At 72.7% G+C, this 57,248-nt stretch carries 48 protein-coding genes, 1 tRNA gene and 2 riboswitches; of the genes, 25 read left to right on the forward strand and 24 right to left on the reverse strand.

The features are described from left to right. Positions 1-96: 96 nt before the first annotated feature. On the reverse strand, positions 97-3,726 hold the full coding sequence (cobN, locus tag ACIRRH_RS35050; RefSeq protein WP_403075585.1) for a cobaltochelatase subunit CobN: 3,630 nt from the start codon (positions 3,724-3,726) through the stop codon (positions 97-99). Beyond that, positions 3,723-3,899, reverse strand: coding sequence for a hypothetical protein (locus tag ACIRRH_RS35055; RefSeq protein WP_403075588.1), 177 nt, complete (start codon positions 3,897-3,899; stop codon positions 3,723-3,725). Before ACIRRH_RS35055 ends, cobN begins: the two co-directional genes overlap by 4 nt. 47 nt (positions 3,900-3,946) lie before the next feature. Further along, positions 3,947-4,032: riboswitch (cobalamin riboswitch) on the reverse strand. A gap of 180 nt (positions 4,033-4,212) precedes the next feature. Between ACIRRH_RS35055 and ACIRRH_RS35060 the strand changes: the two genes are divergently transcribed. Genes ACIRRH_RS35060 through ACIRRH_RS35070 form a run of 3 tightly spaced genes read left to right on the forward strand, consistent with a single transcriptional unit; the run spans position 4,213 to position 7,663 of the window. Further along, positions 4,213-5,526 carry a hypothetical protein gene (locus ACIRRH_RS35060; protein ID WP_403075590.1) on the forward strand — a complete coding sequence of 438 codons (1,314 nt, stop codon included), beginning with the start codon at positions 4,213-4,215 and terminating at the stop codon, positions 5,524-5,526. Next, on the forward strand, positions 5,523-6,149 hold the full coding sequence (locus tag ACIRRH_RS35065; protein ID WP_360338504.1) for a precorrin-8X methylmutase: 627 nt from the start codon (positions 5,523-5,525) through the stop codon (positions 6,147-6,149). The genes ACIRRH_RS35060 and ACIRRH_RS35065 overlap by 4 nt, the downstream gene beginning before the upstream one ends. Next, a complete protein-coding gene (locus ACIRRH_RS35070; protein WP_403075593.1) occupies positions 6,146-7,663 on the forward strand; it encodes a precorrin-2 C(20)-methyltransferase in 1,518 nt (505 codons plus the stop codon). The genes ACIRRH_RS35065 and ACIRRH_RS35070 overlap by 4 nt, the downstream gene beginning before the upstream one ends. Positions 7,664-7,742: 79 nt before the next feature. Here the strand turns inward: ACIRRH_RS35070 and ACIRRH_RS35075 are convergent, their stop codons facing one another. Continuing rightward, a complete protein-coding gene (locus ACIRRH_RS35075; RefSeq protein ID WP_403075596.1) occupies positions 7,743-9,482 on the reverse strand; it encodes a TIGR03767 family metallophosphoesterase in 1,740 nt (579 codons plus the stop codon). Between the two features lie 399 nt (positions 9,483-9,881). Here ACIRRH_RS35075 and ACIRRH_RS35080 point away from each other — a divergent pair, with 399 nt between their 5' ends. Then, positions 9,882-11,060, forward strand: coding sequence for a cobalt-precorrin-5B (C(1))-methyltransferase (locus ACIRRH_RS35080; RefSeq protein ID WP_403075598.1), 1,179 nt, complete (start codon positions 9,882-9,884; stop codon positions 11,058-11,060). Between the two features lie 185 nt (positions 11,061-11,245). Then, entirely contained in the window at positions 11,246-12,775 is a 1,530-nt protein-coding gene (locus ACIRRH_RS35085; protein WP_403075600.1) for a UDP-N-acetylglucosamine 1-carboxyvinyltransferase, read from the forward strand. Positions 12,776-12,800: 25 nt separating this feature from the next. Here the strand turns inward: ACIRRH_RS35085 and ACIRRH_RS35090 are convergent, their stop codons facing one another. The 6 genes from ACIRRH_RS35090 to ACIRRH_RS35115 all read right to left on the reverse strand — a co-directional run bounded on the left by ACIRRH_RS35090 (position 12,801) and on the right by ACIRRH_RS35115 (position 17,380). Continuing rightward, a complete protein-coding gene (locus ACIRRH_RS35090; protein ID WP_403075602.1) occupies positions 12,801-13,307 on the reverse strand; it encodes a protein phosphatase in 507 nt (168 codons plus the stop codon). Positions 13,308-13,392: 85 nt separating this feature from the next. Continuing rightward, the gene (locus ACIRRH_RS35095; protein ID WP_403075604.1) at positions 13,393-13,896 is read right to left on the reverse strand and encodes a DinB family protein; all 504 of its coding nucleotides are present in this window, start codon (positions 13,894-13,896) and stop codon (positions 13,393-13,395) included. A gap of 100 nt (positions 13,897-13,996) precedes the next feature. Continuing rightward, entirely contained in the window at positions 13,997-14,734 is a 738-nt protein-coding gene (locus tag ACIRRH_RS35100) for a cobalt-precorrin-6A reductase (protein WP_403075769.1), read from the reverse strand. After that, positions 14,734-15,495, reverse strand: coding sequence for a precorrin-4 C(11)-methyltransferase (gene cobM, locus ACIRRH_RS35105; protein WP_224278408.1), 762 nt, complete (start codon positions 15,493-15,495; stop codon positions 14,734-14,736). Before cobM ends, ACIRRH_RS35100 begins: the two co-directional genes overlap by 1 nt. Continuing rightward, a complete protein-coding gene (gene cbiE, locus ACIRRH_RS35110) occupies positions 15,492-16,781 on the reverse strand; it encodes a precorrin-6y C5,15-methyltransferase (decarboxylating) subunit CbiE (RefSeq protein ID WP_403075606.1) in 1,290 nt (429 codons plus the stop codon). Before cbiE ends, cobM begins: the two co-directional genes overlap by 4 nt. Before the next feature lie 161 nt (positions 16,782-16,942). Next, on the reverse strand, positions 16,943-17,380 hold the full coding sequence (locus tag ACIRRH_RS35115; protein WP_403075609.1) for a gamma-glutamylcyclotransferase family protein: 438 nt from the start codon (positions 17,378-17,380) through the stop codon (positions 16,943-16,945). Between the two features lie 131 nt (positions 17,381-17,511). Between ACIRRH_RS35115 and ACIRRH_RS35120 the strand changes: the two genes are divergently transcribed. Then, on the forward strand, positions 17,512-18,585 hold the full coding sequence (locus tag ACIRRH_RS35120) for an EamA family transporter (protein ID WP_403075612.1): 1,074 nt from the start codon (positions 17,512-17,514) through the stop codon (positions 18,583-18,585). 150 nt (positions 18,586-18,735) lie between these two features. On the opposite strand, the gene ACIRRH_RS35125 is transcribed toward ACIRRH_RS35120, so the two are convergent. The 6 genes from ACIRRH_RS35125 to ACIRRH_RS35150 form a co-directional block, all read right to left on the reverse strand. Beyond that, the gene (locus tag ACIRRH_RS35125; RefSeq protein WP_363391404.1) at positions 18,736-19,299 is read right to left on the reverse strand and encodes an EF-hand domain-containing protein; all 564 of its coding nucleotides are present in this window, start codon (positions 19,297-19,299) and stop codon (positions 18,736-18,738) included. Positions 19,300-19,479: 180 nt separating this feature from the next. Further along, complete coding sequence (locus ACIRRH_RS35130; RefSeq protein ID WP_403075616.1) at positions 19,480-19,890, reverse strand: cytidine deaminase family protein; 411 nt, start codon at positions 19,888-19,890, stop codon at positions 19,480-19,482. 44 nt (positions 19,891-19,934) lie between these two features. After that, positions 19,935-21,593: a dipeptide ABC transporter ATP-binding protein gene (locus ACIRRH_RS35135; RefSeq protein WP_403075619.1), complete on the reverse strand. Its 1,659-nt coding sequence runs from the start codon at positions 21,591-21,593 to the stop codon at positions 19,935-19,937. A gap of 86 nt (positions 21,594-21,679) precedes the next feature. Next, complete coding sequence (locus tag ACIRRH_RS35140; protein ID WP_403075622.1) at positions 21,680-22,672, reverse strand: ABC transporter permease; 993 nt, start codon at positions 22,670-22,672, stop codon at positions 21,680-21,682. Positions 22,673-22,874: 202 nt separating this feature from the next. Then, positions 22,875-24,632: an ABC transporter substrate-binding protein gene (locus ACIRRH_RS35145; protein ID WP_403075625.1), complete on the reverse strand. Its 1,758-nt coding sequence runs from the start codon at positions 24,630-24,632 to the stop codon at positions 22,875-22,877. A 108-nt stretch (positions 24,633-24,740) separates the two neighbouring features. Further along, positions 24,741-25,718, reverse strand: a complete 978-nt coding sequence (locus ACIRRH_RS35150) for an ABC transporter permease (protein ID WP_403075627.1) — start codon at positions 25,716-25,718, stop codon at positions 24,741-24,743. Between the two features lie 304 nt (positions 25,719-26,022). After that, positions 26,023-26,120: riboswitch (ZMP/ZTP riboswitch) on the forward strand. Between the two features lie 19 nt (positions 26,121-26,139). On the opposite strand from ACIRRH_RS35150, the gene ACIRRH_RS35155 reads away from it, so the two are divergent. Further along, the gene (locus ACIRRH_RS35155) at positions 26,140-27,597 is read left to right on the forward strand and encodes a glycine hydroxymethyltransferase (protein ID WP_403075630.1); all 1,458 of its coding nucleotides are present in this window, start codon (positions 26,140-26,142) and stop codon (positions 27,595-27,597) included. Positions 27,598-27,710: 113 nt separating this feature from the next. Here ACIRRH_RS35155 and ACIRRH_RS35160 read toward each other — a convergent pair whose 3' ends face one another. The 4 genes from ACIRRH_RS35160 to ACIRRH_RS35175 all read right to left on the reverse strand — a co-directional run bounded on the left by ACIRRH_RS35160 (position 27,711) and on the right by ACIRRH_RS35175 (position 32,072). Further along, positions 27,711-29,153, reverse strand: coding sequence for an aldehyde dehydrogenase family protein (locus tag ACIRRH_RS35160; protein ID WP_403075632.1), 1,443 nt, complete (start codon positions 29,151-29,153; stop codon positions 27,711-27,713). Between the two features lie 96 nt (positions 29,154-29,249). Then, positions 29,250-29,789 (reverse strand): DUF6624 domain-containing protein, encoded by a 540-nt coding sequence (locus ACIRRH_RS35165; protein ID WP_403075633.1) that lies wholly within the window; start codon positions 29,787-29,789, stop codon positions 29,250-29,252. A 235-nt stretch (positions 29,790-30,024) separates the two neighbouring features. Beyond that, a complete protein-coding gene (locus ACIRRH_RS35170; protein WP_403075636.1) occupies positions 30,025-31,671 on the reverse strand; it encodes an APC family permease in 1,647 nt (548 codons plus the stop codon). 316 nt (positions 31,672-31,987) lie between these two features. After that, a tRNA-Leu gene (locus ACIRRH_RS35175) sits at positions 31,988-32,072 on the reverse strand. Positions 32,073-32,584: 512 nt separating this feature from the next. On the opposite strand from ACIRRH_RS35175, the gene ACIRRH_RS35180 reads away from it, so the two are divergent. Next, positions 32,585-33,004, forward strand: a complete 420-nt coding sequence (locus tag ACIRRH_RS35180) for an ATP-binding protein (protein WP_224281127.1) — start codon at positions 32,585-32,587, stop codon at positions 33,002-33,004. 9 nt (positions 33,005-33,013) lie between these two features. On the opposite strand, the gene idi is transcribed toward ACIRRH_RS35180, so the two are convergent. Continuing rightward, positions 33,014-33,667: an isopentenyl-diphosphate Delta-isomerase gene (gene idi, locus ACIRRH_RS35185; RefSeq protein WP_403075638.1), complete on the reverse strand. Its 654-nt coding sequence runs from the start codon at positions 33,665-33,667 to the stop codon at positions 33,014-33,016. A gap of 533 nt (positions 33,668-34,200) precedes the next feature. On the opposite strand from idi, the gene ACIRRH_RS35190 reads away from it, so the two are divergent. From ACIRRH_RS35190 to ACIRRH_RS35260, 15 genes are all read left to right on the forward strand, one after another. Then, positions 34,201-34,956 carry a sugar phosphate nucleotidyltransferase gene (locus ACIRRH_RS35190; RefSeq protein ID WP_403075640.1) on the forward strand — a complete coding sequence of 252 codons (756 nt, stop codon included), beginning with the start codon at positions 34,201-34,203 and terminating at the stop codon, positions 34,954-34,956. Beyond that, positions 34,944-36,005 carry an iron-containing alcohol dehydrogenase family protein gene (locus tag ACIRRH_RS35195; protein WP_403075641.1) on the forward strand — a complete coding sequence of 354 codons (1,062 nt, stop codon included), beginning with the start codon at positions 34,944-34,946 and terminating at the stop codon, positions 36,003-36,005. Before ACIRRH_RS35190 ends, ACIRRH_RS35195 begins: the two co-directional genes overlap by 13 nt. 91 nt (positions 36,006-36,096) lie before the next feature. Then, the gene (locus ACIRRH_RS35200) at positions 36,097-36,834 is read left to right on the forward strand and encodes a CDP-alcohol phosphatidyltransferase family protein (RefSeq protein ID WP_224281132.1); all 738 of its coding nucleotides are present in this window, start codon (positions 36,097-36,099) and stop codon (positions 36,832-36,834) included. A 17-nt stretch (positions 36,835-36,851) separates the two neighbouring features. Next, positions 36,852-37,739 (forward strand): glycosyltransferase family 2 protein, encoded by an 888-nt coding sequence (locus ACIRRH_RS35205; RefSeq protein ID WP_403075644.1) that lies wholly within the window; start codon positions 36,852-36,854, stop codon positions 37,737-37,739. A 154-nt stretch (positions 37,740-37,893) separates the two neighbouring features. Beyond that, on the forward strand, positions 37,894-38,835 hold the full coding sequence (locus ACIRRH_RS35210) for an ABC transporter permease (RefSeq protein WP_403075646.1): 942 nt from the start codon (positions 37,894-37,896) through the stop codon (positions 38,833-38,835). Next, on the forward strand, positions 38,828-39,637 hold the full coding sequence (locus ACIRRH_RS35215; RefSeq protein ID WP_403075649.1) for an ABC transporter ATP-binding protein: 810 nt from the start codon (positions 38,828-38,830) through the stop codon (positions 39,635-39,637). Before ACIRRH_RS35210 ends, ACIRRH_RS35215 begins: the two co-directional genes overlap by 8 nt. Positions 39,638-39,930: 293 nt before the next feature. Continuing rightward, the gene (hpnC, locus tag ACIRRH_RS35220) at positions 39,931-40,893 is read left to right on the forward strand and encodes a squalene synthase HpnC (protein WP_403075651.1); all 963 of its coding nucleotides are present in this window, start codon (positions 39,931-39,933) and stop codon (positions 40,891-40,893) included. A gap of 41 nt (positions 40,894-40,934) precedes the next feature. Then, positions 40,935-41,792: a presqualene diphosphate synthase HpnD gene (gene hpnD, locus ACIRRH_RS35225; RefSeq protein ID WP_224281131.1), complete on the forward strand. Its 858-nt coding sequence runs from the start codon at positions 40,935-40,937 to the stop codon at positions 41,790-41,792. 127 nt (positions 41,793-41,919) lie between these two features. Further along, the gene (gene hpnE / locus ACIRRH_RS35230) at positions 41,920-43,353 is read left to right on the forward strand and encodes a hydroxysqualene dehydroxylase HpnE (RefSeq protein WP_403075653.1); all 1,434 of its coding nucleotides are present in this window, start codon (positions 41,920-41,922) and stop codon (positions 43,351-43,353) included. A gap of 188 nt (positions 43,354-43,541) precedes the next feature. Then, complete coding sequence (locus tag ACIRRH_RS35235; protein ID WP_374120150.1) at positions 43,542-44,630, forward strand: polyprenyl synthetase family protein; 1,089 nt, start codon at positions 43,542-43,544, stop codon at positions 44,628-44,630. A gap of 7 nt (positions 44,631-44,637) precedes the next feature. Continuing rightward, entirely contained in the window at positions 44,638-46,719 is a 2,082-nt protein-coding gene (gene shc, locus ACIRRH_RS35240) for a squalene--hopene cyclase (protein ID WP_403075656.1), read from the forward strand. Next, complete coding sequence (locus tag ACIRRH_RS35245) at positions 46,716-47,396, forward strand: 1-hydroxy-2-methyl-2-butenyl 4-diphosphate reductase (protein ID WP_403075658.1); 681 nt, start codon at positions 46,716-46,718, stop codon at positions 47,394-47,396. Before shc ends, ACIRRH_RS35245 begins: the two co-directional genes overlap by 4 nt. Before the next feature lie 2 nt (positions 47,397-47,398). Beyond that, the gene (gene hpnH, locus ACIRRH_RS35250) at positions 47,399-48,427 is read left to right on the forward strand and encodes an adenosyl-hopene transferase HpnH (protein WP_403075661.1); all 1,029 of its coding nucleotides are present in this window, start codon (positions 47,399-47,401) and stop codon (positions 48,425-48,427) included. 138 nt (positions 48,428-48,565) lie between these two features. Further along, a complete protein-coding gene (gene dxs / locus ACIRRH_RS35255) occupies positions 48,566-50,476 on the forward strand; it encodes a 1-deoxy-D-xylulose-5-phosphate synthase (protein ID WP_403075664.1) in 1,911 nt (636 codons plus the stop codon). Continuing rightward, positions 50,466-51,866: an aspartate aminotransferase family protein gene (locus tag ACIRRH_RS35260; protein ID WP_403075667.1), complete on the forward strand. Its 1,401-nt coding sequence runs from the start codon at positions 50,466-50,468 to the stop codon at positions 51,864-51,866. The genes dxs and ACIRRH_RS35260 overlap by 11 nt, the downstream gene beginning before the upstream one ends. Positions 51,867-51,937: 71 nt before the next feature. Here the strand turns inward: ACIRRH_RS35260 and ACIRRH_RS35265 are convergent, their stop codons facing one another. After that, entirely contained in the window at positions 51,938-52,210 is a 273-nt protein-coding gene (locus tag ACIRRH_RS35265; protein ID WP_403075669.1) for a DUF6343 family protein, read from the reverse strand. A 75-nt stretch (positions 52,211-52,285) separates the two neighbouring features. Between ACIRRH_RS35265 and ACIRRH_RS35270 the strand changes: the two genes are divergently transcribed. Continuing rightward, positions 52,286-52,543: an I78 family peptidase inhibitor gene (locus tag ACIRRH_RS35270; protein ID WP_403075670.1), complete on the forward strand. Its 258-nt coding sequence runs from the start codon at positions 52,286-52,288 to the stop codon at positions 52,541-52,543. A 68-nt stretch (positions 52,544-52,611) separates the two neighbouring features. Here the strand turns inward: ACIRRH_RS35270 and ACIRRH_RS35275 are convergent, their stop codons facing one another. Continuing rightward, positions 52,612-53,274, reverse strand: a complete 663-nt coding sequence (locus ACIRRH_RS35275) for a phosphatase PAP2 family protein (RefSeq protein WP_403075671.1) — start codon at positions 53,272-53,274, stop codon at positions 52,612-52,614. A gap of 378 nt (positions 53,275-53,652) precedes the next feature. Next, complete coding sequence (gene fabG, locus ACIRRH_RS35280; protein ID WP_403075674.1) at positions 53,653-54,420, reverse strand: 3-oxoacyl-ACP reductase FabG; 768 nt, start codon at positions 54,418-54,420, stop codon at positions 53,653-53,655. A 446-nt stretch (positions 54,421-54,866) separates the two neighbouring features. Here fabG and ACIRRH_RS35285 point away from each other — a divergent pair, with 446 nt between their 5' ends. Further along, a complete protein-coding gene (locus tag ACIRRH_RS35285) occupies positions 54,867-55,691 on the forward strand; it encodes a MarR family winged helix-turn-helix transcriptional regulator (RefSeq protein WP_403075677.1) in 825 nt (274 codons plus the stop codon). 179 nt (positions 55,692-55,870) lie between these two features. On the opposite strand, the gene ACIRRH_RS35290 is transcribed toward ACIRRH_RS35285, so the two are convergent. Further along, the gene (locus ACIRRH_RS35290; protein WP_403075680.1) at positions 55,871-56,734 is read right to left on the reverse strand and encodes an aldo/keto reductase; all 864 of its coding nucleotides are present in this window, start codon (positions 56,732-56,734) and stop codon (positions 55,871-55,873) included. Positions 56,735-57,248 lie beyond the last annotated feature (514 nt).

A 57,248-nucleotide genomic window follows, 5' to 3' on the forward strand; every position in this document is an offset into this window, starting at 1 on the left:
TTCAGCGAGAAGACACGATCACGCAAAGGCCGCCCAGCTGTCAGGCGAACGACGAACCCCGCCAAGAGATGATCTTGGCGGGGTTAATAGTCAAGCTCAGTCCTCGCCGCCCTCCAGGTCCCCCTCGGTCTCCAGGAACGCGGCCTGCAACTGCTCGATCAGCTCCGGGTCCGGCTGCTCCCACAGCCCGCGGCTCGCCGCCTCCAGCAGCCGCTCGCTGATCCCGTGCAGCGCCCACGGGTTGGCGCCCGCGAGGAACTCCCGGTTGACCGGGTCGAGGACGTACTCCTGGGTCAGCTTCTCGTACATCCAGTCCGCGACCACGCCCGTGGTGGCGTCGTAGCCGAACAGGTAGTCCACCGTCGCGGCCATCTCGAAGGCGCCCTTGTAGCCGTGGCGGCGCATCGCCTCGATCCAGCGCGGGTTGACCACCCGGGCGCGGAAGACCCGGGCGGCCTCCTCGGTCAGGGTGCGGGTGCGGACCGTCTCCGGGCGGGTCGAGTCGCCGATGTAGGCGGTCGGGGCCTTGCCGGTGAGGGCGCGCACGGTGGCCACCATGCCGCCGTGGTACTGGAAGTAGTCGTCCGAGTCGGCGATGTCGTGCTCGCGGGTGTCGGTGTTCTTCGCGGCGACGGTGATCCGCTTGTAGGCGGTCTCCATCTCCTCGCGCGCCGGGCGGCCGTCCAGCCCGCGGCCGTACGCGTAGCCGCCCCAGACCGTGTACACCTCGGCCAGGTCGGCGTCGGTGCGCCAGTCCCGGCTGTCGATCAGCTGGAGCAGGCCCGCGCCGTAGGTGCCCGGGCGGGAGCCGAAGACGCGGACGGTGGCCTTGCGTTCGTCGCCGTGCACCGCGAGGTCGGCCTGCACGTGGGCGCGGACGTAGTTCGACTCCGGGGACTCCTCCTGGGCGGCGGCCAGGCGCACCGCGTCGTCCAGCAGGGCGACCACGTGCGGGAAGGCGTCCCGGAAGAAGCCGGAGATGCGCAGCGTGACGTCGATGCGCGGGCGGCCCAGCTCGGCCGGCGGGATCGGCTCCAGGCCGGTGACCCGGCGCGAGGCGTCGTCCCAGACCGGGCGGACGCCGAGCAGGGCGAAGGCCTCGGCGATGTCGTCGCCGGCGGTGCGCATCGCGCTGGTGCCCCAGAGCGAGAGCCCGACCGAGGGCGGGTAGGCGCCGTCGTTGTCCGAGCGGTAGCGCTCGATCAGCGAGGTGGCGAGCGCCTGGCCGGTCTCCCAGGCGAGCTTGCTGGGGACGGCCTTCGGGTCGACGGAGTAGAAGTTGCGGCCGGTCGGCAGCACGTTGACCAGGCCTCGCAGCGGCGAGCCGGACGGGCCGGCCGGGACGAATCCGCCCTGGAGCGCGTGCAGCACGGCGTCCAGCTCGTCGGTGGTGGCGGCCAGCCGCGGCACCACCTGGGTGGCGGCGAAGGCCAGCACCTCGCGGACGGGCTCCTGGACGGCCTCCGGCAGCCCGGCGACGACCTTGCCGACCGCCGCGGGCGCCCAGTCCTCCGCCTCCATCGCCTCGACCAGGGCGCGGGCCTGCTCCTCGGCCGCGTCGGTGGCGCCCAGGGTCAGCGCCGCTTCGTCGAGGCCGAGCGCCTCGCGCAGGCCGGGCAGCGCGCTGACGCCGCCCCAGATCTGCCGGGCGCGCAGGATGGCGAGCACGATGTTGACCCGGTCGGTGCCGGCCGGCGCCTGGCCGAGCACGTGCAGACCGTCGCGGATCTGGGCGTCCTTGACCTCGCAGAGCCAGCCGTCGACGTGCAGCAGGAAGTCGTCGAAGCCGTCGTCCTCGGGGCGCTCGTCCAGGCCGAGGTCGTGGTCGAGCCTGGCGGCCTGGATCAGGGTCCAGATCTGGGCGCGGATGGCCGGCAGCTTGGCCGGGTCCATCGCGGCGATGTTGGAGTGCTCGTCCAGCAGCTGCTCCAGGCGCGCGATGTCGCCGTAGGAGTCGGCGCGGGCCATCGGCGGGACGAGGTGGTCGACGAGTGTGGCGTGGGCGCGGCGCTTGGCCTGGGTGCCCTCGCCCGGGTCGTTGACCAGGAAGGGGTAGATCAGCGGCAGGTCGCCGAGGACGGCGTCGGGGCCGCACTCGGCGGACAGCGCGGCGGTCTTGCCGGGCAGCCACTCCAGGTTGCCGTGCTTGCCGAGGTGGATCACGGCGTGGGCACCGAAGCCGCCGTCCTCCTGGGCGGCCTCGATCCAGCGGTAGGCGGCCAGGTAGTGGTGGCTCGGCGGCAGGTCGGGGTCGTGGTAGATGGCGACCGGGTTCTCGCCGAAGCCGCGCGGCGGCTGGATCAGCACGAGCAGGTTCCCGGAGCGGATCGCGGCCAGCACGATGTCGCCGTCGGGGTTCTGCGAGCGGTCGACGTACAGCTCACCGGGGGCCGGGCCCCAGTGCTCCTCGACCTGCTCGCGCAGGCCCTGCGGGAGGGTGGCGTACCAGCGGCGGTAGTCGGCGGCGGGGATGCGCACCGGGTTGCGGGCCAGCTGGTCCTCGGTGAGCCAGTCCTGGTCGTAGCCGCCGGCCGCGATCAGGGCGTGGATCAGCGCGTCGCCCTCGTGCCCCTCGTCCTCGGTGCCGGTGTGGAAACCGGGCAGGCCGTCGCCGAGGTCCATGCCCTCCGCGCGCAGCCGCTCCAGCAGCCGCACCGCGCTGGCCGGGGTGTCCAGGCCGACGGCGTTGCCGACCCGGGAGTGCTTGGTCGGGTACGCGGACAGCACCAGGGCGAGGCGGCGCTCGGCGGCCGGCACGTGCCGCAGGCGGGCGTGCCTGACGGCGGTGCCGGCCACCCGGGCGGCGCGCTCCGGGTCTGCGGCGTAGACGGTGAGGCCGTCCTCGTCCAGCTCCTTGAAGGAGAACGGGACGGTGATCAGGCGGCCGTCGAACTCCGGGACGGCGATCTGGGTGGCGGTGTCCAGCGGGGACAGACCGTCGTCGCTGCCCTCCCACTGGGCGCGCGACCAGGTGAGGCAGAGCGCCTGGAGGATCGGGCGGTCGAGTCCGGCCAGCGCGCCCGCGTCCCAGGCCTCCTCGTCCCCGCCGGCCTGGGCGTCGGCCGGGCGGGTGCCGCCGGCGGCGAGCACGGTGGTGACGATCGCGTCCGCCTCGCCGAGCGCGGCCAGCAGCTCGGGCTCGGCGCCGCGCAGCGAGGCGCAGTAGTAGGCCCGGGCCCGGGCGCCCTGGTCCTCGACGGCCCGGCAGAGCGTCTCCACGAAGGCGGTGTTGCCGCTCATGTGGTGGGCGCGGTAGTAGAGAACCGCGACCGTCGGGCCATCGGACGTACGGGCCTCGCGCTCCAGCGGGCCCCAGGCCGGGGCGGAGGCGGGCGGGGCGAAGCCGTGGCCGGTCAGCAGCACGGTGTCGGAGAGGAAGGCGCCCAGCTCGGCCAGGTTGGCCGCGCCGCCGTGGGCCAGGTAGGCGTGCGCCTCGGCGGCGATGCCGGCCGGGACGGTGGACAGCTCCATCAGCTGGGCGTCGGGGGCCTGCTCACCCGTCAGCACCACCACCGGGCGGGGGCCGGCCAGCAGGGTGTCCAGGCCCTCCTGCCAGGCGCGGCGCCCACCGAGCAGGCGGACCACGACGAGCTCGGTTCCCTCCAGCAGCGCGGGCAGGTCCTCGGGGGTGAGCCGGGCCGGGTTGCCGAGCCGGTAGCGCACCGGGCCCTCGGAGGCACGGGCGCTGAGCAGGTCGGTGTCGGACGTCGACAGCAGCAGGATCATGCGAAGGCCCTCCCGGCCTCGTCGGTGGCCAGGGTGGCCGGGATCTGGGCCGGGTCGGCCGCTGTGGTGGCCGGGACGGCCGCGCGGTCGACCGGGGTGGTCGTGGCGGCGGCCGGAACGGCCGTGATGGCGGCCGGGGACGCGGGCGCGGGCATGCGACAGCGCTGGAACATTTCTGCCTTCCTCGGGGTCCGCGCCCCGGGCCGGTGGAGGACGGCAGGAGTTCCTGGCTCCCGCGGCCGACCGGTCTACCGGTGAGCCGCGGTCACAGTGGCGGGACCGCACCGGGTTCGCACCGGTTTCCTCCCCTGCGCCGTCGCTGGCGTGTGGGCGGCCCGCGGGGACCGTCCGCCAGCATCGTACGGGGTGCGGCTGACCTGGGGGAGGGTGAGCTTTCGGACGTCCGGCAGGCGGGGCGGCCTGCCGGGCCGGGGTGTGATGCAGCGGACGGAGGCAAGCGATCGGATCATCTGTATGCTCGCCGCCATGCCACCGACACCCGCCGCCGCCGCGCCGGGCGCCGCAGGACCCGACCGGGAGGTGCCCGACCGGGGGCGTGCGGACGCCTGCCCCGGAGCGCTTCGTCTGCATGCGGCCGACGACGGCGCCCTGGCCCGAATCCGCCTCCCCGGCGGCCTGTTGACGGGCCGTCAGGCGCTCGCGCTGGCCGAGGCGGCCGAAGCCCTCGGCGACGGCGAGCTGGAGACCACCTCGCGCGGCAACGTCCAGCTGCGCGGCCTGGCCCCGCACTGCGCGGCCGAGCTCGCCGACCGGCTGCGCGCCGTCGGACTGCTGCCCTCGGACACCCACGAGCGGGTCCGCAACATCGTCGCCTCGCCGACGGCGGGACTGGACGCCGCCGGCGACACCTCCGGCACCGCCGATGTGCAGGCCTGGGTGCGGGAGTTGGACGCACGGCTGTGCGCGAGCGACTGGGCGGCCGGGCTCTCCGGCAAGTTCCTGTTCGCGCTGGACGACGGGCGGGGCGACGTCGCCGCGCTCGACGCCGATGTGACATTGATCGCAGGCCCGGACGGTACCGGGCTGCTGCGCCTCGGCCGCGACGGGCGCGGACACCCGGTCGAGGCCGGGCAGGAGGTCACGGCCGTGCTGGACGCGGCCCGCGCCTTCCTGACGGCACTACGGACGAACGGTCGCAGGGCCTGGCACCTGCGCGAGGTCCCCGAACTGATGCCGGCCGGCTCGGCGCCGCTGCCCGACTTCGCCGGCACCGCGCCCGCCGTCGGCGCGCTGCCCGGCGGGCTCTCGGTGGGACTGCGCTTCGGCCGGGCGAGCGCCGGACAGTGGCGGACGCTGGTCGCCGCCTCGGCCGGTGAGCTGCGGCTGACGCCCTGGCGCGGGGCGGTGCTGCCCGGCGCCGCGGCCGACCGGCTGCCCGCGCTCGCCGCGGCCGGCTTCCGTACCGAGCCCGGCTCGGCCTGGGAACGGGCCACCGCCTGCACCGGGCTGCCGGGCTGCGCCAAGTCGCGGGCCGACGTCCGTGCGGACGCGGCCCGGGCGCTGGACGCCGGCGCCGCGGCGGGAGCCGGTGCCGGCCCCGCCGGTGTTCTGCCCGTCCACTGGTCGGGCTGTGAACGGCGCTGCGGCCACCCGGCCGGGCGGTGGGTGGACGTGCTCGCCACGGGGCGCGGCTACCGGGTGACGGTGAACGGGACGGGGCCCGGTGCGGCGTCCACCGCGACCGCCGCCGATGCGACGGACGTCAATGCGACGAGCGTCGACGTGACGAACGAGGAGATGGCCGAGGCGGTCGCCGAGGCCAGGAGGACGACGAAGTGATCGAGTACGAGAAGGACGGCGCGTCCATCTACCGCCAGTCCTTTGCCACCATCCGTGCGGAGGCCGATCTGGCCGCCCTCCCGGCGGACGTCTCCCAGGTCGCGGTGCGGATGATCCACGCCTGCGGGATGGTCGACCTGGTCGAGGACCTGGTGTACTCGCCCGGCGTGGTCGCCTCCGCGCGCGCCGCGCTGCACGCCGGTGCGCCCATCCTTTGCGACGTCAACATGGTCGCGAGCGGCGTCACCCGCAAGCGGCTGCCCGCCGACAACGAGGTGATCTGCACCCTCACCGACCCGTCGGTGCCCGAACTCGCCCGGAAGATGGGCAACACCCGCAGCGCCGCGGCCATGGAACTGTGGCTGCCCCGGCTGGAGGGCGCGGTGGTCGCCGTCGGCAACGCGCCGACCTCGCTGTTCCGACTGCTGGAGATGATCGAGGCGGGTGCGCCGCGACCGGCCGCGGTGATCGGCGTCCCGGTCGGCTTCATCGGCGCCGCCGAGTCCAAGCAGGCCCTGGCCGAGCACCCGTCCGGCCTGGAGCACCTGGTGGTGCGCGGCCGGCGTGGCGGCAGCGCGATCGCCGCCGCCGCCGTCAACGCGATTGCGAGCGAAGAAGAGTGACGGATCAGCAGAGGGCCACGGGTCGGCTGTACGGCGTCGGGCTCGGCCCGGGCGACCCTTCGCTGGTGACCGTCCGCGCCGCCGAACTCATCGGCAGGGCCGACGTGGTGGCCTACCACAGCGCCCGGCACGGCCGGTCCATAGCGCGGTCGATCGCCGATCGGTACCTGACTGGTGGTCAGGTCGAGGAAAAACTGGTCTACCCGCTCACCGTCGAGACCACCGACCACCCGGGCGGTTACCGCGGCGCGCTGGACGACTTCTACGAGGAGGCCGCCGCCCGGCTGGCCGCCCACCTGGACGCCGGGCGCGACGTGGTGGTCCTCGCCGAGGGAGACCCGCTCTTCTACGGCTCCTACCAGCACATGCACAAGCGGCTCGCGCACCGCTACCCGACCGAGGTGGTGCCGGGCGTGACCTCGCTCAGCGCGGCCGCCGCCCGGCTCGGGCAGCCGCTGACCGAGGCCGAGGAGACGCTCACCGTCATCCCCGGCACGCTGCCCGAGGAAGAGCTGACGGCGCGGATCGCCGCCGCCGACTCGGCCGTGATCATGAAGCTGGGGCGCACCTTCCCGACCGTCCGCCGGGCCCTGGAGCGGGCGGGGCGGCTGGCGGACGCGCAGTACGTGGAGCGGGCCTTCATGGCGGGGGAGCGGGTCGCGCCGCTCGCCGAGGTCGACGGTGAGACGGTGCCCTACTTCTCGGTCGCGGTGCTGCCGAGCAAGGTCGCGCCGCTGGAGCCGGAGGTCCGGCTCTCGGACGGCGTCGGCAGCGTGACCGTGGTCGGCACCGGGCCGGCCGGACCGCTCTGGCTGACCGCCGAGGCGCGTGGCGCGCTCGCCGAGGCCACCGACCTGGTCGGCTACACCACCTACCTGGACCGGGTGCCCGAGCGGCCGGGGCAGCAGCGGCACGGCTCGGACAACAAGGTGGAGTCGGAGCGCGCCGAGTTCGCTCTGGACCTCGCCCGCCGCGGGCACCGCGTCGCGGTGGTCTCCTCGGGCGACCCGGGGGTGTTCGCGATGGCCACCGCGGTGCTGGAGGTCGCCTGTGAGGAGGCGTACCGGGACGTCCCGGTGCGAGTGCTCCCGGGCATGACCGCTGCCCACGCGGCCGCCTCCCGGGCCGGCGCCCCGCTCGGGCACGACTACGCGACGGTGTCGCTCTCGGACCGGCTCAAGCCCTGGGACGTGGTGGCGAAGCGGCTGCGCGCCGCGGCCGAGGCGGACCTGGTGCTCGCGCTGTACAACCCGGGCTCGAAGTCCCGGACCACCCAGGTCGGGCTCGCCCGGGACCTGCTGCTGGAGTACCGGGCGCCGCAGACCCCGGTGGTGATGGCCCGTGACGTGGGCGGCCCGACCGAGCGGGTGCGGATCGTCCGACTGGGTGAGCTGGACCCGGCGCTGGTCGACATGCGGACCATCCTGCTGATCGGCTCCTCGCAGACGCAGGCGGTCGAGCGGGGCGGCGGCGTGGAGGTCGTCTGGACGCCGCGGCGGTACCCGGAGGAGTGACGGGCGACAGATGACAGCGAACAGATTTCATCATCTGTTCGCTGTCATCTGTTCGCCGTTCTCCGTCCCCCGGAAGCCGTTACCGGGTCGGCTTGGTGATCAGCAGCTCCGTGTTGTGGTCCTCGCCCGCGCCCAGCAGCGCCGTCGGGCGGCCGTTCGGGTCGTTGTACGACAGCTCGCGGTAGAGCGCCGCGAGGTTGGCGTCCGAGGTGCTGCCGAAGTCCGTCCCGTACGGCGCGGAGGACTCGATCAGCGTGGTGAACAGCGAGAGCGTGCCGTCCCCGTTGTCCGCGATCTCGATGATCCGCCCGTGCTGCGGGTAGTCGATGTGCGAGGCGGTGTTGATCTCCCAGAACGCCCGCTCCGGCACCGCGTGGCCGTGCGGCGTGATCTTGTTCATGTGGGTGTGCCCGTTCACCCACGCGACCACGTTCGGGTAGCGCTGGAGCAGCGCCACCAGCTCGTTGCCGTCGTGCCGCCCCTCGAAGATGTTGCGCGGGTCCGGCAGCAGGTTGCCCATCGAGCCGCTGGTGTGGTGGCTGAAGACCAGGATCAGCTCGTCCGTGCTCCCGCCCGTCACCCTGCGCCCGTCGGCGTCGTACCAGTGCCCGCTGTGTGCCTGCAACTGCTGCTCCAGCCAGCGCAGTTGCGCGGTGCCCAGCGAACCGTCGGCGAACCCGGCCTGGTTGGTGGTGTCCAGGCTGATGCCGACCACCTTCTCCGAGATGCGGAAGGTGTAGTAGAGCTTGCCGCTGTTCACCATGTCCGAGGTGAAGCCGTGTCCGTACGGGCCGGCGCCGGTGACCGCCGGGTTCAGGTGGGCCTTGGCGAACTCCTTGAGCGTGAACGGCCGGCGGCGCTCGTCCGGGGTGATCCGGCGCACCGCCTCGCCGCTGGCGATCAGCTTCGCCAGCAGCAGCACGGCGCCCGCCGGGTCGCGGCGCAGCGAGTCCATCAGCTGGCCGGCCGTGGCGTCGTCGCAGCCCTCCAGCTTGTACTGGCCGGTGTACAGGTCGTTCAGCAGCCCGAAGTCCGGCAGCGAGCCCTCGATGCTGTCGTCGTGGTTGCCGACCGTGGTGTACCAGGGCGTGCGCAGGCCCGGTGCGTCGAAGGGACGGCCGGCGGCGGACAGGAAGCCGGGCACCTGCGGGAAGCCCTTCGCCTTGTAGCCGTCGGTGTAGGTGAGTTCGGGGTTCCAGTAGGCGGCGTTGCCGGAGTTCTGCACGCCCTCGTAGCGGCTGGGGTCGCCGGTGCTCTGGGCCAGCCGGCCGCCGCCCATGACCTTGAGGTACCAGTCGAGTTCGGCGAGCTCGTGGTTGTCGGTGTTGTCGCCGGTGGCCATCACCATGCTGAACGGCATCCCGGTGTACGGGCCACCGGCGAGCGAGTTGACCCGCTCGACGAGAGCCGAGACACCGCGGGCGTTCAGGGCCTCCTGCGGCCGGTACGCACTGCCGTTGAGCTTGGCCAGGTACTCGAAGCGCACCGGGGACTCGGTGTCCACCAGGTGCAGGTCACTGAACTGGACGAAGCTGGCCAGGCCGGTCCGGCGGTCGTCCCGTCCGGCGGTCGCCGATGCCAGGTCGCCGCGCACCACCAGCGGCCAGCCCGGCCCGGCCGTCAGGCGCTTGTAGCCGCCGGTGCCGACCGGAGTGGCCACCTGCTCCAGCGTGGTCCCGGTGGTCCTGACCGCCCGCGCGGCTGTCGTGGCCAGCGCCTGGTCGCGCGCCGCGGCCGAGGCGAACTGCGCGCCGCCCAGCGACAAGGCCGACCAGGCCGCGGCCACCGACGTACCGGTGAGGAACGTACGCCGATTCATCCCTGCCACAAAAAACCCCCACATACTGATGGCCCGGCGGGGAAGTCGACCCCGACCGGGCCCACGTGTCATGAACCCGCTTCTGGCGGACCGCCAGATTACTCACTGGTAGGTGTGATGGGCGAGGCCCCTGCGGAGAACTCTTCGGGAAGGCGGGACGCCTCCTCCTTCGCAGCGCGTGCACAGGTGCTGCTCCGGCCCGCGAACGGGTGCGGGTCCTGGTATCTCCACAGGTCGCGCACGGCGCGGTGACCGCCACCCCGGTCGGGCCCCGCCCGGTCGGGTGGGGGAAAATCGGCGACGGCGACCGGTGCGGCCGCCGCAGCGGAGCAGGACGGCGCGGACGCCGTCGGAAACGGGGCGCAGGTGGCCGCAGCGGGAACCGAGACGGGAGCCGGAGTGGGAGGCCGGGCCGGCCAGCTGAAGAGCAGCGGCCTGCGGCCCGGCTGGACGACGGGAGCCTGTGCCACCGCCGCCACCAAGGCCGCGTACACCGCGCTGCTCACCGGAGAGTTCCCGGACCCGGTGGTCATCACCCTGCCCAAGGGCCAGCAGCCCGCCTTCGCCCTCGCCGCCGAGGAGCTGACCGGCGCCGAGGAGCTGACCGGCGCGGAGGGGGTGACCAGAGCGCAGGAGTTGACCGGTGCGGAGCGGCGGCCGGCCGCCGCCATGGCCGGGGTGGTCAAGGACGCGGGCGACGACCCCGATGTCACCCACGGCGCGCTGATCCGTTCGACCGTACGGTCCGGCGAGCCCGGCACCGGGGTGGTCTTCCGGGCCGGTCCCGGGGTGGGGACGGTCACCAAGGCCGGCCTGCCGCTGCCCGTCGGCGAGCCCGCGATCAACCCGGTGCCCCGGCAGATGATCCGGGACGCCGTCGCCGAGGTGGCCGCCGCGCACGGCGGCAGCGGGGACGTCGTGGTCGAGATCTCGGTCGACCACGGCGAGGAGATCGCCCGCTCCACCTGGAACCCCCGGCTCGGCATCCTCGGCGGTCTGTCCATCCTCGGCACGACCGGGGTGGTCGTCCCGTACTCCTGCTCGGCCTGGATCGACTCGATCCGCCGCGGGGTGGACGTGGCCCGGGCGGCGGGGCGCACCCACGTGGCCGGCTGCACCGGTTCGACCTCGGAGAAGGTCGCGGTCGCGGAGCACGGGCTGCCCGAGGACGCGCTGCTGGACATGGGCGACTTCGCCGGTGCCGTGCTCAAGTACCTCAAGCGCCACCCGGTGCCCCGGCTGACCATCGCGGGCGGCTTCGCCAAGCTGTCCAAGCTCGCGGCCGGCCACCTCGACCTGCACTCGGCACGCTCCCAGGTGGACAAGGGGTACCTGGCCGAACTGGCCCGTCGGGGCGGGGCGGACGAGGTGCTGGCCGAAGCGGTCGCGGGCGCCAACACCGCGCTGGAGGCGGTGCAGTTGTGCCGTGCGGCCGGGGTGCCGCTCGGGGACCTGGTTGCCGAGGCGGCCCGGGCGACGGCGCTCGGCGTGCTGCTGGGCTCGCCGGTCGCGGTGGACGTCATCTGCATCGACCGCGCGGGCACCGTCGTCGGCCGGGCGGAGCCGCTCGGGCCGTGAGGTGGTGCGCGCTCCGGAGGGAGCCGCCGGGGCCGTGACATTGTCACGAGTGTCACGACGGCGTGACAACATCACGTGGTGGTGTGAAGAACTGACGTCCATACGGGGCGAGAAGCGGACAAATGGAGCGGCATGTAGGGCCCCTGGTTCTGTCGCCATCTCAACCATGAGATATCGTCTGGCGAGTGACAGGCGACTACCTCACCCGTATCGGCACCCTCATCCGTACCGCGCGCCAGCACCGCGGCTGGTCCCAGGCGCAGCTCGGAGAGGCCCTCGGAACCAGCCAGAGCGCGGTCAACCGCATCGAACAGGGCAAGCAGAACGTCAGCCTTGAGATGATCGCCCGCATCGGCGAAGCCCTCGACAGCGAGATCGTCTCCCTCGGCTACTCCGGCCCGATGCACCTGCGCGTCGCCGGCGGTACCCGGCTCTCCGGCGCGATCGACGTGCGCAGCAGCAAGAACGCCTGCGTGGCGATCCTCTGCGCCTCGCTGCTGACCACCGGCCGCACCACGATCCGCAGCGTCGCCCGGATCGAAGAGGTCTACCGCATCCTTGAGGTGCTCACCAGCATCGGCGTCAAGAGCCGCTGGATCAACGAGGGCCGCGACCTCGAACTCACCCCGCCCGCCGAGCTGGACCTCGCGGCGATGGACGTCGAGGCGGCCCGCCGCACCCGCAGCGTGCTGATGTTCCTCGGTCCGCTGATGCACCGCGCCCAGCACTTCGCCATCCCGTACGCGGGCGGCTGTGACCTCGGCACCCGCACCGTGCAGCCGCACCTGACCGCGCTGCGCCGCTTCGGCCTGGAGGTCGCCACCACCGGCGGTGCCTACCACGCCTCGGTCGAGCCGGGCGCTCCGCTGGACCGCCCGATCGTGCTGACCGAGCGCGGGGACACCGTCACCGAGAACGCCCTGCTGGCCGCCGCGCGGCACGACGGCGTCAGCGTCATCCGCAACGCCTCGCCCAACTACATGGTCCAGGACCTCTGCTTCTTCCTGGAGAAGCTGGGTGTCAGGATCGAGGGCATCGGCACCACCACCCTCACCGTGCACGGCGTCCCGGAGATCACCTGTGACGTCGACTACACCCCGGCCGAGGACCCGGTGGAGGCGATGAGCCTGCTGGCCGCCGCCGTCGTCACCTCCTCCGAGCTGACCATCCGCCGGGTGCCGATCGAGTTCCTGGAGATCGAGCTCGCGGTGCTGGAGGGCATGGGTCTCGACTACGACCGCACTCCCGAGTACCGGGCCCACAACGGCCACACCCGGCTGGTCGACCTCACCGTGCGCCCCTCCAAGCTGACCGCGCCGATCGACACCATCCACCCGATGCCGTTCCCCGGCATCAACATCGACAACGTGCCGTTCTTCGCCGCCATCGCCGCGGCTGCGCACGGCACCACGATGATCCACGACTGGGTGTACGACAACCGCGCGATCTACCTGACCGAGCTGACCCGCCTCGGCGCCGACGTCAAGCTCCTCGACCCGCACCGCGTGCTGGTCCAGGGCCCCACCCGTTGGCGCGCCGCCGAGATGATGTGCCCGCCGGCCCTGCGCCCCGCCGTGGTCATCCTACTTGCCATGCTCGCCGCCCAGGGCACCTCCGTCCTGCGCAACGTCTACGTCATCAACCGCGGCTACGAGGACCTCGCCGAGCGCCTCAACTCCATCGGCGCCCAGATCGAGACCTTCCGCGACATCTGACGGATCGCCATGCTGCTGACCGGCCTCACCCGTCGAGGCCGGTCAGCAGCACGGCAACCTCCAACCCGGTGTTCAGGTAGTCCACGAACACCGGGTTGTTCAGCGCCCAGGGCGAGCGCCGCTGCCGGACCAGCCGGACCGCCTCACCGCTCTCGTGCCCGAGGTCGACCAGCGCCTGCGCCACCACCAGGCCCGAGCGGTTGTAGCCCGAGTGGCAGCGCACCAGCGTGCGCCGGCCCCGCCGGACAGCGGCTGCGGTGAGCTCGGCCGCCTCCTGGACGGCGAGCAGTTGACCGGGGGAGAGAAGGTCGTCGGGCACCTCCCGGACGATGTGCTCCACCCCCGGTGCCGGGCCGTGCCCGGGGAGTGTGAAGAGGCTGACCACCAGGTCGAACTCGGCCCGTACGATCGCGAGTTCAAGCTCGCCGCCGGGCGGGGTGTAGTAGTGCCCGCCCATCCAGAGCCCGGGGACGATCTCGTTCCAGGGCTCGGACGGCCCGGGGGTCCGGCGTTCCTTCTGGTGGGTCCGCACTTCCTGCTCGCTCCCTGTCTGCGACGCCGGCGCCGGTGCTGTCCGTCCTGCGCTGTCCGGTGCCCTCCGGTGCTACACGCCGGTGCTACACGCCGGTGGTGCCGTCGAGGTGCTCGCGGAGGAGGTCGGCGTGGCCGTTGTGGCGGGCGTACTCCTCGATCATGTGGGTGAGGATCCAGCGCAGCGAGAAGACCTCGTCGCCGTAGTGGCCCAGGACGTCCAACGACTCCGCGGCGGCCACGAGTTCCCTGGCGTGGTCGCACTCGCTGCGCCAGATCGTGAAGGCCTCGTCGGGGTCGGCGGTGTCGACGTCGAACTCGGCGAAGGAGCCGTCGGGGTGCGCCCAGAAGCCACGCGCGTCCTCGCCGTTGAGGACGTTGCGGAACCAGCTGCGCTCCACCTCGGCGAGGTGGCGGACCAGCCCGAGCAGGGAGAGCCCGGAGGGTTCCAGCACGTGGGCGCGGAGCTGTTCCGTGGTGAGGCCCGCGCACTTCATCGCGAGAGTGTCACGCTGGTGGTCCAGGAAGCCTGCCAGAGTGGTGCGTTCGTCGGCGGTACGGGGCGTCCGGGTACGCTGATCATCGCTCATCGGACCATCCTGCCCGTCATCCGGCGGGCCCGCCCGCCATTTCCCCGGGGCGGCGAACGGTCACCACGAGCGCGGTGGGCAGTCGTGGTCGCCGGGCCTCCTACCGCAGTTGCTCCAGCCAGCGCAGTGCGCCCGGGACGTCGGGTACGACCGGTACGCCCTCCGGTACCGGCGGGCGCTCCACGATGATGACCGGCAGGCGGAGTCCGCGGGCGGCCGTCAGCTTGGGAGCGGTCGCGGCGCCGCCGCTGTCCTTGGTGACCAGGACGTCGATGTCGTGCTTGCGCAGCAGCGCCTCCTCGCCGTGGACCGTGAACGGGCCGCGGTCCAGCAGGACTTCGAACGAGGGCGGCACCGGGGGCTCGGGCGGGTCCACCGAGCGGGCGAGGAAGTGGACGCCGTCCAGGTGGGCGAAGGCGGCGATGCCCTGCCGTCCGATGGTGAGGAAGACCCGCTCCCCGCGCCGGGGCAGCAGGTCGGCCGCCGCGGCGAGCGAGGGCGCGGGGAGCCAGTGGTCCCCGTCGACGCGGGTGAAGCCGGGGCGGCGCAGCACCAGCAGGGGAACGCCGGTGGCGGCGGCCGCGAGGGCGGCGTTCTGCGAGATGCCGGCGGCGAACGGGTGGGTGGCGTCCACCACCGCGTCCACGCGCTCCGCGCGCAGCCAGTCGGCCAGGCCCTCCGCTCCGCCGAAGCCGCCGATCCGCACCTCCCCGGCGGGCAGCCGGGGTTGGGCGACCCGCCCGGCCAGCGAGCTGGTGACCCGGTGCGCGGTCGGGGCGAGTTCGGCGGCCAGTGCCCGCCCTTCGGTGGTCCCGCCGAGGATGAGCAGGTGCCGCATCACGCCCCGCACGGCTCGTGCGGGCGCTCGCGGTCCGCCGAGTAGAGGTGGCTGTCACGGAACTGCTCGGCGGCCAGCGTGCGGCCGACGATGATGACGGCGGTGCGGACCACGCCCGCGGCCTTGACCTGCTCGGCGATGTCGCCGACGGTGCCGCGCAGCACCAGCTCGTCGGGGCGGCTGGCCATCGCGACCACGGCGGCCGGGCAGTCGGCGCCGTAGTGCGGGAGCAGCTGCTCGACCACGTCGTCCACGTAGCCGGCGGCCAGGTGCAGCACCAGCAGGGCGCCGCTGCGGCCGAGGGTGGCGAGGTCCTCGCCCTCGGGCATCGGGGTGGCGCGCTTGGCGATCCGGGTGAGGATGACGGTCTGGCCGACGGTCGGGACGGTCAGCTCCCGCTTCAGCGCGGCCGCGGCGGCGGCGAAGGCGGGCACGCCGGGGACCACCTCGTACGGCACGCCGGCCGCGTCCAGGCGACGCATCTGCTCGGCGACGGCGGAGAAGACGGAGGGGTCGCCGGAGTGCAGCCGGGCCACGTCCTGGCCGGCCTCGTGTGCGGTGACCAGTTCGGCGGTGATCTGGTCCAGGTTGAGCTGCGCGGTGTCGATCAGGCGGGCGCCGGGCGGGCACTCGTCCAGCAGCTCGCGCGGGACCAGGCTGCCCGCGTACAGGCAGACCTCGGCGCGGGCCAGGATGCGCTGGCCGCGCAGGGTGATCAGGTCGGCGGCGCCCGGGCCGGCTCCGATGAAGTGGACGGTCACGAGGCGTTCTCCTGGCGGGTGTCGGGTTCGGGGGTTTCGGGCTCGGGGGTTCCGGGCTTGAGGACGTCGGGCTCGGGCTTGACGGCGGACCACTGGGTGACCGGCATGGCCTGGCGCCACCCGGTGAAGCCGCCCACCGGGACGGCGTGGGCGACGGTGAGTTTGACGAGTTCCCCGCCGTGGCGCCGGTACCACTCGGTGAGCAGCGCCTCGGACTCCAGCGTCACGGTGTTGGCGACGATCCGGCCGCCCGGGCGCAGCGCGGCCCAGCAACCGTCCAGCAGGCCGGGCGCGGTGAGGCCGCCGCCGATGAACACGGCGTCGGGCGTGGGGAGTTCGGCGAGTGCGGCGGGGGCGGGGCCGGTCACCACGCGGAGTCGGGGAACGCCGAGTTCGGCGGCGTTGCGGGTGATCCGCTCGGCCCGCGCCGGGTTGCGCTCGATGCTGACGGCCTGGCAGTCGCGGTGGGCGCGCAGCCACTCGATGGCGATCGACCCGGAGCCGCCGCCGACGTCCCAGAGCAGTTCGCCGGGGGATGGGGCCAGCGTGGCGAGGGTCGCGGCGCGGACGTGGCGCTTGGTGAGCTGGCCGTCGCTCTCGTACGCGGCGTCGGGCAGGCCGGGGACGAGGGAGGTGTGGGGGCCGTCGCCGAGGTCGACGGCGATGACGTTCAGTGGGTCGCCGGGCGGGTGCGGCCAGCCGTCGGCGGGGCCGTCCAGGTGGCGTTCGGCGGGGGAGCCGAGCTGTTCGAGCACCCGCAGCCGGGCGGTGCCGTGACCGCGGGCGGTGAGCAGCTCCGCGACGGCGGCCGGGGTGGTGGCGTCGGCGCTGAGCACCAGCAGGCGGCGGCCGGGATGGAGGGCGAGGGAGAGGGTGTCCAGCGGCCGGCCGACCAGGCTGACCACCTCGGTGGCCTCCAGCGGCCAGCCGAGCCGGGCGCAGGCGTAGGAGACGGAGGAGGGGTGCGGCAGGACGCGCAGGCGCTCGGCGCCGACGGTCTCGGCGAGGGTGCGGCCGATGCCGTGGAACATCGGGTCGCCGCTGGCCAGGACGGCGACGCGGCGGCCGGCCTGGGCGGCGAGCAGCCCGGGGACGGCGGGGCGCAGCGGGGACGGCCAGGGGATGCGCTCGGCGGTGACCTCGTCGCGGGGGAGCAGGTCCAGCTGGCGGGGGCCGCCGACGACGACCTCGGCCTCCCGCAGCACGGCCCGGGAGCCGACGGCGAGACCGGGCCATCCGTCGGCCCCGATCCCGACGACGGTGATCGGGGGTGGCAGCTCGGGCACCGGGTGGCTCCTCGTCGTTCGATCCTGCGATCCCAGCGATCCTGCTGGCCGGGGCAGCCTACCTGGCGGTATGCGGGCGGTTCGGCGCCGGATCTCGGGGTGACGGATGACAATCGACAGATGACAGATTTCAGATGACAGATTTCAGACTCTGTTCGCTGTTACCTGCCATCCGTCACCCGCCCCCAGTCCCCCGACTCGATCAGTGCCGGCTGCTCCCGCAGCCGCGCCTCGGCCCTCGGCCCGGCGAGGTAGACCCAGGCCGCACGCAGCTCGCCCGTCACCGTCCGCACCGTCGTCCGCCGCCGCACGTACAGCCCGGTCCCGTCCGCCCGGCAGCCCTCCAGCCGGTCCAGAGCCTCCAGGGCTCCGGCGTACGCGCCCGGGCGTACGGTGACGAGCTCGCCCAGGATCCGGCGCCCGGGAGCCGGATCCGGCACCGCGTACGGGAAACCGGGGCCCTCGTGCAGCGCGGCGCCCTCCAGGACCGCCGGCCGGATGTCGGCGCAGCGCCCGGCCAGGTGGACGGCATGATTGCGGCCGCCGCTGCGCAGGGTGCCGTACACGAAGAACGGCAGTGCCTCCTCGGGTGCGGACACGGGTTCGACCTCCTTGCCGGGGAGCGCCCACGGTACGTCCTGTGCCCGATTTCTGATACCGACTGGCGCACCGGGCCGTCCATGCGCTGTCATGTCGGATGTTCGGCCAGCACCGTCCAAGGGGGACACACGTGACATCGTCCGCTTCGCACTCCCAACCGGCCGCGACCCACGGCTCAGGTCCTGACGCCTCTGGCGCCGCCGCCAGAGCCAGGACAACCCCCACCCCGCCCCCGCTCGCCGACGCCGACCCCACCCCCCGCCTGGGCGGCGCGGTCTGGCTGGCCCTCCTCGTGGTCTACATCGTCTGGGGCTCGACCTACCTGGCGATCAGGGTCGCCGTGGAGACGATGCCCTCCTTCCTCTCCGCCGCCGCCCGTTTCATCACCGCCGGCCTGCTGCTGGCCGGCTACCTCCTGGTGCGCCAGGGCCCGGCCGGCCTGAAGGTGACCGGGCGGCAGCTGGCCTCCTCCGCCCTGGTCGGCGTGCTGCTGCTGACCGGCGGCAACGGCATGGTGGTCCTGGGCGAGACCTCCGTCCCCTCGGGCCTGGCCGCCCTGCTGGTGGCCGCGGTCCCGCTGTGGATGGTGGTGCTGACGGCGTTCGGCGGGGAGCGCCCGAGGGCGGCCGAGCTGGCCGGGGTGCTCCTCGGACTGGTCGGTCTCGGCGTCCTGTCGGCCCCGGCGATCAGCGGGTCGATCGAGCCGGCCGGTGTGATCCTGATCATCAGTGCCACCCTGCTCTGGGCGACCGGCTCCTTCGTGAGCAAGAAGATCCCGATGCCGGGCAACGTGCTCGCCGCGAGCGCCTACCAGATGCTGGCCGGCGGCCTCGGCAACCTGCTGGTCGGACTGGGCCGCGGCGAGCAGCACGGGCTGGACCTCGGGGCGATCTCCGGCCGGTCCTGGCTGGCCCTCGCCTACCTGGTGCTGTTCGGCTCGCTGCTCGCCTTCACCGCGTACGCCTGGCTGCTGCGCTCCGCCCCGCTGACCCTGGTGGCCACCTACGCGTACGTGAACCCGGTGGTCGCGGTGCTGCTGGGTTGGCTGATCCTGGCCGAGCCGCTGACCGGCCCGACCCTCGCGGGCGGTGCGATCGTGGTGGCGGGCGTCTGTCTGGTGGTGAGCGTCAGCCGGCGCCCGGGCCGCTCGTCGCGCGCCGGGAGTCCGGCCCGCCTGGCGAAGGGGCCGTCCGCCCGTAGGTGAGCACGACGTTCCCGGGCAGCAGCCGGCCCTCACCCTGCCCGAGGTGGTGGCCGTCGACGACCTCTCGGCGCCGGTCGACACCGTCGTCGAGGGGATCGTCCCGGCCGCCTGATCGGGACGACCCCCACCGCGGGCCGCTGGACGTGCGGCTCAGAAGGTGCGCGGCGGCTTGCCCGTCCACCAGTTGCCGGGCGCGTCCGGGTCGCGGCTGGTCCAGAACTCGATGATGGCGTCGGTGAACTCGGCCGCGGAGAGCACCCCGTCGCCGTCGGTGTCGAGGTGGCGGAAGGCCTCGTCGGCGTCGTCGCGGGAGAGGCCGGCGAAGTGGCCGCGCTGGAAGACGAAGAACTCGCCGGCGTCCACCGTCCCGCTGCGGTCGGCGTCGGCGACGGCGAGGAAGGCCTCGGCGAGCGCGCCGAGGATGTCGCGCGCGGCCTCCGGGTCGTCGGCGAGCGAGCCGGTCGAGGTGACGAACTGCTCACGGGTGATCGCCTGGGTGCCGGCGGGCAGCCGGGCGAGGTGCAGGTCGTGCCAGGTCGTCAGGTAGGCGCGGACGATCACGGCCTCCGCCTCGGAGCCCTCCTGGTGACCGAGTGAGCGGGCCACCGAGAGGCCCATCAGGACGTGGTCCCGCTCGGTCAGCAGGCCGTCGCCGTCGGCGTCGAGGTGATCGAAGCCGTGGTTGATCTTTGCGATGAGCAGGTCGTCCGACAAATGTGCCCCCTCGGTTGGTGATTCCTTGCCCGGGTCTCCTACGTCACATCGCCTGCACGCTAGCGCCTTGAACCGGACCGGCGCAGCCGAACGAACGTCGGGCGACCTGCTGGTTCACTCCTGCGCCGCCCGCCGGGCCATCCGCGGATCACCCGCCGGGCCGCCCGCCGAGCCCCGCGTTCAGTTCTCCTGGTGGTCGGCCCAGACGTACGCCCCCGGCAGCAGGGCCGACACCGGTACGGTCTGCAGCTCCGGCCCCTGCCGGACGATGACGGCCACCTCGGGGAAGTAGTCCAGCAGCACCTGCCGGCACCGCCCGCACGGCGGGATCACCCCGCGTTCCCCCTCGCCCACGGCCACCACCGTGGTGAGCTCGTACGCCCCCTGGCCGGCCGCCGCGCCGATGAGCACCAGCTCCGCGCACGGCCCGCCGGTGAAGTGGTAGGCGTTCAGCGCGGTGACGATCCGCCCGTCGGCATTGCGCCCGGCTGCCGCCACGGTGTGGTTGTCACCCCGCGCGTACCGCCGTGCGACCTCCAGGGCCGCCTCCACGAGCTCCTCATCCACGGTTGCCCGGTCGCTGCTGGACATCGTTGTCGCACCTCTCCGATCGTGTCCTACGGGCCTCGATCATCTCAGGGCACCGCCGCCAGCAGCTCCCTCGTGTACTCGGTGTGCGGAGCCGCGAACAGTTGGTCCCGGTCGGTGGACTCGACCAGCCGGCCCCGGTGCATCACCGCGACCCGGTCGCAGAAGTGCCGCACCACGGCGAGGTCGTGGGAGACGAACAGGAAGGCGACGCCGAGCCGTTCGCGCAGCTGCATCAGCAGGTTGAGCACCTGGGCCTGCACCGACACGTCGAGCGCGGAGACCGGCTCGTCGGCGATGATCAGGCGCGGCTGAGGGGCCAGCGCCCGGGCGATGCCGATCCGCTGGCGCTGGCCACCGGAGAACTCGTGCGGGTGGCGGTCCAGATGCCCGGCCTCCAGCCCCACCTGCTCCAGCAGCTCCACCGAGCGCTCCCGACGTTCGGCCGGGCCCAGCGAGGTGTGCAGGCGCAGCGGGGTGTCCAGGGTCTGGGCGACGGTCCGGCGCGGGTTGAGCGAGGCGTACGGGTCCTGGAAGACCAGCTGGATCTCCCGGCTGAGCCGCTTCCGCAGCTCCCGGTCCGGCCGGGTGACGTCCTGTCCGTCGTACAGCACCCTTCCGCCGGTGGGCTGTTGCAGGCCGGCCAGGACCCGCGAGGTGGTGGACTTGCCGGAGCCGGACTCGCCGACCAGACCGAGCGTCTCGCCGGGCGCGATCCGCAGACCGACGCCCTCGACCGCCCGGACCGGTTCGGCCCGCAGGCCGGGGAAGCGCCGGCGCCCGGGGAAGTGCACGGACAGGTCGTCCGCCTCGACCAGCCACCGCTCGGGACGCTCGACGGTCCGCGGCCGGAACGTCCGTGACGGCGCCGGCTCGTCGACCGTCGGCAGGGCGGTGCCCGGCACCGAGTCCAGCCGGAGCGCAGCGCCCACCAGCGCCCGGGTGTACGGCTCGCGCGGGGCGGCCAGCAGCTCGGCCGTCGGCGCGGACTCGATCCCGACCCCGCCGCGGAGCACCAGCGTGCGGTCCGTCGTCCCGGCGACCACGCCCAGGTCGTGGCTGACCAGCAGCACAGCCGTCCCGTGCTCGCGCTGCAACTCGCCGAGCAGGTCGAGGACCTGCCGCTGGACGCGGGCGTCCAGGGCGGTGGTCGGCTCGTCCGCGATGAGCAGTCGCGGGTCGTTCATCAGCGCCATCGCGATCATCACGCGCTGGCGCATGCCGCCGGAGAACTGGTGCGGGTAGTCGCGCGTCCGGGCAGCCGGGATGCCGACCCGGTCGAGCATCTCGGCCGCCCGCCGGCCCGCCTCGGCCCGGCCCGCACCCGGGTGGTGCAGCCGGTACATCTCGGCGAGCTGGGCGCCCACGCCGTGGAAGGGGCTGAGCGAGGTGAGCGCGTCCTGGAAGACCAGCGCGGCCCTTCCGCCGCGCACCCCGCGCAGCGCGGACTCCTCGGCGTCGACCAGCTCCTGCCCGGCCAGCCGGATCGAGCCGGTGACGGTGGTGGTGCGCGGGTCGTGCAGGCCGAGGACGGCGAGCCCGACGGTCGACTTGCCGGAGCCCGACTCGCCGACCAGGCCCAGGACTTCACCGGGCGCGAGGTCGAAGGAGAGGCCCCGGACGGCGGTCACCGGCGCGCCACCACGCGGGTCGGCGAAGGTGACGGTCAGGTCGCGGACACTCAACACCGGCTCAGCGCTCTTCACACCGGTGCTCTTCGCGTCAGCGCTCCCCGTACCGGTGCTCTTCGCACCGGTCCCCGGAACAGTGGACTTCATCGAAGGACTCCCCATCAGCTCAGCCGGACACGCGGGTCGAGCCAGGCGACCGCGAGGTCGGCCAGCGCGACGAACAGCACCATGAAGCAGGCGGCCAGCAGCACTGCGCCGACCACGGCGGGCAGGTCCTGCCCGGCGACGGCCTCCGCGGCGAACCGCCCCACCCCGTTCAGCCCGAACACCGTCTCGGTGATCACGGCCCCGCCGAGCAGCACCCCGGCCTCCAGCACGATCAGCTGCACCAGCGGCCCGGCGGCGCCGCGCGAGGTGTACTTGAGGTGGGCGCGCAGCCGTCCCAGGCCCTTGCCGCGGGCCGTGCGGACGTACTCCTCGTTCATCGTCTCCAGGAGCTGCGAGCGCGAAAGCCGGGCGAACACCGCCGAGTTGACGAAGCCGAGGACGAGCCAGGGGAGCAGCATCCCGCCCGCCCAGGCGGCCGGGTCCTCGGCCGGCGGGGTGTAGGAGGGCAGGGGCAGCAGCCCGGTGGAGTACACCAGGAGCCACTGCGCGACGTACCCGAGGAAGTAGATCTGCACGCTGGCGCCGACCAGGGTGAAGCCGGACAGCAGCCGGTCGGTCCGCCCTCCGTGCCGCAGCGCGGAGACGAACCCGGTGCCGAGGCCGAACAGCAGCAGGACGGCGAGCGCCCCGGCGGTCAGCGAGAGGGTGACCGGCAGGTGGTCGGCCAGCGCCTCGCTGACCGGCTGGTGCAGCCGGTAGGAGTAGCCGAGGCAGGGGGCGTCGCAGCGGATGGTCGAGCCGTCCACGTCGCCGATGTCCCGCCCGGCGACGGCCCCGACCAGGTAGTCGGTGTACTGGGTGAGCAGCGGCTGGTCCAGGCCCATGCTCTGGCGCACCGCCGCGACCTGCCCGCTGTCGCAGCGCGGGCCGCAGGCGGCGCGGGCCGGGTCGGCGGGCGCGGCGTAGAAGAGGGCGAAGGCGGCGGCGGAGACCGCGACCAGGACCGCGAGGGCCTGGGCGGTCCGCCGCAGGACGAAGGAGAGCATGGCCGATCCGGGGTCGACGTGACGGGGAGGCAGGACGGAACTGCGGGACGCAGGTGAGGAACGGAAAACGAGTGGTACGGGGAGCGAGCAGGACGGGAAGCGAGTGGTGCGCGAAGCGACCAGAACGGGAAGCGAGCAGGACGGCGACACCGGGGCCCGCTCCCGCCACTCGCGAACAGGCGGCGGGAGCGGGCCCCGGCGCTCAGGACTTCAGGTACAGCCAGGCCAGCGAGACGGTCCCGTAGATCGGGTGGACGAACGCCCCGCCGACGTTGCTGCCGCGCAGCTGGTTGACCGTCGGGTAGGCGAACGGCAGCACCGGCACGTCCTTCATCACGGTCTGCTCCAGCGCGTACAGCTCCTTGGCCTTGGCGCGCGGCTCGCCGATCCGGTTGATCCGGTCGATCTCCTTGTCGACCTCCGGGTTGCGGTAGCGCGCGGAGTTGAGGTCGCTGCCGGCCCGGCCGTCGAAGGAGAACGGGATCAGGGTGGACGGGGTCGGCCAGTCGACCGAGCTGGTCTCCTCGAACAGGTCGTACGGGGAGTCGGGGCGGTGCACCTCGTCCAGGAAGGCCTTGGGGTCGACCGGCTTGGGCACGACGGTGATCCCGGCCTTGCCGAAGCCCTCGACCAGCACCTGCGCCACGCGCTGGCCCGTCGGGGTGTTCCGGTACGCGTAGGTCAGGCTCCCGGGCGCCTGCTTGGCCTTGGCGAGCGCGGCCTTGGCGGCCTCCGGGTCGCCCTCGGGCCTGACCGGGTAGAGGTCGTACTTCTGCCAGTCGATCAGCGCGGGCGAGCTGAGCGTGGTGGCCAGCTCGCCGGTCCGGGCGCCGCCCTGGACCTGGCGGGCCTGCTGGCGCGGGTAGGCCAGGTGCAGTGCCTTGCGGACCTCGACGTCCGGCACCCGCTCGTTGTTGACCATCAGCTGGGTGACGAAGGCGCCCTGCCGGCCGGAGACCACCAGCTCCCTGGCCTTCGGGTCGGTGTCGGTGGTCTGGTACAGCTCGGCGGAGAGGGTGTCGGACGCGGTGGTGGCGTTGGCACCGCCGTCCCGCCCGGAGAGGATCTCCTGGTTGAGGTTGAGCGCCTCCTTGCCGTACGTGAAGACGAACTTCTCCGGGTACTGGCTGCGGATCGGGTCGGTCTCGGGCTTCCAGGCCGGGTTGCGCTCCAGCACCATGCGGGTGTTCTGGACGTGCTCGACGATCCGGTACGGGCCGGTCGCGAACGGCAGGCGGTCGTAGTCCGTCCCGGTGTCCTTGTCCCGGCGCACCGGCGAGGAGGAGGACTGCGCGGCCATGTACGGGACGTCGGCCTGCGGCTGCGGGAAGTGGAAGACGATGGTGCGCTCGTCCGGCGTCTCGATCGCGTCCAGGTCGCCGGCCTGCGGGCCCGCGTACTTGGCGCGCGCCGCCTCGTAGCCGGCCTCGCCGGTGAGCCACTGCGGCCAGTACGGCGGGCCGACCTCGTAGCCCTTGCCGAAGGTGCGCTCGATGCCGTACTTGACGTCCTGGGCGGTGATCGGCTGACCGTCCTCCCAGGCGACGCCCTGCTTGAGCTTGTACGTCCAGGTGCGGCCGCCGTCGGCCGGGGTGCCGGTGTCGGTGGCCAGGTCGCCGACCAGCTTGGCCCTGCCGTCCACGACCTGGTACTGGGTCAGCTGGCGGCCCCAGAGCAGGGAGGCGTTGTAGGTCGCGCCCGCGTAGACCTTCTGCGGGTCGAGGTGGCGGAACTCGACGCTGTTGTACACGTTCACGGTGCCGCCCGCACGGGCGCCCGGGACGGCCGGGGCCGGCCCGGCGCTCTCCTGCTCGCTGCCGAGCACGGCGGTCAGCGGGGAGGTCTCCCTGGCGGAGGCCCCGGCGCCGCCGGAGCCGGTGGTGCTGCCCGCGCCGGCCGAGCAGGAGGTCGCGAGCAGGGCGGTGGCGATGACGGCGAGGGACGGTCTGGTCCAGCGCATGGCGAATCTCTCCTTGCCCCGGCGGATCGTGCCGGGACGGGCTTGGGCCGATGGACGGGAGATGGAGGTGAATGGACGGGAAGGGACGGGAGGGGAGCGTGAAAGGTCTCAGCGGGCGCCGGTGCGCGGGTCCAGCGCGTCCCGGACGGCGTCGCCGAGCAGGTTGAAGGCGATGACGAACAGCAGCAGCGCCGCGCCGGGGAACACCATGTAGGTGGGGTCGGCCTGGAAGACCTCGGAGCCGCGCGCGATCATGCGCCCCCAGTCCGGGACCGGCTCGGTGATGCCGACGCCGAGGAAGGACAGCGCGGCCTCGGAGGCGACGAAGGTCGGCACCGCCATGGTGGAGTGCACCAGAAGCTGCGAGCGCACATTCGGCAGAAGTTCGTGGACGACGACGTGGAACCGGCTCGCACCCTGGGCCCGCGCGGACTGCACGAAATCCCTTTCCCGGAGCGAACGGACGGCGGCCCGAAGGGAAAGCGCGAGCGGAATCCAGCCAAACGCCGAGAAAACCAGGATCAGCACCAGGAACTGCATCCACTCCGGTTCCGCGGAGCCCGGGTCGACCAGCCGGGACTGGATCACCGGACTGAGCGCGAGTAGCAGGAGCAGCGTGGGAAAGGCCAGCAGCACATTCGCGAGGAATCCGAACAGCCGGTCCGTGATCCCGCCGAGGTAGCCGACCGCGACGCCGGCCAGCACGCCCAGCGTGGTGGTCACCGCGGCGGCCGCGAAGGCGATCAGCAGCGAGGTGCGGATGCCGTACAGCAGCTGGGTGAACACGTCCCGGCCGAGTCCGGGCTCCAGGCCGAACCAGAAGTCGCCGGAGATCCCGCCGTTCGGCAGCATCGGCAGGCCGCTGTCGCTGAGCAGGCCTGGGATGTCCTGGCCGTAGTGGTCGACCGGGTTCTTCCCGTACAGCGCGGCGACCAGCGGGGCGCCCAGGGCGAGCAGCAGGAACAGCACCACCACCGCCAGGGCGGCGGCGCCGACCCGGTCCCGCAGGATCCGGCGGAGCAGGCCGGGGCCGGCGGCGGGCGCGGGCCCGGCCCCGGTCACTGGGACGGTGTCGACCACTGCCATGAGGCGTAACCCCCGAATTCTCCGCCGCCCGATGGATGAGGGTGCGTTGGTGTGCATTTCCGGTACGGCCTCCGGGGGTTTCCCGGTGGCCGTTCGAGCGCCATTGGATCGGATGTGTCCGAGGTTCCGCAAATCATCCTCGGCTGACGTCCGGGTAATTCCTGCCGAACTGTTTCGGGAAATGTGGCGGCTTCATTTCGGTGAAACACCGGCGTTGCAAAGGAATGGACATACCATGACAGAACGGACCGCCTGTTCCGCATTCTGAGACCTCCGCCACAGTCCCTCCGGTGTTGATACGATCCCGGTGGGCCGCAACTGGCGCGCAGGGATGGAATCAACCATCGGGAAGCGGCCCCGTGAATCCTCACGTGCACGTTGCCGAGCGCCTGGGCCCCCGCATCCCCACCAGGAGACCGCCATGGCCCAGCAGCCCCACACCGCCGCCTCCGCCGCGGCCGACACCGCCTTCCGCAGCGCCCTCGACGTGGTCGCCGGCGTCGAACCGAGGATCGCCGCGGCCATCGGCCAGGAGCTCGCCGATCAGCGCGCCTCGCTCAAGCTGATCGCCAGCGAGAACTACGCCTCCCCGGCCGTCCTGCTCACCATGGGCAACTGGCTCAGCGACAAGTACGCCGAGGGCACCGTCGGCCGCCGCTTCTACGCGGGCTGCCGCAACGTCGACACCGTCGAGAGCATCGCCGCCGAGCACGCCCGCGAGCTGTTCGGCGCCGACCACGCCTACGTCCAGCCGCACTCCGGCATCGACGCCAACCTCACCGCCTTCTGGGCCGTCCTCTCCCAGCGGGTCGAGAGCCCGGCCCTGGAGCGCGCCGCGGTGCGCAACGTCAACGACCTCACCGAGGAGGACTGGGCCCAGCTGCGCCAGGAGCTCGGCAACCAGCGGATGCTCGGCATGTCCCTGGACACCGGCGGCCACCTCACCCACGGCTTCCGGCCGAACATCTCGGGCAAGATGTTCGAGCAGCGCAGCTACGGCACCGACCCGGCCACCGGTCTGATCGACTACGACGCGCTGCGCGAGACCGCCCGCGAGTTCCGCCCGCTGATCATCGTGGCCGGCTACTCCGCCTACCCGCGCCTGGTGGACTTCCGCAGGATGCGCGAGATCGCGGACGAGGTCGGCGCGACCCTCATGGTCGACATGGCGCACTTCGCCGGCCTGGTCGCGGGCAAGGTGCTGACCGGTGACCACGACCCGGTCCCGCACGCCCACATCATCACCACCACCACCCACAAGTCACTGCGCGGCCCGCGCGGCGGCATGGTGCTGTGCCAGTCCGAACTGGCCGAGCACGTCGACCGCGGCTGCCCGCTGGTGCTCGGCGGCCCGCTTCCGCACGTCATGGCCGCCAAGGCGGTCGCCCTCGCCGAGGCCCGCCGCCCCGAGTTCCGGGCCTACGCCCACGCCGTCGTCGCCAACGCCCAGGCGCTCGCCGAGGGGCTGCTGCGCCGCGGCGGCACGCTGGTCACCGGCGGCACCGACAACCACCTGGTCCTCGCCGACGTCTCCGGCTACGGCCTGACCGGCCGCCAGGCCGAGGCGGCCCTGCTCGACTCGGGCATCGTCACCAACCGCAACTCCGTCCCGCAGGACCCGAACGGCGCCTGGTACACCTCGGGCATCCGCCTCGGCACCCCGGCCCTCACCACCCGCGGCCTCGGCACCGCCGAGATGGACGAGATCGCCGACCTGATCCACACCGTCCTGGGTGCCACCACCCCCACCACCGCCGCCAACGGCTCCCCGTCCAAGGCCGCCTACACCCTGGACGCCGCCCTCCGCGACGCCACCGCCAAGCGCGCCGCCGACCTGCTCGCCCCGTACCCGCTCTACCCGGGCGTCGACCTGGTCTGACGGCCGGTCGGAAGCCGCCGGGGCCGTGCTCCGGGCGGCACGGGGAGCCACCCGGGGCCGTCGAACCTCCGCTCGACGGCCCCGGGCCCGGGGCCGTCCGCGGCCCGGCCCCGCTAGTACTGCAGCGACTTGTACTGGAGGAACTCCTCCAGCCCGTGCCGGCCCAGCTCCCGGCCGAGGCCCGAGCTCTTGTAGCCGCCGAAGGGCGCGAGCGGGTTGAAGCGGCCGCCGTTGAGGTCCACCTGGCCGGTGTCGAGGCGGCGGGCGAAGGCGGCGGCGGTGTCGGTGTCGCGGGCCCAGACGCCGCCGGCCAGGCCGTACGGGGTGCCGTTGGCGAGTTCGGCGGCGTGGTCCTCGTCGCGGTAGCGGAGGATCGCCAGGACCGGGCCGAAGACCTCCTCCTGGGCCACCGTCATCTCCGGGGTCACGTCGGCGAGCACGGTCGGGCGGACGTAGTAGCCGGTGGGCAACTCGTCGACCGGCTCCGAGCCGCCGACGACCAGCCGGGCGCCCTCGGCCAGCGCGCCGTCGATGTAGCCGCGCACCCTGGCCAGCTGCCGGGCGTTGACCAGCGGTCCGATCCGGGTCCGCGGGTCGGTCGGGTCGCCCGGCCGGTACTGGGCGGCGACCTCCTCGGCCCGGGCGACCGCCTCCTCGTACTGGTCCTCGTGCACCAGTAGCCGGGTCAGCGCGCTGCAGGTCTGGCCCGAGTTGGCGAAGACGTTGGCGACGTTCGCCTTGACCGCGCGGGCCAGGTCGGCGCCCGGCAGCACCACGTTGGCCGACTTGCCGCCCAGCTCCAGGGAGACCCGCTTCAGCCCCCGGCCGGCCGTCTCGGCGACCTGCCGGCCGACGGCGGTGGAGCCGGTGAACGAGACCGCGTCCACCTCCCGGTGCCCGACGAGCGCCGCGCCCGCCACCGCACCGGTGCCGGTCACCAGGTTGAAGGCGCCCGCCGGGAACCCGGCCTCGTGCACCAGCCGGGCGAACAGCCGGGCCACCAGCGGGGTGTCCTCGGCCGGCTTGAGGACCACCGGGCAGCCGGCCGCCAGCGCCGGGACGGCCTTGGCCACGATCTGGTGCAGCGGGTAGTTCCACGGCGTGATCGCCGCGACCACGCCGGCCGGTTCGGCGTGCACCACCGAGTTGCCGATCCGCTCCTCGAAGGGGTGGTCGGCGAGCAGGGTCAGGTAGGAGGTCGCCACGGCGAGCGGCAGCCCGGCGTGCACGGCCCCGGCGAAGCCGACCGGGGAACCCAGCTCGGCGACGACCGTCTCGGTGATCTCGTTCTGCGCGGCGGCGATCCCGTCCCGCAGCCGGGTCAGCAGCGCCAGCCGCTCCTCGCGGGTGGTCGCGCCCCAGCCGCGGGCCGCCCGGCGGGCCGCCGTCACCGCCGCGTCGACGTCGGTCGCGCCGCCGGCCGGCACCGTGGCCAGCACCTGCTCGGTCGCCGGGTTCAGCACGGTGATCGACCCGGTGTCCCCGGAGGGCCGCCACTCGCCGTCGATGTACTGGTCGCTGTACTCCGCGTACTGCCGCACCGATCGTCCTCTCATCCGCCCAGACCTTGACCAGCAGCGCTGGTCGAAGATCAGTCAATGCGGCGCGGGAGGCCGCGCGCAAGAGCCAATCCGGACCGGCGGGCCTGGCGGTTACTTCGGAGCGAACCGTGCGGTGTACTCGTCGAACGGCTCGATGCCGACCTCCGCGCGCCGTTCGTCCAGCCGCTCCGGCTCCTCGCACGGCCACGGCACCGGGCGGCCGTCCGCCACCGCTCCGATCTGCGTCCCGTAGCGCTGTTCCCGGCCCTCGTTGACCGCCAGCCGGTCCTGGAGGAAGGCCAGGTCACGGGCGCTCGCCTCGCCCCGCGCGACGGCCTCGCCCATCAGCGCCACCGCCCGCCGCTGGACATCGAGCTGCCGGTCCGCGTGCTGCGCCACCAGCCAGGCCGCCCGGGCGGCCTGGGGGCCGACGGTGCGCTCGGTCGGCCAGCCGTGGGCCGCCATGATCTGCGCGAGCCGGTCCCCGTGCCGGGCGGTGAGCCGCCGCCAGGCCGCCTGCTCGGCCAGGTCGGGGCTGTTCGCCAGCCGGGCGGCCGCGCCGTCCTCGGCCATCATCCCGGTCAGTTCCCCGGTCAGCTCTGCGGCCGGTGCCGGTCCGGGTCCGCCGTCCTGCCGCCGTGCTTCCGCCATGCCGATCCGCTCCTCGTGCCCGGGTCCTCCTGCCGAGGACCGCCCGCCACCACGCTAGGTGCGGAAATCGCGACGAAGATCATCCCCGAAGACGGTGACCCGGGGGTGCCCGCCACGGCAGAATGGATGCACGCCGGGAACGGAGCGCATCCGCCCCCCACGGACGCCGAAGGGCCGGTCGGAGGATTCCGACCGGCCCTTCACCGTGTGCTCATGAGCTCCGCTCGTCCGCGCCTCAGACCCGCGAGCGCTCCGAGGCGTCGGCCGGCGCGGCGCCCTCGGCCTCCGCCATCTCCTGGCGGACCGCGGCCAGCGAGGGGTTGGCCCAGGCGCTGGCGACGCCCCAGCGGTAGAACGCCAGCCCGATCGCGGCGACGATCAGCAGGTCCCAGCCCTCCGGCAGGTAGCCGTGCCCGCCGAAGTCGGCGCTGCCCGCCCAGGAGACGCCGGCCATCACGAACAGGTACGCGACCATCCAGGCGCCCGCCTTCAGGTGCGGCTTCAGCTCGGCGAACGGCTTGCGCAGCTCGTACCAGGCCCAGATCGGCAGACCGGCGGCCATCAGCAGGATGACCTTGCCGGTGAGCGGCCAGCGGGCCCAGTAGAGCACCAGCGAGCCGAACACCATCGCGACCGGGGCGATCACCGGCATGGCGCGCAGCCGGACCGGCCGGGGCAGGTCCGGGGCCAGACGGCGCAGCGCCATCACGGCGACCGGGCCGGTGATGTACGAGATCACGGTGGCCACCGAGACGATCTCGGCCAGCGAGCCCCAGCCGCGGAAGACGGCGAGGAACAGGAAGGCGACCACCAGGTTGAGCACCAGCGCCGGGCGCGGGATGCCGGTCTTGGCGTCGACCCTGCCGAAGACCTTCGGCAGGTGGCCGTTCTCCTGCACGCCGTGGATCATGCGCGAGGTGGTGGCGGCGTAGATCATGCCGGTGCCGGACGGCGAGATGAAGGCGTCCGCGTACAGCGTGATCGCCAGCCAGTTGAGGCCCCAGGCGATGGCCAGGTCGGCCAGCGGCGAGGTGTAGGAGAGGTTGCTCCAGCCCTGGGCGAGGTCGCCGTCCGGGATGGCGCCGAGGAAGGCGATCTGGAGCGCGACGTAGATCACCAGGGCGATCAGGATCGAGCCGATGACGGCCTTCGGCAGCGACTTGCCGGGGTTGCGGGCCTCACCGGCCAGGTTGAGCGGGGACTGGAAGCCGTTGAAGGCCCAGACGATGCCGGAGACCGCGACGGCGGTGAACACCGAGCTCCAGCCGTTCGGCGCGAAGCCGCCGTGGTCGGTGAAGTGCGACGAGTCGAAGTGCGCGAAGAGCAACGCACCGGCGGTCAGCGTCGGGACGACGACCTTGAAGACGGTGATCGCGGTGTTGGTCTTGGCGAACAGCGTGATCGCGAACCAGTTCAGCGCGAAGTAGACGAGCAGCAGCACGCTGGCGAGGGCCACACCGCTGAGGGTCAGCTCCTTGCCGTCGTACAACCCCTGCGCCCAGCCGAAGTGCCAGGAGCTCATGTACTGCACGGAGGCGGTGGCCTCACCCGGGATGACCGAGACGATGGCGATCCAGTTGGCCCAGGCGGCCAGGTAGCCGGCCAGCGAGCCGTGCGAGTACTGGCCGTACCGGACCATGCCGCCGGCCTTGGGGAACATCGAGCCCAGCTCGCTGTAGGTGAGCGCGATGGTCAGCGCCACCGCGGCACCGATCACCCAGGCGAGGATCGAGGCGGGGCCGGCGAGCTTGGCGGCCCGCTCGGCACCGAACAACCACCCGGAGCCGATGATCGATCCAAGTCCGACCGCGGTCAGGCTGATGGTGCCGAGCGATCGGCGGTAGTTCTGGTGTGATGCCGTCGACGGTTCAGACTCACTCAACGTATCGGTCCTCTCGCTCGTGGTTCATCGGGTGGTGTCGGTGTTTTTACGATTTTGAGTCGTTATTTCGGACAAACGGAGAGCAGCCTATGGTCCAAAAACGGGCGAATACCTCAGAGGAAGCTCAAACCGTCCGATTGTTGCCATCTCGTGTCCGGCTTCCGGCTCGGTGCGAACCGGTGAGGAGACCGACGCCACAGCGCCCGGAAGGACTGTGGCCGGGATGGCGATCAGGGCCGGCCCGGGGAAAGGGGGCGGCTCGGAAAAGCGAAATTCCCCGTGCGAGCCTTTCGGCTCCCACGGGGAATTTAGGCTGTGTCCGAGGGGGGACTTGAACCCCCACGCCCGATAAAGGGCACTAGCACCTCAAGCTAGCGCGTCTGCCATTCCGCCACCCGGACGGGGTGTGTGCTTCGGGAGTTTTTCTCGCCCCCTCGGCGACAGAGAGAACATTACCAGGCTTCTGGAGTGCTTCTCACCTGCGCTTCCCCGCGGCCGTGCCACCGGACATCCTGGTCGGGCCGCTCCGGGGCCCGTGGGGCCGCGGCATCCGGCCCCCACCCCGCTCGCACCCGTCCGCACAGGTTGGTATGGCCTGTGAACACGCTCGAATCCGGCCCGAACCGGTGGTGTCCGCGAAGGAACCGGTCGACTCCGGCCCCGCCCGCGGTCGGTTGCGGCCGGAACCGGTCCGACACGGGCAACTTGTCGACGGTGCCACGGCCGTCGCGGCGGCTCTCCTAGCCTCTGTGGACCGAGGGCGCCATGAAGCGGATCGCCTGATTCCCGGGTCGCGGACGAAGGGCGGCTGGACGTGGAGCAGATCAGCGGAGCGGCGAAAGCCGAACCGAGACGCGGCAGGCGGAGGGAGGGGCCGGGCGGGACCACGGCCGCCGGAGGCCCCGTCGAGGGCGTGTGGCGCTTCCCCGTGCCCGCCGCCGAGGCCTCGGTGCCGCTCACCCGGCACGCGGTGCGCGACCGCCTGCTGGCCCAGGGCATGACCGGGCTGCGCTACCAGGAGCTGGTGGACGACCTGCTGCTGATCGTCTCGGAGCTGGTGAGCAACGCGGTGACGCACGCCGCCGAGCTGTCGCCCGAGGTGGTCACGGAGCTGTCGGTGGGCCGGGCCTCGGTCCGGGTGGCGGTCGAGGACGGCGACCCGTACCGGCCGAAGGCGCTGGAGAACGACACCGGGCGCACCGGCGGGCGCGGCCTGCTGCTGGTGAAGAGCGTCACCCTGCAGGCCGGCGGGGTGTGTGACGTCGAACGCACGGGGGAGGGCGGCAAGGTCATCTGGGCCTCGCTGCCCGTCCCTCCGGAGCCCGGCCGCTGAGCGGCCGGGCTACCAGTCCCGCCCGGCGATCTCCCGGATGCCCGGCAGCGCGGCCTCGAAGACCGTCTCGAACCAGACCGAGAACGGCCGCTCCGCCCGCAGCTCCCGCAGTTCCTGCGCGGTCACGAAGGCGAAGTCGTCCACCTCCTCCGGGTCCGGCTCGACCGGCGCGGTGACCAGTCCCACGAACAGGTGGTTCCACTCCCGCTCGATCAGCCCGGACGCCTCGTCCGGCAGGTCGTAACGGACGGTGCCCGCCTCGCACAGCAGAGCCGGTGCGACGCCCAGCTCCTCGGCGGTGCGCCGGGCGGCGGCGACGAACGGCGGCTCGTCCGGGTACGGGTGGCCGCAGCAGGTGTTCGACCAGACGCCGGGGGAGTGGTACTTGCCGAGGGCCCTGCGCTGGAGCAGCAGCCGGCCCTGGCGGTCGAACAGGAAGACCGAGAAGGCCCGGTGCAGTCGGCCCGGCTGCTGGTGGGCCCAGAGCTTCTCGCCGGTGCCGATCGTGACGCCCTCGTCGTCGACCAGTTCCAGCAGGATCTCGGCTCCGGCGGGCGCGGACCCGGTGGCCCCGGGATCGGCCGTCACATCGGTCTCCACGTCGAGACCGGTGTCGATCTCGGCGGCGAAGTGCGTCGGGTCGGTCGGCAGACTCTGGGGCATGGGGCCTCTTTCGGGAGCGGGGGCAACGGGAGCATCGGGTGTCTCCGACGCACCGGGCGGAGTGTGGCGGACACAGCGGGGCACCGGCGCCGATGTCGGGCTCCAGTCTGCCGTATGGGTGGCACTCGACAGGGGTCCCACGCACAACCGGACGGATCATGACCCGGAGGAGTCGGAAACCGGCCAGAGAAGGGGTCGGGAAGCCCCCACAAGGGTCACGGAATTCGCAGAACCGTTCGGTGTGCGTTCGGAGCCCGTTCGACCGGCCGGGGGCGCCCTCCGGGCGGAGCCGGTGCGGACCCCGGGCCGCTCCACCGTCACCCCGGCTGCCGCCCGCCCGTCGTCCCGGGGCCTCCGGGTGCGTTCTGGCCGGTCGCCCTGGTCGCCTACCATCACATACGACACGGTGCCCGGATCTGTGCCGGCACCGGCGCGCCGCCACCCGGCCCGGTCGAACGCCGGTCCGAGTGAACGGTGGCGCCGTCGACTCCGGCACGGCCCCCGCGCACAGCACGACGGATCAGGAGACCCGCATGATCGGCCTCGTTCTGGCAGCCGGCGCCGGCCGCCGGCTGCGCCCGTACACCGACACCCTGCCCAAGGCGCTGGTGCCGGTCGACGGGGAACGGACCGTCCTGGACCTCACGCTCGGCAACTTCGCCGAGGTCGGACTGCGCGAGGCCGCGATCGTCGTCGGCTACCGCAAGGAGGCGGTGTACGACCGCAAGGACGCCCTGGAGAGCAAGTACGGCGTCAAGCTCCACCTGGTCGAGAACGACAAGGCCGAGGAGTGGAACAACGCCTACTCGCTCTGGTGCGCCCGCGAGCTGTTCGCCGAGGGCCTGCTGCTCGCCAACGGTGACACCGTCCACCCGGCCTCCGTCCAGCGCACCATGCTGGAGGGCAACCGGCGACTGACCGACGCGGGCACCGCCCCGGGCATCCTGCTCGCCCTCGACACGGTGAAGAAGCTCGCCGACGAGGAGATGAAGGTCGTCGTCGACCCGGCCACCGGCATGCGCCGCATCACCAAGCTGATGGAGCCGGTCGAGGCGACCGGCGAGTACATCGGCGTCACCGTGATCAACCCGTCCGCCGCCGCCGACCTGACCGACGCGCTGCGCGCCACCTACGAGCGCGACCCGCAGCTGTACTACGAGGACGGCTACCAGGAGATGGTGAACCGCGGCCTGCGGATCGACGTGCAGCCGATCGGCGAGGTCTCCTGGGTCGAGGTCGACAACCACGACGACCTGGCGAAGGCGCGGGAGATCGCGTGCCAGTACTGACCCGGCTGGTCCCGTCGCCGCTGTTCGTCGAGATCCGCCCGGGCGCGCTGGACGCGCTCGGCGGCATCCTCGCGGACCAGCGGCTGTCGGCCTCGGGCCGGATCGCGGTGGCGATCAGCAACGGCTCCGGCGCGGCCATGCGCCGCCGCCTGGAGCCCGCCCTGCCCGGCGCCGACTGGTACAACGTGGACGACGGCACCCTGGACAGTGCGGTCCGGCTGGCCGAGGAGATGCGCGGCGGGCACTACGACGCGATCGTCGGCCTCGGTGGCGGCAAGATCATCGACGCCGCCAAGTACGCCGCCGCCCGGGTCGGCCTGCCGCTGGTCGCGGTCGCCACCAACCTGGCCCACGACGGCATCTGCTCGCCGGTCTCCACCCTCGACAACGACGCGGGGCGGGGCTCCTACGGGGTGCCCAGCCCGATCGGCATCATCGTCGACCTGGACGTGATCCGGCAGGCGCCGCCGCGCTTCGTGGCGGCCGGCATCGGGGACGTCGTCTCCAACATCTCCGCGTGCGCGGACTGGGAGCTGTCGCACGCGGTGACCGGCGAGCGGGTGGACGGGCTGGCCGTGGCGATGGCCCGCTCGGCGGGCGAGAACCTGCTGCGGCACCCGGGAAGCACCCAGGACCAGGACCTCCTGACGGCGCTGGCCGAGGCCCTGGTACTGTCCGGCATCGCGATGAACATCGCGGGCAGCACCCGGCCCTCGTCGGGCGCCTGCCACGAGATCTCGCATGCCCTGGACGTGCTGTATCCCAAGCGGTCCGCCCAGCACGGCGAGCAGGTCGGCCTCGGCGCCGCCTTCGCCAGCTTCCTGCGGGGCGAGCGTGAGCTGACCGGTCTGATCGTGGAGCGCCTGGCGAGCCACGGACTGCCGGTGACCGCGGCTCAGATCGGCTTCACCGAGGCGGAGTTCACCGAGGCGGTGCACTACGCTCCGAACACCCGCCCGGGGCGCTTCACCATCCTCGAACACCTCGACCTCTCCCCTTCCGCTATCAGGGACGCGTACGCCGACTATGTCCAAGCCGTCAACAGCTGACCCCTCCACCGCGGGCGCCGAACGGCCCCCGGTGGACCTGACCCGCCGGCCCTCGATCGAGGAGCTGCGCGCGGTGATCCACCCGGAGGGCATGCTCCAGCGCCGCAGTGCCGAGCACTGGGCCGGACGCCTGTACATGCGGAAGATCTCGCTGCGGATCACCCGCGTGCTCTCCACCGTGACGGCGATCACGCCCAACGGCCTGACGTACCTGATGATGTTCACCGGCATCCTGGCCGGTGCCGCGCTGATCGTGCCGGGCATCGCGGGCGCCGTCCTGGGCGCCCTGCTGATCCAGGTCTACCTGCTGCTGGACTGCGTGGACGGCGAGGTGGCGCGCTGGCGCCGGCAGACCTCGCTCACCGGCGTCTACCTGGACCGGGTCGGCCACTACATGTCCGAGGCGGCCCTGCTGACCGGCCTCGGCCTGCGCGCCACCGACCTGCTGCACCGCGAGGGCGGCGGCTCCCACTGGGAGTGGGCGTTCCTCGGCACCCTGGCCGCGCTCGGCGCGATCCTGATCAAGTCCGAGACCGACCTGGTGGACGTGGCCCGGGCCCGCAGCGGCATGACGGCCGTCGAGGACAGCGCCTCGGTGCCGCGCTCCGCCTCCGTCGCCAAGGCCCGCCGGGCGGCCTCCCTCCTGAAGTTCCACCGCCTGGTCGGCGCGGTCGAGGCCTCGCTGTTCATCCTGGCCGCCGGCATCGCCGACGTCGTGCACGGAGGACTGCTCTTCACCCGGCTCGCGGTGGTCGTGCTGGCGGCGATCGCGATGCTCCAGACCGTGCTGCACCTGCTGAGCATCGTCCTCTCCAGCAGGCTGCGATGAGCGAGCGGAGCGAGCGAATGACCGCGGAGGACTTCCGCCTCGGCGCCGTGATCATCACCATGGGCAACCGGCCCGCCGAGCTCAACGCCCTGATCGAGGCCGTCCGCGCCCAGGAGGGCCCGGCGGTCGAGCTGGCCGTGGTCGGCCAGGGCGTGAAGCTGCCCCCGCTGCCGGAGGGCGTGCGCAGCGTCGAACTGCCGGAGAACCTCGGCATCCCGGGCGGGCGCAACGTCGGCATCGAGCTGTTCGGCCGGGACGGCGCGGAGGTCGACGCCGTCCTCTTCCTGGACGACGACGGGAACCTGCCGCGCACCGACTCGGCCCGCCTGCTGCGTGAGGCCTTCACCGCCGACCCGGAGCTGGGCATCGTCTCCTTCCGGATCGCGGACCCGGACACCGGTGTCACCCAGCGCCGGCACGTCCCCCGGCTGCGTGCCAGCGACCCGCTGCGCTCGTCCCGGGTGACCACCTTCCTGGGCGGCGCGAGCGCGGTGCGCTGCAAGGTGTTCGAGCAGGCCGGGCAGTTGCCCGCCGAGTTCTTCTACGCCCACGAGGAGACCGATCTCGCGTGGCGCGCGCTGGACGCCGGCTGGGCCATCGACTACCGGGCGGACGTGGTGCTGCACCACCCCACGACCTCGCCCGCCCGCCACGCGAGCTACTTCCACAACGTGGCCCGCAACCGGGTCTGGCTCGCGAGGCGGAACCTTCCGGCCCTGTTGGTGCCTCTCTATCTGGGAACCTGGTTCCTGCTGACCCTGGCCCGCCGCCCCTCCCCGGAGGCGCTGAAGGCCTGGTGGGGCGGGTTCCGGGCGGGCTGGCGCGAACCCTGCGGTCCGCGGCGGCCCATGCGGTGGCGTACCGTTTGGCGACTGACCAGGCTGGGCCGACCACCGATCATCTGATCGCATCTGATGGCATCCGCATCGAATGATCGATCGCTGCGGCCGGTGCTCACACACCGGCCGGCTCCCCGAGATCCCAGTGGATCCCCATCGGCGCACGACCGGCGGACCCCGCCGACCGGCCGCCCCGACCGATCCCGCATGAAGGACGAATGTGTCGACAGTGAGTGAACCCGTCAGCCTCTCGGCCCCCAGAGGGGCGGACGCGGGCCTGACCCCCAAGCAGCTTGCGGCCAAGTACGGTCTGGCGGTGAGCGGTGCCCGTCCCGGCCTGTTCGCCTACTCCAAGCAGCTCTGGGCCCGGCGCCACTTCATCTGGGCCTTCGCCACCGCCCGCCTGGTGGCCCAGTACACCAACGCCAAGCTCGGCCAGCTGTGGCAGGTGGTGACCCCGCTGCTCAACTGCGCGGTGTTCTACCTGGTCTTCGGCGTGATCCTGGCGAGCAAGCAGGGCTTCCCGGACAACACCTACATCGCCTGGCTGTGCATCGGCGTCTTCGTCTTCCAGTTCACCCAGAACGCGGTGCAGGCTGGCACCCGGGCGATCTCCGACAACCTCGGGCTGATCCGGGCGCTGCACTTCCCCCGGGCCAGCCTCCCGATCGCCTTCACCGTGATCCAGCTCCAGCAGCTGCTGATCTCCATGGTCGTCCTGGTCGTCACCGTGCTCGCCGCCGGCATCACCCCGGGCCGGACCTGGCTGCTGATCATCCCGGCGCTGCTCCTGCAGACGCTCTTCAACACCGGCATCTCGCTGGTGATGGCCCGGATCGGCTCCAGGACCAGCGACATCTCCCAGCTGATCCCCTTCGTGATGCGCGCCTGGATGTTCCTGTCCGGTGTGATGTTCAGCATCCAGGACAAGATCACCCACTGGCCGCACTACATCCAGACGCTGATGGCGGCCAACCCGGCGTCGGTCTACATGGACCTGCTGCGGCACGCCTTCGCGCCGGTCATCTACAACCCGCACCAGCCGGTGCACCAGACCCTCCCGCCGCACCTGTGGGTGTACGGCCTCGGGTGGGGCGTGGGCATGTTCGTCGTCGGATACGTCTTCTTCTGGAAGGCCGAGGAGGAGTACGGCCGTGGCTGACATCGACCTGAACACCAGCGACACCGTCCCGGACGCGGACGTGGCCCGCGAGCCCACCGTCGTCGTCGACGACGTGCACATCGTCTACAAGGTGCACGGCGCCGGCTCCGGCAAGGGCAGCGCCACCTCGGCGCTGAGCCGCATCATCAGCCGCAAGCGCGCCGCCGGCGTGCGCGAGGTGCACGCGGTCAGGGGCATCAGCTTCACCGCGTACAAGGGCGAGGCGGTCGGCCTGATCGGCTCCAACGGCTCCGGCAAGTCGACCATGCTGGCCGCCATCGCGGGCCTGCTGCCGACCGAGAAGGGCGGCATCTACACCAACGGCCAGCCCTCGCTGCTGGGCGTCAACGCCGCGCTGATGAACGAGCTCACCGGTGAGCGCAACGTCACCCTCGGCTGCCTGGCGATGGGCATGACCCCGGCCCAGGTGCGGGCGCGCTACCAGGAGATCGTCGACTTCTCCGGCATCAACGACAAGGGCGACTTCATCTCCCTGCCGATGCGCACCTACTCCTCCGGCATGGGCGCCCGGCTGCGGTTCTCGATCGCGGCCGCGAAGACCCACGACGTGCTGCTGATCGACGAGGCCCTCGCCACCGGTGACCAGGCCTTCCAGCAGCGCAGCAAGCGGCGGATCGACGAGCTGCGCAAGTCCGCCGGTACGGTCTTCCTGGTCAGCCACGACAACAACTCGATCCGCGAGGTCTGCGAGCGGACGATATGGATCGAGGCCGGCGAGCTGGTCATGGACGGTCCCACCGAGGAGGTCGTCAGCCGCTACGAGCGCGGCGAGCGACCGTAGTCTCCGCCACTCACACAGGGGCCGGTCCCGGATCCTCCGGGGCCGGCCCTTCGCGTTGCCCGCGCCTCGGGCGCCCCGGGCGGTCCGCCGCCGCGGGGGTGAGCGCCCGGTGCTCCGGGTGGTGCGCCTTTCTCCGGCGCGCCCGGGCGTGTCAGCCTGGTGGTCTCGGGGGCGGTGTGCCGTGCGTGACGCCCGCGCTCGGACGCGTGTCCGAGTCGGGCCGGTCGTGCCAAGCGGTGTAGAACGGGGGAGTGACAGCAGTGTCGGCTTCGGCCCAGCCCAGAGATACGCCGGTGAACAGTTCCGTAGGACAGACCCTGGAGAAGGCGGGCGCGGAGAACTTCCCGGTCGCCCCGTTCTTCCTGCCCGCGGCCTGGCGCGACGACCTGATGGCGGTGTACGGCTTCGCCCGCCTGGTCGACGACACCGGCGACGGCGACCTGGCCGACCCGGCCGCCACCGCCCGCCTGCTCGGGGTCGAGCAGACGCCCCCCGCCACCCCTTCGGACCAGTCCGGCCCGCCGACTGCGCAGGAGACCGCCTTCCGGCTCGCCCTGCTCGACGGACTGGAGCAGGACCTCGACCGGGTCTTCGAGACCGCACTGCGCTCCGCCGGCGGTTCCGGGGCCGGCCCCGACCGCCCCCGCCACCCGCTGATGAGCGCGCTCGTCCCGCTGGTCGACCGCCGAGGCCTGACCCCCGAACCGTTCCGCCGTCTGATCGAGGCCAACCGGGTGGACCAGACCACCACCCGCTACGCCACCTTCGACGACCTGATCGGCTACTGCACCCTCTCCGCCGACCCGGTCGGCCGCCTCGTGCTGGCCATCGCGGGCGTCTCCACCCCCGAGCGGATCGAGCTCTCGGACGCCGTGTGCAGCGGCCTCCAGGTGGTCGAACACCTCCAGGACGTGGCCGAGGACCTGGCCCACGGCCGGATCTACCTGCCCGCCGAGGACATGGCCCGCTTCGGCGTCACCGAGGCCGACCTCGCGGCCCCCTCCGCCGACGGCGCGGTGCGCGAGCTGATCGCCTTCGAGGTCGAGCGGGCCCGCACCCTGCTCGACCGCGGCGCACCATTGGTGGGTACGGTTCGGGGGAGGCTTCGACTGCTCCTGGCGGGATTCACCGCAGGCGGCTACGCGGCCCTGGCGGCCGTCGAGGACGCCGGGTACGACGTGCTCGCCCAGCAGGCGAAGCCGGACAAGCGCCGCCTCGCAGCGAAGGCGGCGGCCATCTTCGCGAAGGGAAGGTGAACGCCCGAGTGGCGGCATCACCACTGGCGCCGGCCCAGGTCATGGCGGCGTACCGGTACTGCGAGGCAGTCACCGGGCTGCAGGCACGCAACTTCAGCTACGGCATCCGGCTGCTGCCCGAACCCAAGCGGCTGGCCATGTCGGCCCTGTACGCCCTGGCCCGCCGGGTGGACGACATCGGCGACGGCGACCTCCCGGACGACCGCAAGGCCGAGGCTCTGCTACGCACCCGGGAACTGGTGGACGAGGTCCGCTCCGGGGTGGTCGCCGAGGACGACACCGACCCGATCAAGGTCGCCCTGGCCGACGCGGCCCGGCGCTTCCCGATCCCGCTCGGCGGCTTCGACGAGCTGATCGACGGCGTCGAGATGGACCTCAAGGGCGCCGAGTACCAGACCTACGAGGAGCTGAAGGTCTACTGCCGGTGCGTGGCCGGCGCGATCGGCCGGCTCTCGCTGGGCGTCTACGGCTGCGACGACCCGGAGCTCGGGGCGCGCTACGCGGACACCCTGGGCCTGGCGCTGCAGCTCACCAACATCCTGCGCGACCTGCGCGAGGACGCCCTGAACGGCCGCACCTACCTGCCCGCCGAGGACCTGGTCCGGTTCGGCTGCGAGCAGGGCTTCGCACTGCCCGAGCCGCCGCTCGGCGCGGACTTCACCGGCCTGGTGGCCTTCGAGGCCGCCCGCGCCCAGGCGGCCTTCGAGGAGGGGCTGCGGCTGCTGCCGATGCTCGACCGCCGCAGCCGCGCCTGCACCGCCGCGATGGCCGGGATCTACCACCGGCTGCTCGGCCGGATCGCCGCAGACCCGGAGTCGGTGCTGCGCGGCCGGGTCTCGCTGCCGGGCTGGGAGAAGGCGTACGTGGCGCTTTCCGGGCTCGCCGGGGGGCGTTCTTGATTCTCGCGACAGTTCTGTCACGCTGTGTCAGCGGGGAATCACGAGCGGGCAGTTCCGTGTTGACCGAGCGAGTACCGGCTTCAGCGACCGCCTGCGGGCGGTCCACCGACTGCGAGGGGGAGGGCCGATGACCGGGCGAGCCGATGCTGCCTGCCCGGCGGCCGTCGTGGTCGGCGGCGGCCTGGCCGGGATCACCACCGCACTGCGTCTTGCCGAGGCGGGCCACCGGGTCACCCTCGCGGAGGGCCGGCCCCGGCTCGGCGGCCTGGCCTTCTCCTTCCGGCGCGGCGAGCTGACGGTCGACAACGGCCAGCACGTCTACCTGCGCTGCTGCACCGCCTACCGGGGCCTGCTGGAGCGCCTCGGCGCCACCCGGCTGGTCCACCTCCAGGACCGCCTCGACATCCCGGTACTCGCCGTCACCGGGCCCGAGGCCGCCCCGGTGCGCACCCTCGGCCGGCTGCGCCGGGCCGGCCTGCCCGTCCCGCTGCACCTGGCCGACAGCCTGGCCCGCTACCCGCACCTGTCCCCGGCCGACCGGGTCCGGGTGGTCCGCGGCGCGCTCGCCCTGCAGCGCCTGGACCTCGCCGACCCGGCACTGGACGGGGTCTCCTTCGGCGAGTGGCTGCGCCGCAACGGGCAGAACGCCGCCACCCAGGCCGCCCTGTGGGACCTGGTCGGCGTCGCCACCCTGAACGCCCGGGCCGACCAGGTGTCGATGGCGCTCGCCGGGATGGTGTTCAAGACCGGCCTGCTCTCCGACCCGGGCGCCTCGGACATCGGCATCGCCGCCGTTCCGCTCGGCACGATCCACCACGACCGGGCGCTCGCCGAGCTTGAGCGGGCCGGAGTCCGGGTGCTGCTGCGGGCCCGAGTGGCCGAGCTGAAGCCGGCCGCGCCGCAGCACGCCGTCCGGCTGGAGGGCGGGGAACTGCTCACCGCCGAGACCGTCGTGCTGGCCGGCGCCCAGGACAGCGCGGCCGCGCTGCTGCCGCCGAACGCGATCCCCGGGCAGGAGCGGCTGGCCGGTTTCGGCACCGCGCCGATCCTCAACGTGCACGTGATCTACGACCGCAAGGTGCTGCGCCGTCCGTTCTTCGCCGCGCTCGGCTCCCCGGTTCAGTGGGTCTTCGACCGCACCGCGCACTCCGGCCTGGCCGCCACCGGGCTGGGCCGGGCCCACCCGGGCGCCCAGTACCTGGCGCTGTCGCAGTCCGCCGTGCAGGACGAGATCGACCTGCCGGTCGCCGAGCTGCGCCGCCGCTACCTGCCCGAGCTGGGCCGGCTGCTGCCGGCCGCGGCCCAGGCAGAGGTGCTGGACTTCTTCGTCACCCGGGAGCGCACCGCGACCTTCGACCCGGCCCCGGGCAACGGGGCGCTGCGCCCGTCGGCCCGCACCGAGGTTCCCGGCCTGCTGCTGGCCGGCTCGTGGACGGCCACCGGCTGGCCCGCGACCATGGAGGGGGCCGTGCGCAGCGGCCACGCCGCGGCCGACGCCGCGCTCGCCGCGGCCGGCACCCGGGTGCCGGTGGACCGCGGCGACGGGAGGTGGCCCAGGTGACGGCGGGCCCCGCCGCCGGAGAGCCCGCCAGAGCCGACGGGCGTACCGTCGAGCGCATCGGCGCAACCACCGGGAGCGGTCCGGCCGGCCGCACCGGCACCACCGGCACCACTCGATTCGACACCGGCCGCACCGACAACACCCGGCCGCCCCGTGCGGTCCGGCACCACGAGGGAGAGGGAACGCACGTGGAGTCACGCACCGGCTTCGCCGTCGGAGGCACGGCGCACGCCGAACCGGTCTCGGTGCCGGAGCTGCTCGCCCGCAGCCGTACGCTCTGCACCCCGCCACTACGGGCCGCGGTCGCCCGTTTGGCTGCACCCATGGAGACCGTCGCCGCCTACCACTTCGGCTGGATCGACCGGGACGGCACCCCGGTGACGGGGGACGGCGGCAAGGCCGTGCGCCCGGCGCTGGCGCTGCTGTCCGCCCGGGCCACCGGCGCGGAGGCCGAGGTGGGGGTGCCGGGCGGAGTTGCGGTTGAACTGGTGCACAACTTCTCCCTCCTTCATGATGATCTGATGGACGGTGACGAGACCCGGCGGCACCGGGCCACCGCCTGGACGGTCTTCGGGCCGGCCCAGGCGATCCTGGTCGGTGACGCCCTGGCGACACTCGGCACGGAGGTGCTGCTCGACGCCGCGGTGACCGGTGGCACGAGCGCCACCGACGCCGCGCGCGCCGTCCGACTGCTCACCACGGCGACCCGCCGGCTGATCGACGGCCAGGCCATGGACGTCGCCTTCGAACAGCGCGACAGCGTCACGGTCGCCGAGTGCCTGGAGATGGAGGGCGGCAAGACGGCGGCACTGCTGGCCGCCGCCTCGGCGATCGGCGCCGTCCTGGCCGGTGCGGACGACAAGGTCTCCGGCGCGCTCCAGCGCTACGGCCACCACCTCGGTCTGGCCTTCCAGGCGGTGGACGACCTGCTCGGCATCTGGGGTGCCACCGAGGTCACCGGCAAGCCCCACTGGGGAGACCTGCGCCAGCGCAAGAAGTCCCTGCCGGTGGCCGCCGCACTGGCCGAGGGCGGAGCGGCCTCGCGTCGGCTCGCCGAGGAACTGGCCGACCCGAAGGGACGCGGGGAAGAGAGTGAGCCCGAGCTCGCCGCCCGGGCCGCGCTGATCGAGGAGGCCGGCGGCCGGGCCTGGACCCAGGAGGAGGCCCGCCGCCAGCACACGACTGCCCTCGCCGCCCTGGACGAGGTGCCCATGTCCGACGAGGTGCGCGAGCACTTCGTCGCACTCGCCGAATTCGTGGTGGTACGAGAGAGGTGACGTTACGTTGACAGCAACCGCGGACGGCCGGCTCGACCCTGAGTACGATTCCGAGCCGGTCGCGGTGGGCGACCGCCCCCCGGCCCTGCTGGGCGCGGGGCGGCGGCAGCCCGAGGACACCGGCCAGCTCCGGCCGGCCGGTGAGGCGGACCTCCGACCGGCCGACGCGCGGGAGGCCCTGGCCCGCGCCACCACCCACCTGCTCTCCCTGCAGTCTTCGGAGGGCTGGTGGAAGGGTGACCTGGAGACGAACGTCACCATGGACGCCGAGGACTTACTGCTCCGCCAGTTCCTGGGAATCCGCACCGAGGAGCAGACCCACGCCACCGCCGAGTGGATCCGCTCCCAGCAGCGCGAGGACGGCACCTGGTCCACCTTCCACGGCGGTCCGCCCGAACTGTCCACCACGGTCGAGGCCTACGTCGCGCTCAAGCTGGCCGGCGACGACCCGGACGCCCCGCACATGCTGGCCGCCGCGCGCTACGTCCGCTCCGCCGGCGGCATCGCCGCCGCCCGGGTGTTCACCCGGATCTGGCTCGCACTGTTCGGCTGGTGGCCCTGGGAGCGGCTGCCCGAGATGCCGCCCGAGATCATCTTCCTGCCCAAGTGGCTGCCGCTGAACATCTACGCCTTCGGCTGCTGGGCCCGCCAGACCATCGTCCCGCTGACCGTCGTCTCGTCCCACCGCCCGGTCCGTCCGGCCCCCTTCGCGCTCACCGAGCTGCACACCGACCCGGACGACCCGTACCCCCACCGGCCGCTCGCCCCCGCCACCACCTGGGACGGCCTCTTCGAGCGCCTCGACAAGGCGCTGCACGCCTACCACCGCCGGGCCTTCCGCCCGCTGCGCCGGCTCGCCGTCTCGCAGGCCTGCCGCTGGATCGTCGAACGGCAGGAGGCCGACGGCTGCTGGGGCGGCATCCAGCCCCCCGCCGTCTACTCGCTGATCGCCCTGCACCTGGAGGGTTACGAGCTGGAGCACCCGGTGGTGAAGGCCGGGCTCTCCTCCTTCGACCGCTTCACCGTGCACACCGAGGACGGCAAACGCTGGCTGGAAGCCTGCCAGTCCCCGGTCTGGGACACCTGCCTGGCCACCATCGCCCTGGTCGACGCCGGGGTGCCGGCCGACCACCCGGCGCTGGTCTCCGCCGTGGACTGGATGCTCGGCGAGGAGATCCGCAAGCGCGGCGACTGGGCCGTCCAGCGGCCCGGGCTCGCCCCCGGCGGCTGGGCCTTCGAGTTCGAGAACGACACCTACCCCGACATCGACGACACCGCCGAGGTGGTGCTCGCGCTGCGCCGGGTCGCCCACCCCGACCCGGCCAGGGTCGACGCGGCGGTGGACCGGGGCGTGCTGTGGAACCTCGGCATGCAGTCCAAGAACGGCGCCTGGGGCGCCTTCGACGTGGACAACACCAGCACGCTGCCCAACAAGCTGCCGTTCTGCGACTTCGGCGAGGTGGTCGACCCGCCGTCCGCCGACGTCACCGCGCACGTGGTGGAGATGCTCGCCGAGACCGGCCGCTCCCGCGACCCGCGGACCAGGCGCGGCATCGAGTGGCTGCTGCGCAACCAGGAGGCGGACGGCTCCTGGTTCGGCCGCTGGGGCACCAACTACATCTACGGAACCGGCTCGGTGCTGCCCGCCCTGGTGGCGGCCGGCGTCCCGGACGAGCACCCGGCGATCCGCCGGGCGGTGCGCTGGCTGGAGGACCGGCAGAACGCCGACGGTGGCTGGGGCGAGGACATGCGCTCCTACGACGACCCGGCGCGCTGGGCCGGGCGCGGCGACTCCACCGCCTCGCAGACCGCGTGGGCGCTGATGGCGCTGCTCGCGGCCGGCGAGGGGCCGCAGTGCCGGGCCAACCCGGCGGTCGAACGCGGCGTGGAGTGGCTGGTGCGCACCCAGCTCCCCGAGGGCACCTGGGACGAACCGCAGTTCACCGGCACCGGCTTCCCGTGGGACTTCTCCATCAACTACCACCTGTACCGGCTGGTCTTCCCGGTCACCGCGCTCGGCCGCTACCTCAACGGCACCCCGGGCACGAGCCGGGCCGACGGCGCCCCGGCGATCGGGGTGGCGCGGTGACCACCGCGCCCCTGCTGGTGCTCTGCGCCCTGGGCCCCGAGGTCTGGGCCCTGCGCGGCGGGGACTGGCGCGGCGCGGCCGGCGGATCCCCGGTGCTGGTGCGCACCGGGGTCGGCCGGCGGCGCGCCGGGACGGCCGTCCGGCGGCTGCTCGGCTCCGCCCCCACCGGCTACGGCGCCGTGGTGGTGGCCGGCTTCGGCGCCGCGCTCGGCCCGGGCGTGCTGCCCGGCGACGTGGTCGCCGCCGACGGAGTGCGCGACGCCGAGGGCCACCTGTACCCGCTCGACTCCGGGGCGGAGCTCGGCCGGGCGCTGAAGGAGCGCGGCCTGACCGTGCACACCGGGGTGCACCACACCGCCGACCACGTGGTGCGCGGCCTCGAACGGCGGGCGCTGCACCTCCAGGGTGCGCTCGCCGTCGACATGGAGGCCGCCGCCGTCCTTGCCACGCTGCGCGAGGTGCGGTCCACGCTGCCGACGGCCGTCCTGCGGGTGGTGGTGGACACGCCCGAGCACGAGCTGCTGCGGCCCGGCACCCTCCCGGCCGGGGTGCGAGCCTGGCGGACCCTGCGGGCGACGGTACCCGCCCTGGTCGACTGGTACCGGCAGGAGTGCGCGCCCGGCTCCGCAGACCTGAACCACCCCACATCCTCGACGCTCCCCCAGGAGGCGAGCTAGCCATGGCCATGCCGTTGCGCCAGACCGTGCGGGTCGGCACCTACCTCATGCAGCAGAAGCTGCTCAAGCGCCGGGACAAGTTCCCGCTGATCGTGGAGCTGGAACCGCTCTTCGCCTGCAACCTCGCCTGCGAGGGCTGCGGCAAGATCCAGCACCCGGCGGGCGTCCTGAAGCAGCGGATGCCCGTCGCCCAGGCGGTCGGCGCGGTCCTGGAGTCGGGTGCCCCGATGGTCTCGATCGCAGGCGGCGAGCCGCTGATGCACCCGCAGATCGACGAGATCGTCCGGCAGCTGGTCGAGCGCCGCAAGTACGTGTTCCTCTGCACCAACGCGCTGCTGCTGCGCAAGAAGATCGACAAGTTCGAGCCCTCGCCGTACTTCACCTTCGCCGTGCACATCGACGGCATGCGCGAGCGGCACGACGAGTCGGTGGCCAAGGAGGGCACCTTCGACGAGGCGGTGGCCGCGATCAAGGAGGCCAAGCGGCGCGGCTTCCGGGTCACCACCAACAGCACCTTCTTCAACACCGACACCCCGCAGACCGTCATCGAGGTGCTGGACTACCTCAACGACGAGCTCAAGGTGGACGAGATGATGATCTCGCCCGCCTACGCCTACGAGAAGGCCCCCGACCAGGAGCACTTCCTCGGCGTCGAGCAGACCAGGGAGCTCTTCCGCAAGGCCTTCGCCGGCGGCAACCGCAAGCGCTGGCGGCTCAACCACAGCCCGCTCTTCCTGGACTTCCTGGAGGGCAAGGCCGACTTCGAGTGCACCCCCTGGGGCATCCCCAACTACTCGCTGTTCGGCTGGCAGCGGCCCTGCTACCTGATGGCCGACGGCTACGTGCCGACCTACCGCGAACTGGTCGAGAAGACCGACTGGAGCAAGTACGGCCGAGGCAGGGACCCGCGCTGCGAGAACTGCATGGCCCACTGCGGCTACGAGCCGACCGCCGTCCTCGCGACCATGGGCTCGCTCCAGCAGTCGCTGCGCGCCATCACCGAGACCCTCAGCGGCAACCAGGGCCGCTGAACCGGGAGTTGACCCCCAGGCCGGCACCCCGGCCCGGGCCTCCGCGCCCGGGTCGGCTCCGTCCCCGAACCAGGCCGGGCTCCGTCCCCGGGCCGGGCGGAGGCACCACCGCACCGCTCCGAGTCGTGAGGTGTACCCATGTCAATGCTCTCCCGCGTCACGTCCCCGGCCGAGCTGCGCAAGCTCCCGACGGCCGAGCTCCCGCTGCTCGCCGACGAGATCCGCGACTTCCTGATCGACGCCGTCACCCGCACCGGCGGCCACCTCGGGCCCAACCTCGGCGTGGTGGAGCTGACGATCGCGCTGCACCGGGTCTTCGACTCACCGTACGACCGGATCGTCTTCGACACCGGCCACCAGAGCTACGTCCACAAACTGCTCACCGGCCGCCAGGACTTCAGCCGGCTGCGGATGCGCGGCGGCCTCTCCGGGTACCCGTCGCGGGGGGAGTCCGAGCACGACCTGGTCGAGAACTCGCACGCCTCCACCGCGCTCTCCTACGCCGACGGCCTGGCCAAGGCCGCCCGACTGCTCGGCCAGCACGACCGGCACACCGTCGCGGTGATCGGCGACGGAGCGCTCACCGGCGGGCTCGCCTGGGAGGCGCTCAACAACATCGCCGAGGCCCGCGACCGGCCGCTGGTCATCGTCGTCAACGACAACGAGCGCTCCTACGCCAGGACCATCGGCGGCCTCGCCAACCACCTGGCCACCCTGCGCACCACCCAGGGCTACGAGCGCTTCCTCGCCCTCGGCAAGGAGGCCCTGCAGCGCACCCCGCTGGTCGGCCAGCCGATCTTCGACGCGTTGCACGGCGCCAAGAAGGGGTTCAAGGACGCCTTCGCCCCGCAGGGCATGTTCGAGGACCTCGGCCTCAAGTACCTCGGGCCGATCGACGGCCACGACCTGGGCGCGGTCGAGCAGGCGCTGCGCCAGGCCCGCAACTTCGGCGGGCCGGTCATCGTGCACTGCCTGACCGTCAAGGGGCGCGGCTACCGGCCGGCCGAGCAGGACGAGGCCGACCGCTTCCACGCCGTCAACCCGATCGACCCGTACACCTGCCTGCCGATCTCGCCCAGCGGCGGCGTCTCCTGGACCTCGGTGTTCGGGGACGAGCTGGTCACCCTCGGCGCCGAGCGGCCGGACCTGGTGGCGATCACCGCGGCCATGCTCCAGCCGGTGGGCCTGGCCCCGTTCGCGAAGGCCTACCCGGTGCGGACCTTCGACGTCGGGATCGCCGAGCAGCATGCCGTCACCAGCGCGGCGGGGCTGGCCACCGGCGGGCTCCACCCGGTGGTCGCGGTGTACGCGACCTTCCTCAACCGGGCCTTCGACCAGGTCCTGATGGACGTCGCCCTGCACAAACTGGGCGTCACCTTCGTGCTCGACCGCTCCGGGGTGACCGGGCCGGACGGCGCCTCGCACAACGGCATGTGGGACATGTCGATCCTCCAGGTCGTCCCCGGCCTGCGGCTCGCCGCGCCGCGCGACGCCGAACAGCTGCGCGTCCAGCTGCGCGAGGCCGTCGAGGTCGAGGACGCCCCGACCGTCGTGCGCTTCCCGAAGGGGAACGTCGGGCCCGCCGTGCCGGCCGTCGAACGGATCGGCGGGGTGGACGTGCTGCTGCGCACCGGGCGGGCGCCGGAGATCCTGCTGGTCGCGGTCGGCGCCACCGCCTCCGCCTGCCTGGACGCGGCCCGGCTGCTGCTCGCCGAGGGCTTCACCGCGACCGTGGTCGACCCGCGCTGGGTCAAGCCGGTCGACCCGGTGCTGCCCGAACTGGCGGGCGCCCACCGGCTGGTGGTCACCGTCGAGGACAACGGTCGTACCGGCGGCGTCGGTTCGGCCGTCGCCCAGGCGCTGCGCGACGCCGACGTGGACGTGCCGGTGCGGGTGCTCGGCCTGCCGCAGGAGTTCCTCGACCACGCCTCGCGCGGGGAGATCCTGGAGGAAGCCGGGCTGACCGGGACCGGGGTCGCCGCCCAGACCGCCGTCTTCGCCAAGAACCTGCTACCGACCCGAGGAGCGAACCCGCGCCATGCCGGCTGAACCAGACCGCCCCGACTTCGACCTCGCCGCGCTGATCGCCGAACGCGGCGGCGAGCGCTACGAGTTGCAGAGCCGCTACCTCAACCCGCAGCTGTCGCGGATGCTGCACACCATCGGCTTCGACAAGTACTACGAGCGCGCCCGGGGCCAGTACTTCTACGACGCCGAGGGCAACGAGTACCTCGACATGCTGGCCGGCTTCGGCATCTTCGCGCTCGGCCGCCACCACCCGGTGGTGCGCTCGGCGATCCAGCAGGTGATGGACCTCGACCTTCCGGACCTGCTCCGCTTCGACTGCTCGCCGCTGCCCGGCCTGCTGGCCGAGCGGCTGCTGTCCCACGCGCCCGGACTGGATCGGGTGTTCTTCGGCAACAGCGGCACCGAGGCGGTGGAGACCGCGCTCAAGTTCGCCAGGTACGCCACCGGGCGCCGGCGGATCCTCTACGCCGACCACGCCTTCCACGGACTGACCACCGGCTCGCTCTCGGTCAACGGGGAGAGCGGCTTCCGCAAGGGCTTCGACCCGCTGCTGCCGGACACCGCCATTCCGCTCGGCGACCTCGGCGCACTGGCCAAGGAGTTGAAGCGCGGCGACGTCGCGGGCCTGATCGTCGAGCCGATCCAGGGCAAGGGCGTCCAGGCGCCGCCGCCCGGCTGGCTGCGGGCCGCCCAGGCGCTGCTGCACGAGCACAGGGCGCTGCTGATCTGCGACGAGGTGCAGACCGGCATCGGCCGTACCGGCGTGTTCTTCGCCTACCAGCACGAGGACGGCGTGCTGCCCGACCTGGTCTGCGCGGCCAAGGCACTGTCCGGCGGGTACGTGCCGGTCGGGGCGACGCTCGGCAAGAGCTGGATCTTCGAGAAGGTGTACTCCTCGATGGACCGGGTGCTGGTGCACTCGGCCAGCTTCGGGTCCAACGCCCAGGCCATGGCGGCCGGGCTGGCGACCCTGGAGGTCATGCGCGACGAGCAGGTGGTGGAGAACGCCCGCAAGGTGGGCGACCACTTCCGCGAACGACTGGCCGCACTGGTGGACAAGTACGAGCTGCTCGCCGAGGTGCGCGGCCGCGGGCTGATGATCGGGATCGAGTTCGGCCGGCCCAAGTCGCTCAAGCTGCGCACCGGTTGGACCGCGCTCCAGGCGGCGCGCAAGGGGCTCTTCGCGCAGATGGTGGTGGTGCCGCTGCTGCAACGGCACCGCATCCTGACCCAGGTGTCCGGGGACCACCTGGAAGTGATCAAGCTGATCCCGCCGCTGATCATCACCGAGCGCGATGTGGACCGGTTCGTGGATGCCTTCACCGACATCATGGACGAGGCCCACCGGGGGAGCGGACTGATGTGGGACTTCGGGCGGACGCTGGTCAAGCAGGCGGTCGGCGGCCGCTGAGGCCCGGGAGGCCGGTGGCACGGAGTGGGAGGTCGACCGGGCCGACTTCCCACTCCATGGGAGACACCGCGTCAGAGCTCGGTCCGGCGACGCCGGATGACCACCATGAGATCGACGACGGCGAACAGGGTGAGCAGGCCGCAGGCCACGGCGAAGCCGGTGAGGGTGCCCCGGCTGGGTGCGCCGTAAGCCGGCGAGGCGGCCGCCCAGATGGCGAAGCCCACCGTCGCCAGTGCGAACAGCGGCGTGAAGACGAGTGAGAGCAGGTAGCGGAGCTTGAGGTCGCTGCGGGCGGTGGCCGGCTCGGTGCCGCTGCGCCATCGTCGCGGGGTGGTGGTGCGCATGCCGTTCACCTCCGGACCGCGTGGGTCGGGCTACGATTCCAGCGTACGTCCGAGGAAGCGAGCCGGGGAGGCGCGATGTCGGGTTCGGACGCGGTGGGGGCGGGCTCCGGTGGGGCGGGCTCGGACTCGGATTCGGGTACGGGCGCGGCGGGCCAGGACGGCGAGGGGTACGCGGGGCTGCGGATCGAGCGGGCCCGGGAACTGGCCCGTCGGCACGGCTGGGCGTCGGTCCGGGTGCTGGAGCCGGGGGACCTGATGACCATGGAGTACCGGCAGGGGCGGCTCAACCTCGCGGTGCGCAACGGTGTGGTCGAGCGCAGCTGGGAGGGGTAGGTCCAGCGCGCCTGCGGCGCGGACTCGGCTCGCCCGGTCCGGCTCGTCGGATTCGGTGCGGCTCGGGTTCAGCAGGGCAGGTGCCGGCGGGCGAAGCGTCGGCGCAGCCGCTGTTCGGCGGTGGCGACCAGCGGTTCCAGCAGCGGCAGGGAGAGCAGGACGAGCAGCCCGGCGGCCCAGCCGGCCAGGACGTCGGTGACCCAGTGGGTGCCCAGGTAGACCGTGGTCACGCCGATCGAGCAGGCGGTGGCGGCAGCGATCAGCGCGCCGGTGCGCCGCCAGCGGACCGCGAGGTAGGCGAGCACGCCCCAGGTGACCACCGCGTTGGCGGTGTGGCCGGAGGGGAAGATGGTGCCTCCGGAGAAGAGCTCGGGCGAGCCGACGTACTGGGCGTAGTGCGGGCCGAGCCGGCCGGTGACGATCTTGACCGCGCCGACGGTGACGTTGAGCAACAACAGCGCGATGCCCATGACCAGCAGCGGACGCAGCCGGCCGAGGCGGTGGGCCCGCCAGCCGAGCCAGGCGAAGGCGGCGATCGCCGAGGGCCCGCGCTGCCCGGCGACCACCCAGGTGTCGAGCAGCGGCTCCAGCCGGGGCCACCGCTCGTAGGGGCGCAGCAGGCGGACCGACCAGTCGAGGTCGACCAGTGCGGTGTTGAGCAGGACCCCGGCCAGCACCAGCAGGTAGCCGGCGAGGGTGACGGCGAGCAGGGCGGCCCGCCGTCGGCTCATCGGCGGCCAGCCGGGTTCGCGGCGGTCGGACCCGACCGGGGCGAGGGGGCGCCCGGGGGCGAGGGGGCGTTCCCGGAGACCGGTTTCGGTGCCCCGGCGATCCGGCTCCTGGCGCGGAAGGGGAGCGGGGGTACTTCTGGATTGCACGGGGTGACCCTACCCAGCCGGACAGGGCTATTCCGGTGGTAATTGTCATTTACCCGGGAAATCGACAATTGGGTTGACACGGGATGGTCCGGGGGGTGATTTCCGCTATTCCGTCATCGAAAGTCAGTGTGGTCGTCGAATGATTCTGCAAAAGCCCCGGTAAAGGGAGCGGAGTGGGAGGCCGGTGCGCCCGGCTTCCCACTCCGTGGTAACCCTGTGTAGGTTCCGTGCTCAGTCGAGGGGGCCGCCCGCGACGTAGATCACCTGGCCGGAGACGAAGCCGGCACCCTCGCTCGCGAGGAAGGAGATGGTGTGGGCGACGTCCTCAGGCTGCCCGACCCGCTGGACCGGGATCTGAGAGGCTGCGGCCCGCTTGAAGTCTTCGAAGTCCATGCCGACCCGGGCGGCGGTGGCAGCTGTCATGTCCGTGGCGATGAAGCCGGGGGCGACGGCGTTGGCCGTGATGCCGAACTTGCCCAGCTCGATGGCCAAAGTCTTGGTGAAGCCCTGGAGACCGGCCTTGGCGGCGGAGTAGTTGGCCTGGCCGCGGTTGCCCTGGGCCGAGGACGAGGACAGGTTGACGATGCGGCCGAAACCGGCGTCGACCATGTGCTTCTGCACCGCGCGGGTCATCAGGAAGGCGCCGCGGAGGTGAACGTTCATGACCGTGTCCCAGTCGGACTCGGACATCTTGAAGATCAGGTTGTCGCGGAGTACGCCCGCGTTGTTCACCAGGACGACCGGGGCGCCGAGCTCGGCGGCCACGCGGTCGACGGCGGTCTGGACCTGCTGGGCGTCCGAGACGTCGGCGCCGACGGCCAGCGCCTTGCCGCCGGCGGCGGTGATCCGGTCGACGGTCTCCTTGCCGGCCGCCTCGTCCAGGTCCAGGACGGCGACCGCGTAGCCGTCGGCGGCCAGTCGGACGGCGGTGGCGGCGCCCAGGCCGCGGGCGCCGCCGGTGACGACGGCGACCCGGGGGGCGGTGCTCTGCTCGGTCATGCTCGCTCTCGTCTCTCTCGGGGGTTTCCCTCCGGGGAGAGCCCCCGGAGAGGGTGGCCACACCCTACCGGCGGGTAGGGGAGGCGGCCAGGGTGGAGAGACGCAGGTGACGGTGGGTAAGGACCGACCGGTCGGCTTTCTGCTGAGAACGAGTTACTGCAAGGCCTTCGCAGCGCATAAATATGCCAATGTTGCCGAACCTGCGTCTACTATCCGCCCCTGCCTGCCAGCAACGGCCCGCCGTTTGTATAGTGTCCGCCAGCAGCCACCGGCTGCACGGCTGGAGCGCCCTCCCTCATAGCTGGACGCCCACTCGCCGTTACTGCCCCACCCGGGTGTCCCACACACGCCGGGTGTGACATCGGGACGGATACATGGTGCTGGGGGAGATCCCGACAACCCGCGTGTCTGCGCGACTGCAGCAGTCGCCCGGACACCTCATTCGCGTGGCACAGCAGGTTCACACCCGCTTGTGGTCCGAACACGTCGGAGCCGATCTCACGGCTCCGCAGTTCGCCGTGCTGCTGGTCCTGGCCCTGGAGCCGGGTGCGGACCAGCGGACGGTCGGCGAGCGGGCCTCGCTCGACAAGGCCACGATGGCCGAGATGGTCGCGCGGCTGGTCCGCCGCGGCCTGGTGCTGCGCAGGCGCGACCCGGCCGACGGCCGGCGAAAGCTGTTGGCCCTCTCGCAGAGCGGTGCCCAGGCGGTGCGCGAGGCCACCGGTGGTGTGGTCCGTGTGCAGCGCGTCCTGTTCGAGCCGCTCTCGGCGGAGGAACAGGTCGAGATCGTCCGGGTGATGGCCAAGATAGCCAGGCTGGAGCCCGCGGCGGTCGCCGTCATCGCCGACGCGCGGCCGATACTGGACGCCCAGCGGGCGATCGGCTACCTGATCAGGGTGAGCCAGCAGGTGCACACCAAGCTCTGGTCGGAGCACGTGGGGGCCGAGCTGACGGCTCCGCAGTACGCGGTGCTGGACGCGCTGGAGCTGGAGCCGGGCGCCGACCAGCGCACGGTCGGCGAGCTGGCCTCGCTGGACAAGGCCACGATGGCCGAGATGGTCAGTCGGCTGGTGCGCCGCGGTCTGGTGCAGCGCCGGCGCGACCCCTCGGACGGACGGCGCAACCTGCTCTCGCTCTCACCGGCGGGACAGGACCTGCTGCACCGCTCGGCCGCTGGGGTGGCCGAGGTCCAGCGGCTGCTGCTGGCCCCGCTGGAGGAGGGCGAGCACGAGGCCGGGCTCGCGCTCATCGCGAAGGCGGCCAGGCTCTAGGTCAAGATTTCGCCGCAGTAGCCAAAACGATTCGCCAAAACGCTGAGGGTCCATGGACATGGGCTTTGGCGGATCGGGGTATGCCGAAGGCCGCCCGCTCCCATGGGGTGCGGGCGGCCTTCGCGTGACCGGCCGTCAGGCGGTTCGGGGGCCCGGGGACCGGGCCCCCGGGCCGGGCGTCAGTTCCAGTCGAAGTCCTGCGGGTCCGGGCCGATCCGCTTGCCGGTGGCCACGGCGGCGATCGCCGCGAGGTCCTCGGCGTCCAGCTCGAAGCCGGTGACGTCCAGGTTCTCGCGGATCCGGGACGGAGTGACCGACTTCGGGATGGCGATCACACCGCTCTGGAGGTGCCAGCGCAGCACCACCTGGGCGACCGTGCGGCCGTGCTTCTCGGCGATCTTCACCAGCGCGGGCTCGGCGAGCAGCTCCTTGCCCTGGCCCAGCGGGCTCCACGCCTCGGTGGCGATGCCGTGCTCGGCGTGGAAGGCGCGCAGCTCCGTCTGGGGGAAGTACGGGTGCAGCTCGACCTGGTTCAGGGCCGGGGCGACGGAGGCCTCGTCCAGCAGGCGGGTCAGCTGCTCGGTGCCGAAGTTGGAGACGCCGATGGACTTGACCCGGCCGTCCGCCTTCAGCTGCTCGAAGGCCTTCCAGATGTTCAGGAAGCTGCCGTGCATCGGGCGCGGCCAGTGGATCAGGTACAGGTCGAGGTGGTCGAGGCCGAGCTTGGCCAGCGAGGCGTTGAACTCGCGCAGCACCGCGTCGCGGCCCTGCTCGCCGGACCAGTCGCGGGTGCCCGAGTTCCACAGCTTGGTGGTGATGTAGAGGTCCTCACGGGCCACGCCGCCCGCCAGCGCCTCGGTGATCGCCGCGCCGGTGCCGGCCTCGTTCTCGTAGATGGCCGCGGTGTCGATGGAGCGGTAGCCCGCCTCGATCGCGGTGCGGACGGCCGGGGTGGCCTCGGCGTCCGGGACCTGCCACACGCCGAAGCCGAGCTGCGGGATCTGTGCGCCGTCGTTGAGGGTGACGGTGGGGATGGTGCTCACGGGAAGGGGTGCCCTCCTGATTGTCCTGTGGTTCCAGTGGGGCAACTGGTGTCCGGGTGTGATTGTTCCCGCCGAACGGGCGAATCTTGGGTGAGGCTTTGCGGGGGTTTGCCCGGGGCGACGGCCGGCTGACGGTGGGGCGGGACCGCCCTGCTGGGGGACGTGCGGGGGCGCGGGGGAGCTCGCGGGCCCGGCGTGCAGGGGGCGTGTGGGGTCGGCGCGCTCGACCGTGGTGAAAAACCTGTTGCGCGGATCACAGGGAGGTTGGCAGGCTCGCGGCCATGACCTCCTGACTTTCCGGGCCCTTCGTGCCCATCCCGTCTCCGTCCGGTGCCTCCTTTGGACGCATCGTCGACGTCGCGCCGCCGCCGTGCTGCCGCGCCGCGCGTCCTCCGCCCGTCGGTTCGGGCCGTCCTGCTGTTCGGCCGTCGTTCGGCCGCTGCCCGTGCCGTGCGTGCGTCACCGAGGCGTTCCGTGCGCCCCGCTCCCGTACTCCCGTGCCTCCCCCGTACCC

Origin of the sequence: Kitasatospora sp. NPDC101235 (genome assembly GCF_044767505.1) — a bacterium.
GTDB lineage: Bacteria > Actinomycetota > Actinomycetes > Streptomycetales > Streptomycetaceae > Kitasatospora.

Excerpts from the sequence above, each read along its gene's own strand:
- ACIRRH_RS35190 (WP_403075640.1), top strand. The coding sequence starts at position 34,201 with ATGATCGGCCTCGTTCTGGCAGCCGGCGCCGGCCGCCGGCTGCGCCCG.
- ACIRRH_RS35145 (WP_403075625.1), bottom strand. The coding sequence starts at position 24,632 with ATGCGCTGGACCAGACCGTCCCTCGCCGTCATCGCCACCGCCCTGCTC.
- dxs (WP_403075664.1), top strand. The coding sequence starts at position 48,566 with ATGTCAATGCTCTCCCGCGTCACGTCCCCGGCCGAGCTGCGCAAGCTC.
- ACIRRH_RS35205 (WP_403075644.1), top strand. The coding sequence starts at position 36,852 with ATGACCGCGGAGGACTTCCGCCTCGGCGCCGTGATCATCACCATGGGC.
- hpnH (WP_403075661.1), top strand. The coding sequence starts at position 47,399 with ATGGCCATGCCGTTGCGCCAGACCGTGCGGGTCGGCACCTACCTCATG.
- ACIRRH_RS35200 (WP_224281132.1), top strand. The coding sequence starts at position 36,097 with ATGCTCCAGCGCCGCAGTGCCGAGCACTGGGCCGGACGCCTGTACATG.
- fabG (WP_403075674.1), bottom strand. The coding sequence starts at position 54,420 with ATGACCGAGCAGAGCACCGCCCCCCGGGTCGCCGTCGTCACCGGCGGC.
- ACIRRH_RS35140 (WP_403075622.1), bottom strand. The coding sequence starts at position 22,672 with ATGCTCTCCTTCGTCCTGCGGCGGACCGCCCAGGCCCTCGCGGTCCTG.
- ACIRRH_RS35075 (WP_403075596.1), bottom strand. The coding sequence starts at position 9,482 with ATGAATCGGCGTACGTTCCTCACCGGTACGTCGGTGGCCGCGGCCTGG.
- ACIRRH_RS35260 (WP_403075667.1), top strand. The coding sequence starts at position 50,466 with ATGCCGGCTGAACCAGACCGCCCCGACTTCGACCTCGCCGCGCTGATC.
- hpnD (WP_224281131.1), top strand. The coding sequence starts at position 40,935 with ATGGCGGCGTACCGGTACTGCGAGGCAGTCACCGGGCTGCAGGCACGC.
- idi (WP_403075638.1), bottom strand. The coding sequence starts at position 33,667 with ATGCCCCAGAGTCTGCCGACCGACCCGACGCACTTCGCCGCCGAGATC.
- ACIRRH_RS35060 (WP_403075590.1), top strand. The coding sequence starts at position 4,213 with ATGCCACCGACACCCGCCGCCGCCGCGCCGGGCGCCGCAGGACCCGAC.
- ACIRRH_RS35055 (WP_403075588.1), bottom strand. The coding sequence starts at position 3,899 with ATGTTCCAGCGCTGTCGCATGCCCGCGCCCGCGTCCCCGGCCGCCATC.
- ACIRRH_RS35155 (WP_403075630.1), top strand. The coding sequence starts at position 26,140 with ATGGCCCAGCAGCCCCACACCGCCGCCTCCGCCGCGGCCGACACCGCC.
- ACIRRH_RS35275 (WP_403075671.1), bottom strand. The coding sequence starts at position 53,274 with ATGAGCCGACGGCGGGCCGCCCTGCTCGCCGTCACCCTCGCCGGCTAC.
- ACIRRH_RS35265 (WP_403075669.1), bottom strand. The coding sequence starts at position 52,210 with ATGCGCACCACCACCCCGCGACGATGGCGCAGCGGCACCGAGCCGGCC.
- ACIRRH_RS35100 (WP_403075769.1), bottom strand. The coding sequence starts at position 14,734 with ATGCGGCACCTGCTCATCCTCGGCGGGACCACCGAAGGGCGGGCACTG.
- cobN (WP_403075585.1), bottom strand. The coding sequence starts at position 3,726 with ATGATCCTGCTGCTGTCGACGTCCGACACCGACCTGCTCAGCGCCCGT.
- ACIRRH_RS35130 (WP_403075616.1), bottom strand. The coding sequence starts at position 19,890 with ATGTCCAGCAGCGACCGGGCAACCGTGGATGAGGAGCTCGTGGAGGCG.
- ACIRRH_RS35150 (WP_403075627.1), bottom strand. The coding sequence starts at position 25,718 with ATGGCAGTGGTCGACACCGTCCCAGTGACCGGGGCCGGGCCCGCGCCC.
- hpnE (WP_403075653.1), top strand. The coding sequence starts at position 41,920 with ATGACCGGGCGAGCCGATGCTGCCTGCCCGGCGGCCGTCGTGGTCGGC.
- ACIRRH_RS35095 (WP_403075604.1), bottom strand. The coding sequence starts at position 13,896 with ATGAGCGATGATCAGCGTACCCGGACGCCCCGTACCGCCGACGAACGC.
- ACIRRH_RS35165 (WP_403075633.1), bottom strand. The coding sequence starts at position 29,789 with ATGGCGGAAGCACGGCGGCAGGACGGCGGACCCGGACCGGCACCGGCC.
- ACIRRH_RS35160 (WP_403075632.1), bottom strand. The coding sequence starts at position 29,153 with ATGAGAGGACGATCGGTGCGGCAGTACGCGGAGTACAGCGACCAGTAC.
- ACIRRH_RS35270 (WP_403075670.1), top strand. The coding sequence starts at position 52,286 with ATGTCGGGTTCGGACGCGGTGGGGGCGGGCTCCGGTGGGGCGGGCTCG.